Raw genomic sequence first — 42027 nt, forward strand, 5'->3', positions numbered from 1 at the left:
ATCGGCCGAGCTCTCGGCGGCGGCCGCGACGGCCGGCAGGCTTTCCAGGATGAGACCGGATTGCAGGTGGACCGTCCGGTCGCAGACACTCTCCATATCGGCCACATCGTGCGAGATGACGATCAGCGTCAGTCCCGAATCCCGCAGCCGGGCGAGCAGTTCCACCACCTCCGCGCGGCCCTCCGGATCGAGTCCGGCCAGGGGTTCGTCGAGCACCACGACCTGCGGGCGACTGGCGACGATCGCGGCGAGAACCACTCGCTTGGCCTGACCACCCGACAATTCCTCGATCGAGCGGGAGGCCATCGCCCGGTCCAGCCCGACCGCGTCGAGCGCGCGGCCCACCGCCCCGGAACCGGTGCCGTGCCCGCCCCAATCCTCGATCTCGGCGCCGACGGTCTGGCGCTGCAGTTGCAGCCGGGAGTGCTGGAAGGCCAGCTCGACCGCGCCGATGCGCTTGTGCACCGGCCGCGACCCCGTGTAGTCGCACAGCCGGCAACTGCCGGTGGTCGGCACGACGAGTCCCGCCATGATCCAGGCCAGGGTGGATTTTCCCGACCCGTTGCCGCCGACCACGAGCAGTGTCTCCCCGCGATGGACGGTCAGATTCACCCCGCGCAGCGCGGTCGCCGCCCACGGGGTGCCGCGGTTGTAGGTGTGGCGCACATCCCGCAGCTCCAGCAGCGGTTCGCCGATCGGGGAGCGTCGCAGATTGCGCACCGGGCGCGGCCAGGCCGGCAGATGGTCGACCTGGCGACCTCCGGAGAGATGGATGACCCGCTCGGCCGCCGCCGCGTCGGCCTCGTGGTGGGTGACCAGGACGACGGCCATCCGGTGCCGGGCGGGCAATCCGGCGAGCAGCGCGACCAGTTCGCGCCGGCCGTCCGGATCGATCATCGAAGTCGCCTCGTCGGCCACGAGCAGTGCGGGATTCCGAGCCAGGGCGGCCGCCACCGCCAGGCGCTGTTGCTGGCCGCCGGACAGGGTCGCGGTCTCCGCGCCACCGAGCCCGCTCAGCCCGACCTCGCACAGCAACGCCTCCACGTCGACCGCCCGCGCGGCCTCGGCGGGCAGCCCCCACACCACGTCGTCGGCAACCAGTACCCCCAGCGTCTGACTCTCGGGCCGCTGCAGCACCAGCGCGGTGCCGCCGATCACGCCGAGCCCCGCCGAACCGGGACGTTCGACCGTGCCGCCGGTGGGCGGAAGGCCGGCCAGCAGCCGGGTCAGCGTCGACTTGCCGGATCCGTTGTGGCCGACGACGGCGACGAATTCGCCGATCTCGACGGACAGGTCGATATCGCTCAGCGCATCGGCGCGCGCACCCGGATAGCGGAAGGACACGCCGCGCAACCGGACCGGCACCGGTGCGACCGCGCGGGTATCGGCCGGCGCGTCCAGTCGATCCCGTCCCGGCAGCCACTCCAGCCGATCCAGGACCGAGCCGAGGACGAACCAGGAGAAGACGGCGGTCATGACCACGCCCAGGAATACACCGCCGCCGATGTAGAGCCACCACCAGCTCAGCACGCTGTCGGTGACCGAGACGACACCGTTGCCCAGCGATTCCAGCTGTGGCTGCCGGGAGAGCATGTGATCGATGCCCTGGGCGATATTGCGCACGTTGTCGAAGACCAGCCGCCGCGAGGCGGCGAACAGGTAGAGCATGCCGACCGAGAAGGCCGCCCAGATCAATCCGGCCAGTGACGACAGGAACAGGACGGTGATCAGTCCGCGTCGCCGCCGTTTGACGATTCCGATGATGCCGCCGATGGTCGCCGCGCTGACCACGGTGGCCGCGGGCACCAGGCCGGCGGCGACGAAGCTCACCAGGGTCGCGGCCACGGTCGCGCCCAGGATGGCGCGCAGCCGGTAGCGCTGCGCCAGCAGGCCCATCGGCACCGCGGCGACCAGATTGAGGGCCGCCGCGTAGGGCACCACCGAGCCGATGGTCACCAGCCCGACGGTCACCCCACCGAGGACCGCCGCGGTGGCGAGTTCGACGGGGCGCAGCGGGCCGTGAGCGATTCGCGGCTCGGCGCCGGCGGAAGGAGGCGCGGTCACGGCTCAAGTCTGCCAGCACCGGCGGACTGCGGGACGGCCCTCGCCGGGGCGGAGGCCGTACGCGGACCGCGTCGGCTGGTCATGACGTATGGACCGGTTCCGGCGCGCGCAGGACGTAGTCGTCCGGATTCAGAGACCGGGTGCGCAAGCGGTACGCGGTGACGGTGCCGGGCCAGTTGTTGGTGATCCGCCCGGCGGCATTGCGGTACCAGCTCGAGCACGCGGTCCACGGCGTGCGCAGCAACCGGCGCTGGGTCTGCGCATCGAAGGCCGCCGCGGTCTCGGACTTCACCTCGAGACAGGATCCCGGATGTTCGCTCAAATGTGCCACGGCCTGCCGGATGTAGCGGGCCTGGCATTCGATCATGTAGATGATCGAGCCGGTGCCCAGATTGGTGTTGGGTCCGTACATCAGGAACAGATTCGGGAATCCCGGCACCGTCATCCCGAGATAGGCGCGGGCCCCCTCGGCCCACATCTTCTCCAGTTCCGCGCCGTCGCGACCGAATATCCGGATCGGCCAGAGGAATTCGCTGCCCTTGAAGCCGGTGCCGTAGACGATCACGTCGGCCGGGTGCACGGTTCCGTCCGCGGTGCGCACGCCCTCGGGCACCACCTCGGCGATGGGCTCGGTCACGACGTCCACATTCGGCCGCATCAGCGCCGGGTAGTACTCGTTGGAGAACAGCACCCGTTTGCACAACACCGGATAGTCGGGGGTCAGCTTCGCGCGCAATCGCGGATCGGGCACATCGTGGCGAAGCGCGCGGGTACCCAGCCAGGTCGCGATGCGCCGGATCGGCGGGATCGCGGTCAAGCCCAGGGAGAAGAACTCCAGAAAGCACCACACCCACAGGCGCTGGGCCAGCCGCAGGCCGGGCACGTGTGCGAACAGGGCGTGATGGATCGGCCGGTACTCGCGGTCGGTGCGCCGCACCACCCAGGCAGCGGTCCGCTGGAACAGCGTCAGACGGGCCACCTCGGGTGCGATGGCGGGTACGAATTGGATTGCGCTGGCGCCGGTTCCGATCACCGCGACCCGCTTGCCGGCGAGGTCGACATCGTGGTTCCACTGCGCGGAATGGAACGACGGCCCGGCGAACGTCTCGATGCCCGCGATATCGGGCATGCGCGGGCGCGACAGCTGCCCGACCGCGCTGATCAGCACGTCGGCGGATCGGATGTCGCCGTCGGCGGTGCGAACCGTCCAGCGCCCGGCGTGTTCGTCGAAGCTCGCCTCGGTGACCTCGGCGCCGAATCGGATCCGCTCGAGCAACCGATGTTTCGTCGCCACCGCATGCAGGTAGCCCAGGATCTCGGCCTGACCGGAGTAGCGATGCGGCCAATCCGGCTTCGGTTCGTAGGAGAACGAGTACAGCGGTGAGGGCACGTCGCAGGCCGCGCCCGGATAGGTGTTCTCCCGCCACACCCCGCCCAGGTCGCTCGCCCGCTCCAGAATCGTGAGGTCGTCGAAACCGTTGCGCTGCAGCTCGATTGCCGCGCCGAGTCCCCCGAACCCGGCTCCGACGATGATGACCGACGGCTTGGTAGCGGGCATGCGCGCGCTCCTCGAATCGAGAACAGTATCTCCACTGTAGGCGCGTGCCGCCGCCTCCGAACCCCGTTCCGGAAACCCTGCTCAGCGCGGTTGTACGCGGATCCGGCCGCCCATCGGCACGGTGCGGACGATCGAGGTCAGCCGCCGGTCCGCGACGGCGTGCAGCACCACGGACGGGTCGGGCGCGTAGTCGATCGGAACGTCGCCGGGCTCCTCGACCTCCCATGCCCCGCCGATGGCCGAGGCCACACTGGGCGCCACCACCAGTGGCCGCCCACCGAACAGCGTGGTGCCCATGGCGTGCATATGTCCGGTGAGCACGCCGAGAATCCGCGCATCACCGGCGACGGTGCGCTCCAGCCGTTCCGGATCGGCGAGCCGGATGGGATCGACCACCGTCGAGTACATCGGTACCGGCGGGTGGTGCATCGCCACCAGCACGGAGGCGTCCGCGGGCGTGGTGGCCAGCAACCGGTCCAGCCACGCGTAGGTTCGCTCGCCCAGCTCCCCGCCGCCCGAACCGGGAATCGTGGAATCGAGCAGTGCCACGGTGAGCCCGCCGATATCGACGGCCTGATTGATCGGTCCCTCCTCGGCGGCGCCGTCGAGGAGCGTCCGCCGCAGATTGGCCCGGTCGTCGTGGTTGCCGGGCAGGACGTACAGCGGAATGTCGGTGGTCAGCGCTTTGCGCGCCTGTTCGTACTGGGCGAGGGTCCCGGATTCGGTGAGGTCGCCGGTCACGAGGATGGCGTCGGGCCGGCGCGGTAATCGGTCGAGGTAGCCGAGAACGGCGGCGACTCGTTCGGCGTTGCGCGAATCCAGGTCGAAGTGGGTATCGCTGAGCTGTGCCAACAGAATCATGGCGTCCGCTTTCTCGTGGGATCGCACCGTTGCGCCCGTCGCCGGGAACGACCTGTGCGAGCCCGTGTGGAATCGGCCCCCGGGTGTGATCGCTTCGGCCGCATGTGTGCCGATACGGCACTTGTCCAGAGTAGAAGGTCCTCAGCGCGCCGTCTGCGTGACGGATGCCACCATTTATAGCAGAAGGCTATGGGGAAATGCCGGAAACGGCGGGCCGCTATTCCGCAGCGATCCGCTCGAGCAGGGCGGCCGGATCGTCGATGATCGGGCTCGATCCCGTCGAGAAGAAATCCGCACCCGGTACGGCGGTCAATGCGAGTTCGGAATCCGCACGCCAGGGCGCCTCCACCCGCAACGACAGCGAGTGCAGATGGGTGCGCGCGTACTCACCCGATTTGTCGAACAGCGGATCGCCCGCGATCGGATAGCCGATCCAGGCCAGGTGAACCCGGATCTGATGCCGCCGCCCGGTGATCGGCCGGGCCAGCAGTACCGTGTGCCGATCGGTCCGCGCCACGGTGGTGAACTCGGTCCGGGACGGATAGTTCTTACCGGCCAGCAGATCGCTCTCGGCGACCGTCCACATCTGCCCCTCCCGCCGGATGGTGTCGCGCGGTGCCGCGATCCGCACCCGGTTCTTGCGCCCGACGCTCAACGGCAGGTCGATCACGCCGGTGTCGGGCAGATCGGTGGCGGCGGTGACGACCAGATACCGCTTGTCGGCCGTGCGCTTGGTGAACTGCCTGGTCAATCCGCCGTGTGCGGCCAGATCCTTGGCGAACAGCACCAGGCCCGAGGTGACCTTGTCGATGCGGTGCACCGGGTAGAGGGTGATTCCCTCGGCCGCGGCCAGCTCGACCAGATCGGTGTCGTGGCGTTCCCCGGTCACGGCGATCCCGGCGGGCTTGTTCAGCGCGATGATCGCCTCGTCCTCGTCGACGAGGAACTGCCGCGCCAGCTGCTGCCAGCCCATCTCCACCGGGTGCGTCTCCACCGGGCCAGATTAGTCCGCGGCGCGATGGCCGAATATCGCCAGGAGGGGTGGGCGCCGCCCGGCTCGGTGTGTTAGAGCCAGGCGTCGTCGAGGTCGGTCGTGGTGCGATCCATCGCGTCGAGCAGATCGAAAAGCGGTGCGGTACGGGGCAATTCCCAGTGGAAGAAGTACCGTGCCGCGACCCGCTTACCGCGGTGGAAGTCCTCGGATCCGCGCGCGGCGGCCACCGCCTGCTCCAGCCAGATCCAGGCCAGCACCACATGTCCGAACGCCTCCAGGTACGCGGACGAATTCGCCAGTGCCGCTTCCGGATCGGCGTCGCGCCATACCGTGGCGGTGGTGGTCGCGATGCGTCCGGCGGCCGCGGCCAGCGCATCGGCGAAGTCGCCGAGTTCCGCGTCGCCGGTCGCGCGAGCCCGGTCGACCGTTTCGCCCATGGTGTCGAGCAGCAGGGTCAGTGCCGCGCCGCCGTCCGCGACCACCGCCCGGCCGAGCAGGTCCAGGCTCTGAATGCCGTGTGTCCCTTCGTGAATCGGATTGAGGCGGTTGTCGCGGTAATGCTGTTCGACGTCGTAGTCGCGGGTGTATCCGGCGCCGCCGTGCACCTGGATGGCGAGGTCGTTGGCGGCCAGGCACCACTGGCTCGGCCAGCTCTTGGCGATCGGGGTCAGGACGCGCAGCAGCAGGGCGACGCGCTGCGCCTCGTCGGCGTCCACGGCGCTGCGCTGGCGGTCGATCAGGGTGCCGCAGTACAACTGCAGGCCCAGCGCGCCTTCGGCATAGGCCTTCTGCGCCAGCAGCATTCGGCGAACGTCGGGATGCTGCGCGATCGGGACCTGCGCGCTCGCACCGCCCTTCGCCGTCACCGGGCGGCCCTGCGGCCGATTGCGGGCATAGTCGAGGGCCTTGAGGAAGCCGGTGTACCCCAACGCGGTAGCGGCCAGGCCGACGCCCAGGCGTGCCTCGTTCATCATGTGGAACATGTAGGTCAGTCCGCGATTCGGCTCACCCACCAGATAGCCGACCGCACCCGGTGCGCCGCCGGGTGTGAACGCCCCGTCGCCGAAGACCGGCGCCGTGTTCACCGTGCCGCGCCAGCCCATCTTGTGGTTGATCCCGGCCAGCACCACATCGTTGCGCTCGCCGAGCGAACCGTCCTCGGCGGGCAGGTATTTCGGCACGATGAACAGCGAGATGCCGCGGGTTCCGGCATCCGATCCGGGAATGCGCGCCAGGACCAGATGCACGATGTTCTCCGACAGGTCGTGGTCACCGCCGGAGATCCACATCTTGCGGCCGAACAGCCGGTACGTGCCGTCGTCCTGCGGGACGGCCTTGGTGGTGATGTCGGCCAGCGAGGAACCCGCCTGGGGTTCCGACAGCGCCATCGTGCCGAAGTAGCGCCCGGTGAGCATCGGCCGCACGAAGCGGTCGAGCTGTTCCGAATCCGCGTGCGCGGCGAGCAGGTTGGCGTTGCCGATGGTCAGCAGCGCGTAGCTGGCGGTCGCCACATTGGCGGCGTAGAACCACGCCATGCACGCGGTGAAGACCGTATGCGGCAATTGCATACCGCCCACGCGCTCGTCCATCGCGGCGCCGACGAATCCCGCCTCCGCGAAGGCCGACAGCGCCGTCGCCACCTCCGGAATGATGTGCACCTTCTCGCCGTCGAAGGTCGGCTCGTGCAGATCGCCCTGGCGGTTGTGCGGGGCGAAGTACTTCTCGGCCAGCTCCCGGCTCAGCGCGAGCACCTGATCGAAGGTCTCGCGGCTGTGTTCCCGATAGCGCTCGCGCTCGGTCAGCCCGGTCACGTCGAGCCACTCGTAGAGCAGGAAATCGAGGTCGCGAGCGGACATGATGAGCGAATCCATATCCCAAGCCTGCTGGGCGACGCCCGCGCGCGCAAGGTGCGCGGGCGTGGCGCCGCGCGACGGCTCCCGCGTGGCATGTCCGGCGCCGTCGGGCCGGGCGGGTGCGCCGGGACGGTGTGCGCCGGGAAAGTGGGATCAGCCGGCCCGGGCGACGAGGGGAGCGATGAAGCGCTCCAGCATGTCGCGCTCCTCGGCCTCGTCCCGGCCGGGCACCGTGAGCAGCGAGACGATGATGCGGGTCAGCCAGCGGGCCAGCTGCGCCCAATCATCCTGTGCCGAGGACGTTTCCGCGGTGAACAGCGAGCGGGCGATGGCCTCGATCACCTCGGAGGTCTGGGCGATCTGCAGGGTCGCTCCGGCGTCGTCGGGCCGGAACCAGGCCATCAGCAGCGGGTCCGAACGCACCGCGCGGAGACTGGCCAGCACTCCGGCGACGGCGCGTTCGCCGGGGTCGGCGATCGTCCCGATCTCGGCGGTGACGCGGGCGCCCACCCGCCGTGCCTCGCGATGCACGTACGCCAGTTGCACCGCCTGCCGGCTGTCGAAGTAGCGGTACAGCGTCGCCCGCGAGCAGCCGGCGGCCTTGGCGATATCGCCCATCTGGGTCGCGTTCACGCCGCGTTCGGAGAACAGGCTCGCGGCGGCGTCCAGGATCCGCTCGGCCGCCTGCAGGGAGCGCGGATGCGCCAGCCAGTCGCTCATGCCGGGACGAAGGGAACGTTGACCGGCCAGCGCACGTAATTGCCCTCGGTGTATCGGACGCCGTCCGGATCCACGGAGAAGTCCGGGCAGCGGGCCAGCAGTTCCCGTAGCGCTATGGTGGCCTGCATGCGGGCGGCGGCCGCGCCGAGGCAGTGGTGGTTGCCGTTGCCGAAGGTGAGGATGTTCTTCGGATTCCGCGTCACATCGAGTTCGCTTGCGTCCGAACCGTATTCGCGCTCGTCTCGGTTGGCCGACGCGTACAGCATCAGCACCCGCCGTCCCGCCGGAATGGTGACGCCCTCGATCTCGACGTCGCGGGTGGTGGTGCGGGCCAGACCCTGCACCGGCGAGGTCATGCGCAGGAATTCGTCGACCGCGCCCGGAATCAGGCTCGGATCGTCGAGCAGGCGCTGCCGTTGCTCGGGGTAGCTGGTCAGCAATTGCACCGCGCCGCCCAGATTTCCGGTGGTGGTGTCGTTGCCCCCGGTGATCATCGTGAACGCGAAACCGATGATCTGCAGGATTTCGCCGAAGTCGCCGCCGGCGCCGAGTCCCGAGGCCACCAGATGGGAGACGGTGTCGTCCGCCGGTTCGAGTTTGCGCTTCTCGATCATCGCGATGAAGTACTGGGTCAGCTCACTGACCGCCTCCTGCGCATGCTCGATACCGCCGGTCGCCGAGGCCGCCACGATCGCCTCGCTCCAGCGATCGAACTGTGCCCGATCCTGCTCCGGCACACCGAGATAATGCGCCACCACCATGGTGGGCAGCGGTTTGAACAACTCCATCGAGATGTCACCGCCACCGGCCGCGCGCAGCTTCTCCAGCCGCTCGATCACGAACGCCTCGACCGCGGGCCGGATCTCCTGGACCTGCCGCGGGGTGAACCCCTTGGCCACGCGGCGCCGGAAGACGGTGTGGTCGGGCGGATCGGTGAAGACGAACGGCCGGTTCTCGCCGAGCCCGATCTCGCTGAGATTGTTGTAGTCGACCGTCAGACCCTGAGCCGAGGAGAACGTCTCGGGATCGCGCACCGCCGCGTAGATGTCGGCGTAGCGCGAAAGGACGTAGTAGTCCTCGTGCGGGCGGTTCTCGGGGACGACGTGGTGCACCGGATCGGATTCCCGCAAGGCGGAGTACATCGGCCAGGGGTCGCGCCAGGAGTCGCCGGAACGCAAGGTGAAGCGTGCCTCGTGAGACATCGTCGTGCTCATGTATCGACGGTAAGACAAATGGTCGAGCATGTCTAGAACTTGTTTCATCGGTGGCGGTCCGCCGCTCGCGCACCGGGACCGATACCGGGCGACCGGCCGGTGAGATCGGTACTGTGGGCTGACCAGCGCCGCCCGTCGGACAAGGAGCGCCCATGCGAACCGGTCCCGCTCTGCGAGAGTTTTTCCGGCGCAAGCCGATCGACCAGATCCAGGACGAATCCGCCACCACCCTGCACCGCACGCTGGGCCTGTGGCAGCTGACCGCCATCGGGGTGGGCGGCATCATCGGCGCCGGCATCTTCACGCTGGCCGGTGCGGTCGCGAATCAGACCGCCGGCCCGGCCGTCCTCGTCTCCTTCCTGATCGCCGGCGTCGCGAGCGCCGCCGCCGCGCTGTCCTACGCCGAATTCGCGGGACTCATTCCGCGCGCCGGTTCGGCCTACACCTACGGTTACGCCGTACTCGGCGAACCGGTGGGCTGGTTCATCGGCTGGGATCTGCTGCTCGAATACACCGCGATCGTGTCGGTGGTGGCGATCGGCATCTCCGGCTACATCCAATTCCTGTTGGGGCAGTTGGACATCGAGCTCCCCGAGTGGATGCTGGGTGCGCCGGGAACCGGGCACGGCCATGTGGTGGATCTGTTCGCCGCGATGTTGTGCCTGCTCATCGCCGCCCTGCTGAACCTGGGTATCCGGGCCGCGGCGCGATTCGAAACCTTCGTGGTGGGCCTGAAGATCGTGGTCGTCGTGGTGGTGATCGCGGTCGGGTTCTTCCACATCGATTCCGCCAACTACCACCCGTACTTCCCGTTCGGCATGTCCGGCGCGGTCACCGGGGCGGCGACCGTCTTCTTCGCGGTCTTCGGCTACGACGCGATGTCGACCGCGGCCGAGGAGTCGGTGGACGCGAAACGTCATCTGCCCAAGGCGATTCTGTTGTCGCTGGTGGTGTCGATGGTGCTCTATGTGCTGGTCTGCCTGGTCCTGACCGGAATGCAGCACTACACCGACATCGACCCGGAGAGCGGGTTGTCCACCGCCTTCGAATCCGTCGGCCTGCCCGGGCTGGGCAGTCTGATCGCGGCCGGCGCCATCGTCGGCATCATGACGGTGCTGTTCACCTTCATGCTCGGCGTCACCCGCGTCTGGTACTCGATGAGCCGGGACGGCTTGCTGCCCCAGTGGTTTGCCAAAACCCACCCGGTACGCCAGGTGCCCACGCGGATCACCTGGATCGTCGGTGTCGCGTCGGCGGTGATCGCGGGGCTGCTGCCGATCGGCCAGGCCGCCGAGCTGACCAATATCGGCATCCTGCTGGCCTTCATCGTGGTCTGTGCGGCGGTGATCGTGCTGCGCTATCGCCGTCCGGATCTGCCGCGCGGCTTCCGTACGCCGGGGATGCCGGTGGTGCCCCTGCTCGGCATCGGCTTCTCGATCTGGCTGATCACCTACCTGCAACCGGTGACGTGGTTGCGCTTCGCCGTCTGGTTCGCCGTCGGCGCGATCGTCTACCTGACCTACAGCCGCCGCCATTCCCTGCTGGCGACCGGCCCGGATGCGTCCGCGACCCCCGCCGGACGGCCGTAGGGATTATATCGAGATACCAGCGATATCTGAGGTATTTCGCGAATTTATCGTTTTGTTATTCGAATTGGCGCGTTCGGTATTTGGTTTCTCCCCGACCGTGGCGAATCATTGCTCCCCGGATCCAACGATCGACTGATCACCGTGGTGTTTCGGAAATCTGCTCTCGCTACGAGATTCGGAGGAACGCATCATGGCAGGAACCGAGGCGGGTCGATGTACCCGCTTTCCGGGTCGTAGGGCCTGGTCGACCGCGGCAACGCTGGTCGTTCTGTTCGGCGCGGCGGGCACGATGGTGGCGACCGCGGGCCCCGCACACGCCGACTCGCCGATACCCGCCCCGGTCGTACCGGGAATTCCACTACCGCCGCAGTTCACAATTCCCGGGCTCTTCCCGGAAATCCATCCGGCCCCGCCGGAGCCCATGAAATCGGTCGGTGAGCGGGCGCTCGAGGCCGCCGAGTCCAAGATCGGCTCGGCCTACCGCTCGGGTGCCACCGGCCCCGATGCCTTCGACTGCTCGGGTCTGGTGCAGTGGGCGTACCGGCAGGTCGGGGTGGACCTGCCGCGGACGAGCTACGACCAGCTGACCGCCGGCACGCCGGTCGACCTGGATGCGCTGCAACCGGGCGATCTCGTGTCGTTCTACGGTGGCGGACACTCCGCTCTCTACGCGGGTGACGGCACGGTCGTGCACGCCGCGACGAGCGGTGAGGGTGTCATCCGATCGGCGCTCGCGCAGATGCCGGTCACCGGCGCCCGCCGCTTCTGACGCCGCCGGCGGGTGCGCCACGCGGCTCGCCGATCCAGGGGTTCGAATCCGCCGCGAGGATATGTTGCGCGACAATGTGCATCGAGATCGAGTATCGAGATCGACCAGCATTGGACTGCAACGTGAATCGCGGAGGAGGGGGCCGGTGGCCGAGACTCGGGCGAATGCCGACGAGCCGTTCGGGCCGGTGCGCCCCTCGGATGCGGTCGACGGCTGGGAGTTGGCCGGTGACGGCACCCGCTGGTGGCTGGTCAAGGCGTTCGGCGATGCGCGCGGTCTGGTGAAGCCGACCACGCGGACGACCTGCGCCTGGCGTATCGAGACCGCCGACGGCCGGATGTTGCGCGAGGTCAGCGCGCGATCGGTCGCGGAGGCGAAAAGCGCTGCGGAAGAATGGATCCGGAGGACGATCGGCTGAGCGTTCGCTCGGCCGATCGTCCGTATCGTCCGGCTATCGACGGGTCGACTGCCGCTTCGAAATCGCCTGCAGGCTGAATGCCGGTGCGGGCTGATCGGGTGCGGGAGATTCCTCGGTGTAGGCGCGCGGCCACGCGCGGCCGCTGTCGGCGAGATCGAGATCGTTCGTGTCATCGGCATCGTCGCGTCGCGAGGGTCCGTCGACCTCCGCGAGTCCGACGAGCACCACGAGCATGATGGTGACGAGCGTGACCACCATGATCAGCGGGGTGAGCAGCTGCACCGAGTCGACACCGCCGGTCGGCTCGGCCATGTTGTCCATGCGGTGCGCCGTCATGGATGCCATTCCGGTGTAATGCATTCCGCAGACCGCCAGACCCATGATGGCCGCCGCGCCGATGGTGGCGGCGAACCCGCGCACGTGCAGGACGAACCACAGTGCCGCGGTCGCGGCCACCACGGCGATCAGCAGCGACAGGGCCACCAGTCCGGTGCTGTATTCGATGTGCGCGCCGGCGTTCATGGCATGCATGCCGAGGTAGTGCATGGCCGCGACGCCGAATCCGGTGATCATGCCGCCGAGGGGGAGTGCGATCACTTCCCGGTGCCCGCGCACCACGATCGACAGTCCGGCCCACACCACGACGATCGCGATGGCCGCGCTGAGCAGCGTCATCGGCACGTCGTAGCGGATATTCGCGCCGTGGATCGAGAAACCGAGCATGGCGGTGAAGTGCATGACCCAGATGCCGGCGCCGCCGAGCGCGACGGCCGCGGCGATCAACCAGCCGCCCGGCCAGCGCGAGGCCCGGGCGTGGGTGGCGCAGCGCAGCGCCAGAACGGATCCGATGAAGGACATGACATAGGCCAGGACCGGGGTTACCCAGCCGTGGCTGAAATGGTCGAGCTCGAGCACGAGGTCTCCCGAAGCGAAAGAGGGGTTATCGATTCGTGACCGGACGATAGTTCACATTGCTCATGATCGTTACCCGCGCCCGTTCGTATCCGGGTGCGGCCGACCTCCCTCGCCGTCCGGCAAATGTGCAGGTGACACAGGTTCACGGGGTGTGTGCACGGGGTTTGCCGGAGTGTCGCCTGATGGACATCGAACCGGAGGTGTGTTCTGGCGCACTTGCGCCACCTTGGGGACCTATGGCCCTTGACAGGTCTATCCGACGAATCCGGACGTTCGGGACTACCGCAAGACGATACTGTATGGATATGATATGAAAATCATAGAATATGGTTTCGGGAATACTGGAGGTGCCGGAATGGATGCGCAGCGGTATCGGCGGATGGTCAATCGGGTCAATCCGCTCGTGGTCGGGCTGCAACGGCTGGGAATCGGTTTCGGTCCGATGCAACTGCTCACCGTCGCCGGTCGGCGCACCGGGCAACCGCGTACCTTCCCGATCGCGGTCAGCGAGTTGAGTGGGGCGCACTACATCGTGCAGGCCTATCCGCGGGCGGCCTGGGTGGCCAACGTGCGGGCGGCCGATTCGGTCACGCTGACGCGCGGACGGAAATCCTCGACCGCGCGACTGGTCGAGGTTCCGGTCGAGCAGCGCGGGGCGCTGCTGCGGGAATTGGTCGGAGCCGGGCCCGCCAGCGTCGGAAACCGTTTCGTCACAACCGGTTTGGCCGATGCGGCAACGCCCGACGGGGTGGCGGCGGCGGCCGAGCGCATCGCGGTGTTCCGGGTCGAACCGCACTGACCTGCCGGGTTCGTCCGCGCCGGGGATATCATATGAAAATCGTATGAATCGACCGGAGGGTGCCGATGAGCTCGGAGGCGGATCGCGCGGCCGCGCAGCAACGGCGCCGGCTGGCCGTCGACGTCAAGGATGCGTTGCGCGACTTGAACATTCAGCTCGCCCTGCTGAATCGCCGGTTCGGCGGCCGGGTGGAACTCCGCGACGTGGACTGGACCTGCCTGGACCTGATCAACCGGCGGGGCCCCGTCTCGCCGACCGCCCTGTCCCGGCTCACCGGCCTGCACCCGGCCACCCTCACCGGTGTCCTGGACCGGTTGCAGAAGGGCGGCTGGATCGTCCGGGAACGCGACCCCGAGGCGAGCGACCGGCGCGCAGTCACCCTGCGCGCCGTCCGCGAGCGCAATTCCGAACTGTTCCACGTGTTCTCGGGCATGAACCGGCGCATGGACGAGGTGCTCGACCGGTACTCGGAGCCAGAGCTCGAGGTTATCGCCGACTTCCTCCGGCAGACCGGTACCGCAGGCGCGGACTCCGCCGCCGAACTCGGCAGCTGACCGGCCGCGCGCTCCTCGTCGGCGGCCCTGCGAGGGCGAGTTCTGGTACAAGTAGGACGTGAAATTGCTTCGTGGGGGGATCTTTTCAGCTGTCGCCGCTCTGCTTCTCTGTAGTTGTGCGACGGCCCACTCGCCGGATCCCGTCGGCTCGCCGGCCGTGCCGCAGGCTACGGCGCGGTCGACGCCCGACGCGACGCCGGTAGCCGGCAATCGTCAGCACACCGGCACCGGCCCGGTGAAAACCGACCCGGAACTCGGCAGTAATCCGGTGCTCAGCGAGCAAGGCGTGGGCCTGTCGAGTGTCGACTGTCGGCTGCCCGGCTGGCGCAACACTCCGGATGGCGCGGAGGCGTACTACCGCGCGGCGATCAGCTGTCACGATGCCGCATGGGCGCCCACCCTGGCGCACTTCCGGATCCCCATGTCCTCGCCCGCGCTCTGGGCGGGCGCCCGAATCGGTGATTACCACGGTGCGTGCAGTTCCACCGGCAGCAATCGGGAAGCGTTCTACTGTGCGGCCGACCGGATGATCGTGATGCCGTTCGACACCATGGCCCCGGTCATCGGCTACGGCGTCGGCAACGTGCTCGCGGTGCTCTCGCACGAATACGAACACCACGTGCAACAGCTCACCGGAATCATGGCCGCCTTCCAAGCCAGGGCCTCGGCGCTGAACTGGACCGGGCCGGAGGTCGACCTGCTCAACCGTCGGCTCGAGCTGCAGGCGTGGTGTTTCTCCGGGATGTTCTACGGCGTCAATACCGGACGCGGTGCCATCACCCAGGGCCTGGCCGACCGGGCCTACGCCAACAACGCCGGCGCCGGTGACCGGCCGGGCGAACGACGCTGGCACGGGACCAACCAGAACGTCGCCAACTGGTTCGGGTGGGGAATGCACCCGAGCAGTGACCCGGCCTCCGCCGCTGCACCCTCGCTGTACGAATGCAATCCGTGGGCGGCTCGCAGCGACGCGTGGCTGGAATGAACACGCGGCCGCGCGGCCGGGATCGGTCGTCTCGCGGGCTGTTCAGCGAGGACGGGTAGGCTCGGGTGATCGGCGGGTCTCCGCATATGTCCTCGTCGGTGGGCGTTCGCGCCACCACACACAAATCCGAGGATGTAGGTCATGGCTATTACCGAGATCGGCGCGTACGCACATCTCAGTCCCGCCGATATCGAGGCGCTGGGGCGTGAACTCGACCGGATTCGCGCCGATGTCGAGGCCGACCTGGGTACTCGTGACGCGAACTACATTCGCCGGACGATCGTTTTTCAGCGCACCCTCGACGCCGCCGCGCGACTGGTCATTCTCGCCGGTCGTGGCCGCTTCGCCTGGGTGCTCGGTACGGCCGGCCTGGCGACGGCCAAGAGCGTCGAGAATATGGAGATCGGTCACAACGTCTCCCACGGTCAGTGGGATTGGATGAACGACCCGGAAATTCACTCCAACACCTGGGAGTGGGATATGGCCGGGCTGTCCGCGCAGTGGCGCTACGCACATAATGTCCGCCACCACCTCTACACCAACGTGCTGGGAATGGACGACGATATCGGCTTCGGCGTGATGCGGGTGACCAGAGACCAGCGCTGGCGGCCGCGCCTGCTGCTGCAACCGTTACAGAATGTGCTGCTGGCGGCGACCTTCGAATGGGGTATCGCCTGGCACGACCTGGACTCCGTCCACGATCGGGTGACCGATACCGCCGAGCGCGCCGGTCAGACCCGGGCGTTGCTCGGAAAACTGGTCCGGCAGGCCGGCAAGGATTACGTGCTGTTCCCCGCATTGAGCGGAAAGCGATGGCGGCGAACGCTTTTCGCCAATCTCGGCGCCAATGTGCTGCGCAACCTGTGGGCGTACCTGGTGATCTTCTGCGGCCATTTTCCCGACGGCGCGGAGAAATTCACTCCGTCGGTGCTGGAGTCGGAAACCAAGGCGGAATGGTATCTGCGCCAGATGCTGGGCACGGCGAACTTCGATGCCGGGCGGGTTCAGGCCTTCATGAGCGGCAATCTGTGCTACCAGATCGAACATCACCTGTTCCCGGACCTGCCCAGCAACCGGTACCGGGATATCGCCGCCCGCGTGCGTGCGCTGTGCGAAGAATTCGATCTGCCGTACACGACGGGTCCTCTGCTGCGGCAGTATGCGCTCACCCTCCGGACGATCCACAAATTGGCGCTGCCGGATCGCTTCCTCACCGCGACCTCCGACGACGCCCCGGAAACCGCGTCGGAGCGGAAGTTTCTCGGATATCGACCGTTCGCGGCCGCCGAGGGCGCACCGTCTCGTTCCCGCCGGGGGCTGCGCACCGCGCTGCGCGTGGTGGCGGCCAAGACCGCACTGCCGACCGGATGATCCGGCGGGTTCACCTCATCCGTGGGGGCGCACCGGCAGTTCGGTGAGTCCCCGCATGAGCAGGCTCGGCTGCCACCGCGGGGTGAACGACGGCGCCAGGGCCAGCTTCGGGAAGCGATCCAGCAGAGCGGTGAAGGCGACGGCGGCCTCCATCCGGGCCAGCGGAGCGCCGACGCAGAAGTGGATTCCGTGGCCGAAGGCCACATGCCCGGACGGCTTCCGGCCGATATCGAGTTCGTCGGGTGAACGGTATCGATCGGGATCGCGATCGGCCGCCGAGAGCGCGACGTAAACCAATTCCCCTGCGGGGATGACGATTCCGCCGATGTCGACGGGTTCCTCGGTGTACCGGACCGTGGCCCAGCCGACCGGGCCGTCGAGTCGCAGAAACTCTTCCACGGCGGCGGGGACACCGTCCGGATCCGCCCGCAGCGCATCGAATTGGGGCCGGTTGCGCAGCAGGGCGAAGGTGCCGTTGCCGATCAGGTTCACCGTCGTTTCGTGACCGGCAACCAGCAGCAGGAAAGCCATCGCCACCAATTCGGGATCGGTGAGGCGGTCGCCTTCGTCCTGTTCGGTGGCCAGTCCCGACAGCAGGTCGTCGCCGGGCCGAACGCGTTTGTCCGCCAGCAGCGCCGTCAGATATCTGCCCATATCGGCGGAGGCGCGGTCGCGGTCCGCCAGATCTCCGGAGGCCCCGACCAGGATCTTCGTCCACAGCTGGAAATCGTCGCGATCGGTGAAGGGAACGCCGAGCAGTTCGCAGATCACGGTGACGGGTAGCGGGGTCGCGAACGCATGAAGCAGATCGACCTCGTCGTGCGCGGCCACTTCGTCGAGCAATCCGGCGGTGATCTCCTCGATGCGCGGGCGCAAGGCCGCCACCCGCCGCGGCGTGAAGGCCTTGTTCACCAACTTCCGCAGTCGCGTGTGTTCCGGCGGATCGGTATTGAGCATATGGGTGCTCAACGCCTGCGCATCCGAATTCGACAGCACCGCAGAGCCTTTGCGCCGGAACAGTTCGAAGGTGCCGGCCGAGTTCTTGCGCAAGCGCGGATCTGCCAGTGCCGCACGCGCTTCCGCATGGCCGACGACGACCCAGCACGGAATCCCGCGCTCGTGCGTGAACCGCACGTGGTGCACCGGCCCCCGGGCCCGCCAGCGCTCGTAGTACTTGTGCGGATCGTCGTGGAAGTCGTCTTCCACCAGCTCGATCTGCTCGGAAACCTCGGCCTCGGTCATGCTGTGCTCCCTGCTACCGGCGCCGATCGGCGCTCCCCACGGTGTCGGACCGGTCCTGACGGTGACCGTATCCAAAGTACCGAAAATCAGGCCGAGCCGCGGATGTCCGATTCGCGTAGAAATCGTTCCGCCCGAACCACTTTCATGGTCACTGCGGTGACAGCCGGTGTTCCGTCCATTGCCGTAGCTTCTCCGGATTGCGGATCGCCCAGATCCGGGTGATCCGGCCGTCGGCGATATCGAAGGCGTAGACGGTCGCGATGGCGCCGTCGATCTGTGCCACCAGGCCGGGCTGGCCGTTGACGGTGCGCTCGAGAAGTGTGACTTCCGCGGCGCGGGAGGCGATTTCGATCCATGCGCGAGCGATCTGCTCGCCACCGGTGATCGGATGACGGAAGGCGACCACCCGGCCGCCGCTGTCGGCCGTCGCGACGGCCCGTGGATCCAGGATCTCGATCAGTGCCTCGATATCCTTCGTCTCCCACGCGCGTTTGAAGTCTCGGACGACCTCGGCACGCTCGTCCCGAGAGGGACGTGCCGAGGTCTGGATACGACGGCGTGCGGAGGAGGCCAGCTGTCGGCAGGCCGCGGGAGTGCGGCCGACGATATCGGCGATCTCGGCGAAGGAATACCGGAAGACATCGTGCAGGACGAAGGCCACGCGCTCGGCCGGCGTCATGGAATCGAGTACGACGAGGAACGCCATGCTGATCGATTCGTCGAGCGTCACCCGGTCGGCCGGATCGGCCGGTGCGGGCGCGCCCCACTCGCTGCGGTCCGGGACCGGCTCCGGAATCCACTCACCGACGTAGCGCTCGCGGCGAGCCCGCGCCGAACCGAGCAGATCCAGACAGATGCGGCTGGCCACGGTCCGCAACCAGCCACCCGGCGCCTCGACGGCCTGCTGTTGTTCCGGGGACAGGGCGTACCAGCGCGCATAGGTCTCCTGCACCACGTCCTCGGCCTCCGCGAGGGAGCCGAGCAGCCGGTAGGCGAGGTTGAGCAGCGCCCGCCGCTCACCCACCACCGCGCTCGCTTCCGGATCGGTCATGATCTCACTCCCTCGTTCGGTACAGGTCCTTCCCCTGTTGGACGACACAGCACGCCGAAATGTGAGGTCCAGGTTGTATGCTGCCGTTCGCCGGTGACAGTCGGGGGGAGTACCCAGTGAAAAGAGCAGTGTGGGTGGCAATCTGGTTCGGCGTGGCGGCGCTTTCGGCGTGCGGTACGGACGATGCCGCTGATGGACCGGCCTCCTCCGAACCGGTTGCTCAGCAGGTCAGCGGATCGCCGGATCAGCAGGCCGGGTGCCCGCACTCGCCCGTGGCCTCGGCAGGGCCGTACACCGCCACCACCGTGCCGGTGCGGGAACAGACCGCGACGCTGACGACCGACGTGACGCTGCCGCAACTCGAGGGCGGTGAGCAGGCAGTGCGCGATCGGTTCAACGCGGCGATGCGCGCCTCGCTGGCCGATACGAGCGGCGGCGACGCGAGCGGTGCGCTGCACGACGCCCGGCTGCGCTGCGGGGAAACCAGCCGCGTCACCCGGATCGGGACGAAGGTCGTTGCGGGCGTGCTGATCACCGACCACACGTGGGAGGGCGGCCCGCATCCGGTCAACCAGATCGGCACCGTGGTGATCGACACCGGAACCGCGCAACCGGTCATGTTGCCGACGGCCTTGCGCGACCGGGCCCAGAGCTGGAACGCCCTCGCCGCGACCGCCCAGAGCCTGGTGCCCGCGGACGGGCCCACCCTGTTCACACACGCTCCCGGCAGTGACGATTTCGCCAACTGGGTCCCCTCCCCGGAGGGACTCACCGTCTACTTCTCCGTCGCGCACGCGCGGGGCGACTACTACCCGGTTCAGCTCCCGTGGAACCGAATCCGGGACCTGTTCGACCCGGCCGCGGTGGTGACCCTGTCGAGCTGACGGATCATCGGAACACCCGTCGGTCCCGCACTGGATTCACACCGTCGCTCCGACCAGCTGTCGATAGTCGGCGTTGCGGGCGACCAGTTCGTCGTGGGGCCCGCTGTCGACGATCCGCCCGTCCTTCAGGAACATGACGATGTCGGCCTCGCGGATGGTGGACAGGCGATGGGCGATCACCAGGAGGGCACATTCTTGTCGCACGTTCTGGATGGTCACGTTCAGCGCCTTCTCGGTTTCGGCGTCGAGCATCGCGGTGGGTTCGTCGAGCATCATCAGGACGGGCCGGCGGATCAGCGCTCGGGCCAGTGCTACGCGTTGACGCTCGCCGCCCGAGAGCAGGACGCCGTGCTCGCCCACGGGAGTGTCCAGCCCACGGGGGAGCCGGGAGACGAGATCGGCCAGCCCGGCGAGCTCTGTCGCGCGCTGCAGATCGTCTTCGCCGAGGCCCGGCTGCCGGTAGGTCAGATTGTCCCGGAGGCTGCCGAACAGCAGCGGCGCGTTCTGCTCCAGCAGGCTGATTTCCGAGCGCCACGCCCGCCGTGGTCGACCGGCGTAGGACCGGCCGCCGAGCAGAATATCGCCGCCGTCCGGATCGTAGAACCGGCTCACCAGGGAGAATACGGTGGATTTCCCGGCGCCCGAGTGCCCGACCAGGGCCACATGTCCCCGCGGAGGTACCGAGAAACTCACGCCGTCGAGAATCGGCCGCTCGTCGTAGGAGAAACGCACCTCGCGGAATTCCAATGCGGGACGCCCGTTCGCCGAGGCGGTCTCGATCGCCGAAGAACCGTCGACGCCGACCTGCGGAATCTCGTCGACGTCCTCGGCCGGCAAACTCAGCGTCGATTCGATCCGGCTCAGCGCGCCCAAGGCCTTCTGCAATCCGACGGAGCCGTTGAACAGATCGCCGACCGGAATGAGCAGGTTCATCGCGAGGAGCATCATCGTGACGAGGCTGCTCAACTCCATCTGATGATTGGCCACCCGCACACCGCCGACCAGCAAGGACACCACGAACGACCCGGTCACCGCCAGGTGCATGGCCGGATTTCCCAGCGCCTTCAATCGGGCCGCGCGCACGCCGGCGGCGAATGCGGCACCGGCCAGTTCGGTCAACCGCTCGTGTTCGCGGTCCTCGGCATTGTTGACCTTCACCGTGCGCACGCCGTTCAGCGCGCGCTCGATATCCGCGGACAGCGCGCCGACGCTCTCCTGCAAGCGCACCGAAGCCACTTCGATTCGCGTCATGACCAGCAACATCGCCGCCGCGGCGACGCCCACGGTGACGAAGACGATCGAGAACAACAGCCAGTCGAGATAGATCATCACCGCCACGGTGCCCACGAGTGTGATTGCGCCCGTGAGTATTTGGACGAGGCTGCTGCCCACGGCGTTGCGGATCACGGTCGAATCGAGCGTGACCCGGGAGATGAGATCGCCGACCCGCTGTGACTCCAGAGTGGGAATTCTCAGCCGCAGCAGATGCCCGGCCAGACGATGACGCACGGACAAGAGTACGGATTCGCTGGACCGCTCGAGTATGTAATTGCCGCCGGTATCGGCGACGGCATACAGGAGATAGGCCCCCACCAACGCCGCGAGCGACCACGCGATCGTCGCGCCCGCCGAGGCATCGCGGACGACCTGTCCGGCCAGGAGCGGTTGCGCCAACGACAAACCGGTGCCGACGAGAAGCAGTGCCGTCGCCGCGAGCAGCGAATTGCGTTGTGGTGCGAGAATTCTCAGCAGCGCCCCGACGCGGCGCAGCCAGGAATCGCGCTCTCGAATCTCACCGTCGTCAGCTGACATCGTCACCCACGTTCACATGCCGGCCGACCACGATCAGTCGACTGAATGTCGTCATGTCTCCCGCCTCCCCGACAAGCTTTCCGTCTGCTTCGACCCATGCGTGTGCGGCGAACGGCAACTCGGTGCGCACGCCGACACACCAGGTTGTCCACGCACCGTAGCGTCGGCTCAGCAGCGTCGTCGCCACGGACCTCGTCAGGCAGCCGTATCTTCCGGCGGCGTCGGGACTCACCTCGACGACCCGGCGCCGCCATCGCTCGGCATCGTCGAACGGGGCCGGACGACTTCCTCGGTGTAACTGCTTCAGGATCCATTCGATCCGTCGCGGTGGCAACCTGACGAGGACCCTCGCGGCGCGAACGGCCCAGGCCGCGGCCGAGCGCTCACCCCTGCGTCCGTCCGCCTCGAATTCGGTCCCGAGCGCCATCTGGTGGCTCACGACGGCACCAGCCCCACTGCTCGAAGGCGGCTCACCAGTTCGGCGACGTCTCGCTGCGCGGTAACGGCATCGACGTCGAACCGATCGAGCACTGCCGCAACGGGATCGGCGGCGTCGCCGGCGAGGAGCGATGCGAACACTTCCGCTCCGACCGGATTGAGCCGCCAATACTCGCCCTGTTTCAAATCGAGAACGACGCCCCCGTATTCCGTTCGCACGAAAGACAAGCCGGGCCTCGGTGTCGTGGTATTCATGGTCCCTCCCACTCCTCAGGCTTTCCGCGCGCTACTGTCGCGCGGATCGAGAAAATTCCGTTCCAGATCGCGCAGCCAGAGTTCGCAGGCGATGGTGCTGAACATCGTTCCGTCTTCCAGTTCGAACGAACTGGGGCTGGCGCACAAATGCTTCAGTCGCTTCGAGTCGATCAGGCCCATGGCGCCGAGCCGCGAGTTCTCCCACAGAGCCACGAGTTCGTCGCGATGCTTGCGCAGGCCCACTTCGACGTCGTGTGATCCGCTGTCCTTGGTCTGCCGGCGCAGTACCTCGTCGGGCACGATTCCGCTGACCGCGGCCCTGAGCAGAGGCTTGTACGTCCAGGCGCTGACCCGATCCGGAACCGCCACCGACAGGGCAGCGGAAATAACTCGGTCATCGAAATAGGGTGCGGACAGGGGCGGCCCGCCGGATGCCAGTGACATGCGGTTCAACACGGCCACCGTCCGGGCCCCCTCGACAATCGACTCCAGTTCGACGTGGCGCCCACGAGCGGGCGCCAGCGGTTCGGCATCGGCGGCCATCCACGAGATTCCCTCGTGCACAGCATCTTTCGCCGCTGCCGAGGCCCACACCGGAATGGACGGAACCAGGGCCCAGCCCAGCATCGGTTTGCGCCGTTCCGGCACACCGGCGATCGGTACAGAATTCCTTTTCCACCACGCCCGGAAATCCGCGGGCTCGACCGCGCCGCGCAGGAGATCTCGTGATCGCCAACCGCCGAGGGCGCCGAAACTGCGCAGTCCCCGCCATGCGGTGAGCGGGCGACGCCACAGTAGATCGCGGTAGAGCGTCGGCAGTCCGGTGAAGAGGTGATCGCCCCCGTGGCCGGTCAGGTGCACGGTGGGACCGAAGGTTGCCGCCAGTGCCGCGAGCGCACCTACCCGGCTTCTGCCGGCGATGAGCGGTGAGGGCTCGTTCAGCCAGGTCGGCCCCTCCTCCAGGCCGGCGTAGGTGAAAGGCAGTTCGGAATCGGGAAGGATCGTGTGCCGCACATGTGGCAGGTGCCGGGCGGCGAGCAGGGCCCATTCGAGGTCTTCATTGGCGGAATCGCGTCCGCGTGCCGTCAGCAGCGTGATCTCCGCCGGTCCGCGGGCGGCGAGAAAACTGATCGACGTCGAGTCGTAACCGCCGGAAAGTTCGCAGGTAACCGTGCCACCCGCCGCGGTCCGAGCCCGTACCGCCGCCTCGAGTCGGCTCCGTACCTCGTGTGCGCCCTCCTCGAGGCCCCGGACGGCGGTCCTTTCACTCGCGCTCCGCACCATCCGGGACGTTCCGGTCGGTGTGATCACCAACCCGGTACCGCGGGCGAGCGGTTCGATTCCCGTGAGCAGCGGACGTTGTGCGAGGTGATGCGGAACGGGTTCGAGCAGATGTGCGGCGAGGGCACCGGCGTCGAGTTTGCCGCCGACGAGGTGCCGCAGGGCGTGCACGGTATCGGCGGCGATGTCGATGCCGTCCACGCGGGCGCGGTACAGGCCGCGGGATCCGTATGCGGCACCGTTCAGGTGGATGTCGCCGTTCACCTCGACGATCGAGTGAAACGATCCGTCGATCGCGTCCAGGATCACTCGCCATCGAGCCGGTGAACCTGTCGACATCGCATAGTCGAGGACGGCCTGCTCGCTGATCAGAGCGTGGCCGAGGATCACCACCTGCGCCGCGCGGCCGTTCGCGTGAATGACCGGCCGGTCCGGGCAATGTCCGACGACCATCGGACGTCCCGAACGGTGCTCTGCCAACACCCGCGCCCACGGGAGGAGACGCCTGGCGATGCTCACTGCCGCCCCGTGGTCGGGCAGAACGACAAATCCTGTCCGAGCATCGCCAGTCATCCTCCAACCCCCTATGATTCGAGCTCGGTGCTGACGGCTCAGATCATTCCGCGGCGTCCGACCAGCAGGTCGGATTCCGTGGTGAAAACGCCCCCGGTGAGGTTGCGGAAATCGCCGCATTTGGCGATCACCGGCTTCTCGTAGATCTTCTTGTCCGAGCTGTCTGCCGTGTTCTCCATCTTCACTTTCCTTCCTTTCCTCGCACTCCCCTTGGAGGCGGTCTCATTCCGAGTCGTTCTGTTCGACTCGGACGTGTGCAACCGAGAATTGATGGAGTCGTGGATTCGAGGAAAGCGGATCGCGCCGGAATTTCGACGCACTTGATCAGTCCCCCCGTGCTGCCGGTCCGAACGAACATGTCGTTCCGGATGTAAGTCGCTATCCCGCAAGGAATTTCGGGTCTGTGCGAATCCTCCCCCGATATCGCCCGGCGACCTGCCCCCGTCCCCGCCCGCTATTCTGCGCCGTATGCCACAGCCCGTCAAGGATCTTCGCGAATTGCCCTCGAAAATAATTGCTGCGCTGCACTTTTCGATGCGGTGCGATCAGTCGCCAGGGGCCCTCGGCTCGAGCTCTCGCACGTCCTGAGCGGCGACGTCGGTGAGCGCCATCGAGGGCTTCGGCCACCGACCACGCCACCGGGTTACGGCGGTCGAGCCGTGCGGAAACGGTGCATCCGGACATCTCGACGCGGAACCGGGGGCGTTACTCTCCCGCGATCGGGGGTAGTTCCCGAGTGGATCGGACAGCTGCCTCGCGTCGTCGTGCGGGCGTCCCGTGTGCAGGGGATGCCGGCTCGACCGGGGGCGTCGGTAGTGCGGCCGGTTCCCGCCGTCACCCACACGGCAGAGCGGTTGTTTCGTATGCTCGTTGGTAGCGAATGGGGAGGGTCGTCGGTGCCGGGCCTCGCGGGTCCGGCGATGGAGGAAGGTCCTCGCGGATGGACAGGCGCGAGGTTGCCGACATGGCGCGAGACTGGTCGGCGGCCCTGGTCGATTGCGGTGGCGTGCCGACATCTCTGCCGCGCGTCGAGCAGTTGACCACGTGGATCGTCGAACTGGACGTTGCCATGTCGGCCGAGCCGTTCGATCCGTCGCCCGCATACCGCGTCGGGGTCGAGATGGTGCGGTGGAAGCTGACCGACCCCGCATTGATGACCCCGTCCGCGACGGTGCTGGCCGGTTTGCTGGAACGGTCGCAGCGGCCGGATAGCACGCGGCGGTTCGGCGCGCTCCTGGGCGAACTCGGCCGCGGCTACAGTGCCGAACTGTTGAAGGTCCACGCGGACAGCCGCGAGGTTGCCGACCAGCGCTTCCGCGTGGTGTTCGACAACGCTGCGGTGGCGATCGCCCTCTACGACAGCAACGGCATCACGCTGGAAGCCAACCGGACCACGGCACGGATGGTCGGGATGAAGCCGGAGGAACTGCCGGGCGTGGCTGGTCTGGATCTGATGCATCCCGAGGATCGCGACAAACTTCAGCAGGTGGTCGTCGACCTGTACCAGCGCCGGTATGGCACCGTGCACTTCGAAGGCCGCTTCTGCCGTCCCGACGGCACCGTCTGCTGGGGTGCCTGGACGATGACGCTGGTGCGCGGAGCGGGTGGGCGCGATCTGCGGCTGCTCGCCGTCGGAGAGGACATCACCGAACGGCGCGCGATGGAGCGGAAACTGTGGTGGCAGGCGCGCCACGACCCGTTGACGGGACTGCCCAACCGACACTGCCTGCTCGAGCAGTTGGAGGCCATCGTCGCGACGGCCGGTCCCGCCGACCACATCGGTTTGTGTTTCCTCGACCTCGACGAGTTCAAGCTGATCAACGACCGGTACGGCCACCGCGCGGGCGACAGCGTGCTGGCCGAGGTCGGTCGCCGGCTGGACGCGACGATGACCTCACCGGCGGTCACGGTCACCCGCATCGGCGGAGACGAGTTCGTCGCGCTGCTCGCACCTCCGTGTGACGAAGAGGCGGCGCACGCCGCCGCCGAGACCATGCTTGCGACCCTGCGGGAACCGGTCCCGGTCGGTCCCACCGATCTGCTGGCGATGTCGGCCAGCATCGGCGCCGTCGTCGCCCCGGTGGCGGGCGCGAACGCCGAGAAACTGCTGAACGATGCCGACGTGGGCCTGTACCGGGCCAAGGCCGCCGGCCGCGGCACCTGGGTGCTGCATCGCGACGAGAGCAGTCGCGCCGCCGAGTAGATCAGCGCCGAGTAGATCAGCGCCGAACAGATCAGCGCCGCGGCATCGCGAGTTCGCCGCGCCGCGCCGCTCGCCACCACCGCTGCCCGGAATCGATACCCCTGCGCATCGTGCGCACGGCGGGAACCTGTGTGAGCAGGTGCATCTGGTATCGCCACGGCATTTGCAGCCCGTGCCGAACCGCCATCGCATAGGCGAACTGCACGGCGTTGCGGTCCAGATACCGGTCGGCGTGTTCGAACCAGGTCATGCTGGCACGGGCGGCGGCCTGGATCGGGCGCATCGCCGCGCGCCGCTGCGCATCGTAATTCTCCAGCGCATCGGCGATCTCGCCGTGTTCGTACAGGCTCTGGGCGAGCACGATGGCGTCGATGATCGCCAACCGGGTGCCCGAACCGATGGTGAAGTGCGTCGTGTGCGCCGCATCGCCGACCAGCACCACATTGTCGTGATACCAGGTTTTGTTGGTCACTTCGGGAAAGCAACTCCACCTTGCGAATTCGCCTCGTGTCTTGCTGATCAACGAGTGACCGTCGAGAACGCGCGCGAATATCTTTTCCAGAAGACGCACATTCGCGGCGCCGTCCAGGGAATCGAATCCCGATTCGCGCCACGTCCGCGGTTGGCATTCCACGATGCAGGTGCTGATCTTTCCGGCGATCGACGGGTAGGCGTGGAACCAGATCCAACCGGCCGGCGTGTGTTCGAAGGCGAAGGTGAATCGGTCGAAGACCTTGTCGGTGCCGAGCCAGATATATCGATTCTCGCCGAGGTTCACCGATGTTCCGAAGCGATGATCCTCCAGCTGCCGCACCCGGCTGTTCGCGCCGTCGGCAGCGATGACGAGATCGGCGTCGTCGAAGCCGGACAGATCGTGAATTTCCCGGCCGTGCTGGACATCGACGCCGAGGTCGGTGGCCCGCTGCGACAGCACATCGAGCAATGCCGCTCGCCCCATGCTGAATCCGTATCCCGGGAAATAGGCGGTGCCGTCGTCGCCGACGTGGATTGCCTGTTCCTGCCAGAGCACAGATCCGGCCCGCACCGTCTGTGCGCTGTCGGGGTCGTTCCGGTACAGGATGTCGAGCAGATCGTCCCAGTAGACGACGCCCCAGCCGTAGGTGGACCCGGGAGGATCTCGGTCGATCACCGTGACGGCATGGCCCGGGTCGCGCCGCTTCATCGAAATGGCGAAGTACAGTCCGGCGGGCCCGCCACCGACACATACGATTTTCATTCGGTCACCAGTTCCGGCCCGGTCGGTCTATTCCGGCATCACACGATCGGTATCGGACGCGGCCGAGCCCGGCACGCTGTGCGTGTCCGGGCTCGGTCATCGGCACTAGAAGCTTCCCCAGCCGCCGCCGAATGGGTTCCACCAGCCGGGATTACCCCAACCGCCGTTACCCCAACCTCCGTTACCCCAGCCGCCGCCGTTACCCCAGCCGCCGCCGTTACCCCAGCCGCCGCCATTTCCCCAACCCCAGCCGTTCCCCCAACCCCAGCCGTTACCGTGACCCCAGCCATTGCCGTGGCCCCAGCCGGGATTGTCGACGGATTGAGTCGCGGATGTCGACGTCGTTGCTTCGGTGGCGGATGCTTGTGTCGCGGCTGCGACGACCGGAACCGCAGCGATTGCGGCCATTCCGGCTGCTGCTGCCAACCGGGCGAATTTCGAGTGTGAATTCCTTTTCTTGATCATGATGGGCTCCAGATAGCTGTCCCGACCTGGTGGAATTCTACGCGTTTCCGCCGTATGTCAGAAAGTTGCCGAATCAACCCTTTTACAATGTCCGGCCGCCGCATTCGGCAGGGTTCGCGGGTCCGTAAATATTTCGGTTTCCAGGGCAGCGGCAGACCTGAACAGGCCGAACCGATGTGTGCCCTCGGCAGGATTCGAACCTGCGACACCCGCTTTAGGAGAGCGGTGCTCTATCCCCTGAGCTACGAGGGCGCGGACCGTGCGCGGAAATGTGGAAAACCCCGTTTCGCAACGGAATTCGCACCTGCCTCGCAGTGGTCCACGATGCCTGTGCCTCCCGGGGGTGACGATCAGGCGTGGTCAGTCTAGCGTGTGGCGGGCCGGTGGCCACTCCGCCATGGGGCGACCGGTCTCCGGCGCCTCAATGCGGCAAGGACAAGAAATCCTCGACCGGGCGGCGCGGGGTGGGCGGGACGAAGGTGTCGTGGGGTGCGGTGCCCAGGCGGATGAGTACCTGGGGGATTTGATCCGGGTCGGGGAGGAGCGCGCGGATCGCGCGGACGGCGGCCGGGATTTCGGTGATGTGGGTGAGGGGGCAGGTCGCCAGTCCGGCCGCGGTGGCCGACAGCAGGGCGGTGGACAGGGTTTCGCCGGTCGCCAGCCATTCGTGCGGAGTGTTCTCGGCGGTGCTGAGCACCACGAGGGTGGCGTGATCGGGTTCGCCGGTGCGGTGCGGGTCTCCGGACGGGACGGGAAAGTCGCGGCCGACGTCGACCAGTGCCGCCTCGCGGGCGGTGGGCAGAGCGTAGGACGGTATCCCTTCCGGAAGATCGAAATTGCCTGTCCACCAGCGTAATTCGGTCTGGTAAGGGGTGTCGAACTGTTGCAGGGCGGCGGTCTGCTCGGAAGCTGCGGCGAGCCGGGGCCGCACCGAATCGTCGACGGCGTTCAGGTGCACACCGTCCACCTCGGACACCTCACGCAACTGTCGCACCAGCTCCGGCCGGTCCGGCGCCGACATCGGGAGCCGGTCGGTGCGGCGCGCGCGGATCGCGGCGGCGAGGGCGCGTTCGCGATCCGAAGGCGCGCGGGGCGGCTCGAATTCGGCGACGGCCAGCAGGTCGTGCAGCCCTTCCTCGGGCACATAGGACACCGCGATGGGATGCCCCTGCTCGGCGAAGGCGATCCGGGCGTGGTGCAGGTTGGCGCCGCAGCTGATCAACTCCTGGCGCCCGCTCGGATCGGCCACCTTCAGTTGCCGGGTGGAATCACTGAACAGGTGCAGCCGGGTGCCGTCGAAATCCCAGCGCCAGGGCTGGGTGTTGTGCACGGACGGGGCGCGGGCGGCCAACTGCAGGGCCGCGACGATCGTCGAGCGGTCGGGAACGTGCTGCATGATGCCTCCCAGAGCGATATTTCGTCGGGTGCATTCGTCGGAGTATCGCCAGTATCGCAGTTGTCACCATCCCGGCCGGTAGGGTGGGGGTGTCTTCGCCCTGGAACGTTCGTGAACCGCTCGGAAGGTGGGACGCATGGCCTCGAAGGCGCCCGTGGTGGTGGGAGTCGACAGTTCCGACGATGCGCTGCGGGCCGCGCGCTGGGCCGCCGATGATGCGGCGCTGCACCGGGTTCCGCTGGAGGTGGTTTCGGCGGTGCCGCCGGTTCCGGAGGACCGCGCCGGCGACGAGGGCGTGTGCGCCTACCACGAGCGCACCCGCGAGCAGGCCCAGCGCGCGGTCGCGGCGGCCGCTCGGGTGGCGGCCGATATCGCCCCGAAGATCGATATCGACACCGCCGTCATCGATGCGCCGATCATTCCCGCGCTGCTGTCCCAGGCCGACGAGGCTCGTCTGGTGGTGGTCGGCGCGCGAGGACTCGGGGCCTATCAGCGCAGCCTGCTCGGTTCGGTCAGCACCGCACTGGTGCGGCACGCTCGCGGCCCGGTCGCCGTGGTGCCGGCGGATCCGCTGCTCGGGTCCGAGCGGCCGGTGCTCGTCGGATACGACGATTCCCCGTGCAGCGCACAGGCTCTCGCGATCGCCGTCGACGAGGCGCGGCGGCGCCGGACCGATCTGGTGGTCGTACACACCTGGCAGCGGTTCGGCGACTACCCGTCCCCGGCGGCCCTCGAAGAGGAGGGAAATCGGCTCCTCGACGCCGCCCTGGCCGCGCACGAGGATCCGGACGAACCGATTGCGGTGCGCCGGGTCGTCGTCGAGGATCGGCCGGTGCGGCGCCTCCTCCGCGAATCCGCCGCGGCGCAGCTCGTCGTGGTCGGCAGTCACGGTAAGGGCGGATTTCCCGGAATGACGTTGGGCTCCACCAGTCAGGCGCTGATGCACAGCGTCGAATGCCCGATCATCATCGCCCGGCCCCGGAGCGAATGATCAGGCGGTGAGCTCGGCAAGCAACTTCCAGGTGCGCAGCTGATCGTCCTCGCCGGCGAGATCGGTCTGGTGGATCAGCAGCTCGGTGGCACCGGCATCGACATACGCCTGGAGGCCGCGGGTGACATGGTCCTCGTCGCCGATCAGCGCCACATCGACCGCGTGGGCGAGGCCCTCGCGGTCGAGAACCGCGCGGTAGGAATCGAATTGTTCGTAGAACGCCAGCGCGTGCGCCGCGGTCTCGCGCACCTGCTCGGCGCGATCGGTGACGATCGCGACCACACCGGCGACCACCTGTAGCGGCCGCACCGGATTCGCCGGGCGGGCCTGCTGCAAAGTAGGCACGATATGCGATTCCAGCGTGCGCGGCCCGGCGAGGAACGGCAATACGCCGTCGGCCGATTCGCCCGTGGCCCGCAACGCTTGCGGCCCCATGGCTGCCACGAGCAGGGGGATATTGCTGCCGCCGTGCACCGTCGTCGGTATCGGCGGGCGGGCGTACACCCGCTCGCCCTGTACGTCGACGGTGCCGTCCTCGATGGCCTGGCGCAGCGCGATCAGATATTCGCGCAGCCGCCGCACCGGCTTGTCCTCGCGGATGCCGAATGCCGCCGATTCCAGTGGGGGAGCGCCCAATCCGATGCCCAGGCGGAAGCGGCCGCCCGACGCGGCCTGTGCGGTCTGGGCCTGCGACGCGACGACCAGCGGATGGCGCGGATTGATCGGCACCACGGAGGTGCCCACCCCGATCTCCGGTACGGCGAGCCCGACCACCGCCGCGAGGGTCAGCGCATCGAGATCGAATTTCTGTCCGAACCACACCGAACGCACACCCGTGCGCTGCGCCTGCGTGGCGAGCCGGAGGACCTCGTCGACGTCGTTGGCCGCATCGGGCCGCGGCCAGACCGAAACCCCGATCGGAACTGAAAGACTCATCGGATCGAGGCTAGTGCGCGCATCGGGCGATCCCACCTTTGTGTTCGGACGGATCGAAACCATTGCGGTGCTGCCCTTTGCGGGTCGCGGGCGCTCGGCCTGTCCGATTTTCGCGGTTTTGCCGGGTTACCATCGCACGATGGGGCGTCGAGTATCGGGTGTGCTGGCCTTCGCTGTCCTGGTCCTGATCGCGATCGCGACGGCCTGGGAGCAACAACCGCACGGATATCGCGACGCCGCGGCCCCTGCGACGGAATTCGGTGCCGCCCGTGCGCTGGCGACGATCCGGGAGATCGCCTCGCGGCCACACCCCGTCGGCACCGCCGAACACGACCGGGTGCGCGAGCATCTGGTGGGCAAGCTGCGAGAACTGGGGCTGGACACCGATGTTCGCTACGGCGTGGGCAAGTATCCGGTGGATCCGCATCGTGCGGTAGCGGTGCTCGGGCAGACCGGAAATATCGTCGCCCGCTGGCCGGGACGCGCCGCTACGGGAACCGTTTACCTTGTCGCGCATTATGATTCGGTGCCGTCCGGTCCCGGTGCGAACGACGACGGGGTCGGTGTCGCCACCGTTCTGGAAGCGGTGCGTGCGCTGCGGGCGAGCGGACTGCAGCCGCGCAACGATCTCGTGGTGCTGCTCACCGACGCCGAAGAGGTGGGTCTGCTCGGCGCCGAGGCCTTCGCGACCTCCGGCGGCGCCGACCCGCGCGGCGGAGTGGTGATCAATCACGAGGCGCGCGGCGCCGGTGGTCCGCCGATGCTGTGGCGGATCAGTCACCCCGACGCCGGGCTGATCAGTGTGGTCACCGGAGTACCGCATCCGAACACCGATTCGCTGTCCACGACCCTGGGCGGGGATCAGACCGGGAGCAATACCGATTTCGCGGCGCTGGACCCCCACGGCTTCCGGGTGCTCGACTGGGCCTTCGCCGGTCGGAACGCCTACTACCACAATCCGTTCGACGACCCGGACCACGTCGACCTGGCCACCGTGCAGCAATTCGGCGACAACACCACCGCCGCGGCGCGCGAATTCGCGGCGCGGGATCTGCGGGCCGCGGCCGATCAGCCGAATCGCGCGTACTTTCCGCTGCCGTTCGGTGAGCTGGTGGTGCTGCCGCTGTGGCTGGTGGTCGTGGCGGCGGTGGCTTCGGTGCTGCTCGCGGCGTGGGTGGTGTGGCGGATCCGCCGGACCGGTGAGGCGACGATCGGCCGGACTCTGGGCGCGGCGGCAACCGCTCTGGTGGCGGTTCCGATCGGAATGGGCGCCGTCTACGGATTGTGGAAAGCGATCACCGCGATCCGCCCGGAGTATCGCGCGCTGTTCGTCGATCCGTACCGCCCGCAGTTCTACGCCGCGGCCGTGGTGATGGCGTGTGTGGCGGTACTCGCCGCTTGGTATGCGCTGTCGCGTCGACTGTTCGGGCCCTCCGCGACCGCCGTGGGCGTGCTGTGCGCGGTGACGGCGATCGGTGCGGTGGTCACGGCTGCGGCGCCGGCCGCGGGTGTGATGGTGGTGGTTCCGGCCCTCGCCGCTGTCGTCGGCGTCGCGCTGACCTTCGCGGTGCCCGACCGCCCGCGGTTGCCGGTGCTCACCCTGTTCCTCGTCCCGGCGGCGGTCTTCGCCGGCGGCACCGCGTACGCGGCGCTGCAGACCGGACTCGCCGCCGCCGCATATCTCACCGCGCCCGTGGTGCTGATACTCGGCGGCTTGTTCACCCTCACCCTGACCCACGCGTGGCCGAGCCGTCGGGGCGTCCTTATCCCCGCGGCGGCGGTGGTCCTCACGGTGGCGCTCGCGGCGGCCGGGACGGTCGTCGACCGGTTCGACGCGCGGCATCCACTGATGTCGCAACTGTCCTATGCGCTCGATGCGAACAGCCGCGAGGCGCAGTGGATTTCCGCCGAGGCCCCGGATCGATGGACCCGCGGTTTCGTCGAATCCGGCTCGCCGCCCGGGGCATTCGCGCAGTTGTGGACCGACGCGGCATCCGCCGGCGCCGCCCCGGCGCACGATCTCCCCGGTCCTGTCGCCGAAGTCCTTTCCGACCGCACCGAGGCGGATCTGCGCACCGTGCGGCTGCGGCTGCGATCCACCCGTGGGGCCACCTCCGTCGCGCTGCGGTATACCGGGCCGGTGCGCGCACTCACGGTCGCGGGACGCGACATCAACCCGGTGCCCGCCCAGGGGGTCCGGTTCTACGCGCCGCCCGCCGAAGGGGTCGATATCCAACTCACGGCGCCGGCCGGACCGCTCACTCTCCGGGCGGTCGATTACAGCCGGCTACCCGATGCTCATCTCGCCGACGCACCGGCCGACATCTACTACCGCCAGGACAGTACGGTCGCGGTGTTCACCACCCTCCGGTTGTGAACACCGTGCCGGCGAATCAGGCTCCGGCCACGCCTTCGGCATAGTCGGCCGGGTCGAAACGCCGTGTCTTCCATCGGAAGAGCAGCGTGGCGCCGGGCCAGTTGTTGGTGATGCGGCCCGAGGCGTTGCGATACCAGCTGGAGCAGAAGTTCCACGGCGTATCGGCCAGGCGCTTGCGCAGCCAGTCGTCCCAGGCCTGTTCGGCAGCGGGCTGTGCGGCGAGGAAGTGTCCGGGTTTGGCGGACAGATACTCCACCACCTGCCGGATGTAGCGGGCCTGTGATTCCAGCATGTAGATGATGGAGCCGGACCCCACATTGGTGTTGGGCCCGTACATCATGAACAGATTCGGGAAGCCCGGCACCGACATGCCCAGGAATGCCCGCGCACCCTCCGGCGCCCATTCGTCGGACAGTTTGCGACCGCCGAGGCCGTAGATGTTCATCGGCGCGAGGAATTCGGTGCCCTTGAATCCGGTGCCGTAGATGATCACGTCCACCGGATGCTCGACGCCGTCGGCGGTGCGGATTCCGTTCGCCGTGACCGCCTCGATCGCGGTGGTCTCCACGCTGACATTGGGCTGGGCGAGTGCGGGAAAATACTCGTTGGAGAACAGGCCGCGCTTACAGCCGGCGGCGTAGTCCGGAGTGAGCTTGGCGCGCAATTGTTCATCGGGCACGGCGTTGGCGCGATGCCGGTCGGCGATCGCGACCACCGGATGTTTGATCCACGGCACGTCGGTCAGCGCCAGCGCCATCACCTCGAAGAAGGTCCAGATGGCGAAGCGTTCGGCCCACCGGCTGGGCGGAAAGTACTTGAACAGCGCGTGATGCAGGCCCGTGTATTCGGTGTCGAATTTCGGCAACACCCAGGCGGCGGAGCGCTGGAACAGGGTGAGATGCCCGACCGTCGGCTGAATGGCCGGAATGTATTGGATCGCACTGGCTCCGGTGCCGATGCACGCCACCCGCTTGCCCGTGAGATCGACGCTGTGGTCCCATTCGGCGGAGTGGAAGGCGGGACCGGTGAAGGTGTCGATGCCGGGGATATTCGGCATCGCCGGCCGCGAGAGCTGGCCCACCGCGGGAATCAGCACGTCGGCGGTGAGGGTCTCACCGTCCGCGGTGCGCACCTGCCAGACGCCGCGGGCCGGATCGAATTCCGCGTCGGTGACCTCGATGCCGAAGCGGATCTTGCGCGGCAGATCGTGCTTCTCGGCGACCGCGCGCATATACGCGTGGATGTCGCGCTGCTGCGAAAACCGGCGAGGCCAATCGGATTTGGGTTCGAACGACCACGAGTACAGCGGCGAGGGCACATCGCAGGCCGCGCCCGGATAGGTGTTCTCGCGCCAGACGCCGCCCAGATCGGCGGCCTTTTCGACGATGGTGAAGTTGTCGATACCGGCGCGCTGTAATTCCAGCGCCATGCCGAGGCCGGCGAATCCGGCGCCGATGATCACGATGGACGGCGTGGCAGTCATAGTCGAAGAGTAGAGCGCCGGGCGGTCGGTTCCGAGAGATCAGCGGCCAATGAATCAATATTTCCGGCCACGCTGCGGTGGCCGCAGTGGACCGGACATGTGACTCCGCTGGACAGTTCCGGCCCGCCGAACCTACTATCTATACCAGTTCCTCTTCAAAAAGCCTGTCCCGGTGGGTATTTGGCGTTTCGACGGCGCTGCAGGGGGTGTCGTCGCGCGTCCGGCGGCCATTCGGGACGGATCTGCCGTATCCGGGTGCACCCGGACGGCAGGGACGGCTGCCCGTGGCGATCAGGGGTTCGCCACGGGCGGCCGATTCATCCCCATGCCCGCGCTGTTCGCGCCGCGTGTCGCGGGAAAAGTGGACCATCTGGTCGGCCCGATAATCGCTACGTCCGGTTTCGGCTATCCTCGCGGCAGGTGTGACGTCGTTCACCGGTGAAGGAGTGCGGTTACTGATGTTGAGCACGATGCAGGACGAGCAACTGTCGCTGGCCACTCTGCTGCGATATGCGTCCACGTTCCACGGCGATGCCACGGTGTCGACCTGGACGGGCGACGGGGTTCGGACCATGACCTATCGGGAATTGGGCGCGGAATCGGCGCGGCTGGCCAACGCGCTGCGCGGGCTGGGGATCGACGTGGGCGACCGCGTCGCCACGTTCATGTGGAACAACAACGAACATATGGTCGCCTACGCCGCCGTTCCCGCGATGGGCGCCGTGCTGCACGCGCTGAACCTGCGGCTGTTCCCCGAGCAGGTCACCTACGTGGCCAATCACGCCGAGGATCAGGTCGTGATCGTCGACGGCTCGCTGCTGCCGATGTTCGCCAACTATCTGCCCACGCTGAAGACCGTCCGCCACGTCATCGTGGCCAACGGCAATGCCGCGGATCTGACCGCGCCCGAGGGCGTGCAGGTGCACTCCTACACGGAACTGCTTGCGGGACAACCGGATACCTACGATTTCCCGGTCGTCGACGAACGCTCCGCGGCCGGCATGTGCTACACCTCCGGCACCACCGGCGACCCCAAGGGCGTGGTGTACTCGCACCGGTCCAATGTCCTGCACGCCATGCAGGTACTGACCAACGCGAGTATGGGATTCACCTCCTCCGACACCGTGCTGGCCATCGTGCCGCTGTTCCACGCCAACGCCTGGGGTCTGCCCTACGCGGCGATGCTGTCGGGGGCGAGCGTGCTGATGCCCGACCGCTTCCTGCAGCCGGCGCCGCTGCTGGAGATGATGGCCGCGGTGCAGCCGACCTTCGCCGCCGCGGTGCCGACCATCTGGGGTGGCGTGCTGGCGCAGTTGGACGCGAAGCCGCAGGACATCAGGCATCTGCGCGAGGTGGTCGTCGGCGGGTCCGCGCTGCCGCCGTCGATGATGCGGGCCTTCCAGGAAAAGCACGGGGTGCGACTGCTGCACGCCTGGGGAATGACCGAGACCTCGCCGCTGGGCAGCGTCGCGCACCCGCCGAAGGGTGTGACGGGCGAGGACGAATGGGAGTACCGCTATACGCAGGGCCGGTTCCCGGCCCTGGTCCAGGCGCGCCTGGTCGGCGACGACGGCTCGGTGCTGCCCAACGACGGCGAGGCCGTGGGCGAACTCGAGGTGCGCGGCCCGTGGATCGCCGGGGCCTATTACTCACCGGAGGGTGCGTCCGTCGACCCCGACAAATTCGACGACGGCTGGCTGCGCACCGGCGACGTCGGCAAGATCACGCCCAACGGCTATCTCACGCTGGTGGACCGGTCCAAGGATGTGATCAAGTCCGGCGGCGAATGGATCTCCTCGGTGGATCTGGAGAACGCGATCATGGGTCATCCGGCCGTCGCGGAGGCCTCGGTTATCGGGGTGCCGGACGAGAAGTGGGACGAGCGGCCGCTGGTCGCGATCGTCCTCAAGGAGGGCGCGAGCGCCGAACCGGCCGAGCTGCGTGATTTCCTGGCGGACAAATTCGCCAAGTGGCAGCTGCCCGAGCACTGGACCTTCATCGACGAGGTGCCCAAGACGAGCGTCGGAAAATTCGACAAGAAGCGGTTGCGGGCGCGCTACGCCGACGGCGAATTGAGCGTCACGACGCTGTGACATAGGGCGTTCCGACGCTGTGACACTGAGCGTCCCCACGCTGTGACACAGAGCGTCCCGACGCTGTGAACGATCCCGCAGCCGCGGCCGGAACATCCGGCCGCGGCTGCGGCGTGAGCGGGGCCGGTGGTGCCCGCCCGTGCCGGTCGGCGGGGATCACCGAACCTGTTGGCGCTATGTCAACAAGGTGTCGTAGGCTGAGCACCGACGTCCGGTGGGCGTTCGATCACGTGCAGAAAGGGTTGGCGATGACCGAGACGAGCAGCGCCGAGACGAACAACGACACCCCCGCGTTCGCGGATGTCATGAACGGCGCGCTGGAGTTCACCATCCCGATCGCGCACAAGATGGGTGTCAAGGCACTCGAGGTGCGGCCCGGATTCGCGGCCACCACCGTGCCGATCGAGGGCAACGGCAACCACTTCGGCGTCATGTACGCCGGCGTGCTGTTCACCGTCGCGGAAATTCTCGGCGGTGCGATTCCGATCGCCACCTTCGACAACGCCAAGTACTACCCGCTGGTGAAGGACCTGCAGATCTTCTTCCGCAAGCCGGCGAAAACCGATGTACGCGCCGAGGCTTCGCTGTCGGAGGAGGAGATCGCGCGGGTGATCGCCGACGCCGAGGCCAACGGTAAGGCCGATTTCCCCCTCGAGGCCACGGTGACCGACGCCGACGGCGTGGTCGTGGCCGAGACCCGCGGGCTCTACCAGTTGCGCGCACACGGAAAGTAGGAAGTCCGGCAGGAGCGACTCCGCCCGCACGGCTGCGGTCGACCGATCGTGCGCGGCGGGGTTACGGTGAGGGCGCGTACCGTCGAAGGGGCGGTGTTGTATGCGCCCGACAGGGGAGCCCGCGTGGCCACGCAGCCGTAGCCTCCTCGCGGACCCCCGGCTCCACCGGGCGGGGACAGAGAGGTCCGGGGTCATGGGCGTGCACCGCCATCCGATGCGAGACAGTCGGCGCGGCAGGGGGATTCGAGCATGACGGTGAATCTGTTACGCACGGTGATCGCACGGGCGTGGTCCGAGCTGGATTATCTGCGGCTGGCAATCGGCAGTGGCGTGATCGGCATCGACTCGCCGTTGACGTTGCTGTCCGCGGGCGACGCGCTACTGCGTCACGGTGCCCTGCCCGCGCTGCTGCGGCTCGCCGCCGGCCGCTACGGCGATCGCGCCGCCGTGATCGACGACCTCGGCACGCTGAGCTATCGGGAACTCGACGACCGCTCCAACCGCCTGGCCAACGAATGGCGCAAGCGCGGATTGCGCACCGGCGAGGGCGTGGCGATTCTGGCCCGCAATCACCGCGGTCTGCTCGACGCGGTCTTCGCCGCGGCCAAGTGCGGGGCCCGGATCATCCTGCTGAACACCGACTTCGCCGGGCCGCAACTACGCGATGTGACCGCCCGGGAGGGGGCGGATCTGCTGGTGTACGACGAGGAGTACGAATCCATCCTCGGCGATCTGAGCCCCGAGCGAGGAGCGTATCGGGCCTGGTCGGAGACCGGGCACACCTCCAGCCTGGAATCGCTGATCACCGCCGGCTCGCCCGCCACGCCGCCGTTCTCGCGCTCCGGCGCCAAGATCATCCTGCTGACCAGCGGCACCACCGGCACACCCAAGGGCGCGCCGCGGTCGGAGCCGCGTTCGCTGGAACCGCTCGGCGCGATTCTCAGCAAGGTGCCGTTCCGGACCCGCGAGGTGACCGAATGCCCGGCGCCGCTGTTCCACACCCTCGGCTTCGCGATGTCGTTGCTGGCCATCGGTTTCGGCTCGACACTCGTGATCCGGCGGCGATTCGATCCGCAGCGGGTGATCGACAGCATGGCCGAACATCACGCGACCGCGCTGATCGTGGTGCCGGTGATGCTCGCGCGCATGGTCGAACTGGGGCCGGAGGCGGTGAGTGAGCGGGATCTGTCGGCGCTGCGCATCGTTTTCGTCGCCGGATCGCAGTTGGGTGCCGACCTGTGCCGGCGGGTGACCGCCATCTTCGGGCCGGTCGTCTACAACCTGTACGGATCCACCGAGGTCGCTTACGCCACCGTCGCCACGCCGGAGGATCTGGCGGAGGAACCGGGATGTGTGGGCTCACCCGTGGCGGGCGCGGTAGTCGAGATCCTCGACGGGCAGGGCGAGCCGGTGCCGCCGGGGACCACCGGGCGGATCTTCGTCCGCAACGCGATTCCCTTCGACGGCTATACCGGTGGCGGCGGCAAGGAGCAGATCCGCGGGCTGATGTCCACCGGCGATGTCGGTCATTTCGATTCCGCCGGAAGGCTTTTCATCGACGGCCGCGACGACGACATGATCGTCTCGGGCGGGGAGAACGTGTTCCCGGCCGAGGTCGAGGAATTGCTCGACGCGCATCCGGACGTGCGAGAGGCTGCGGTCATCGGCGTGCCCGACGACGAATACGGCGCCCGGCTGGTCGCTTTCGTCGTCCGCACCACCGAAACCCTCGGCGCGGAGGAGATCAAAGCGCATGTGAAGTCGAACCTGGCGCGTTACAAGGTGCCTCGCGAGGTGGTGTTCATCGACGAGCTGCCGCGCAACCCCACCGGAAAGGTCCTCAAACGCCGGCTGCGGGAATGGGGAGCGGGCGGCGAAGCGTAACGCCGGTTCCGGCGCCGGACGCACCGGCGCCGGAACCGCACGGGTCAGCAGTTACGCAGTTCCGGGCTCTGATTGAGCAGTTGAGCGCGGGTGGAGATGAAGGTCGAGTAGGTGTCGCCGCCGACGGCGGACAGCGGGAAGGCCGCCACCCGATGGCAGTTCTGGAAGGCCAGCTTGATGCCGAAATGCCGCTCCAGGCTGCCGCGAATCGAATCCGACGCCATCGCGCGCAGCAGTTGGCCGCGGGCTGTCTCGTCCGGCGGGGGTACCTGGTTGTCCGCGAATTCTGCTGTGCCGGAACGCAAGTCGGCGGCCACTCGGCTGACGACCTCGTAGGCGTACGGCAGGGAGGTGCGAACGCATTCGACGAATTCCTCGTCGCTGACCGGACCGCTTTCAGCGCGTTCGAGCAGTGCGGCTGGGACATCCAATGACATGACGCTCTCCTCGTGGGATGGCGGGTGATGTCCCACGAGTCTAAACGAAAAACGTTGTCAACAAGACGGGAATGGCCGCGAAAGTGCCGATTGCAGAGCGGCTTTCGCTTCTTCCGTGAGCTTGCGTACCAGGTCGGCGGCAGGAACGGCCTCCGCGAGGGTATGTGCCTGCCCGGCCCACAGATTCACCGCGTCCGGGTTGTCGGCGGCGCGGGCCTCGGCTCGCAACGGTCCGGTGGCGTAATGGATTTCGGGGTAGGCCGCAGGCGCGTCGGGGTTGTCGAGCATGAATTGATTGCGCAGGCCGCGGGCTCGGCGGCCGCTGAAGGCGCGGGTCAGCATGGTCGGGGTTTCGATCTCCAGCGCATCGCGGTGCAGTGCCGAGGTGCCCGCCTCCGGACAGCGGAGGAAGGCCGTGCCCAGCTGTGCGGCCGCGGCGCCGGCGGCGAGGACCGCGGCGATACCCGCGCCGGTGGCGATGCCGCCTGCCGCGACCACCGGCGCCTCGACCGCTGCGCGCACCAGCTGCACCAGTGCCAGGGTGGTGAGCGGATCGGCCACGTCCTCCTCGGGCCGGTCGGCGAAACCGCCCCGATGTCCGCCGCCCTCCGCGCCCTGGGCGATGAGGACGTCTGCACCCGTCTCGGCCGCGACCCGGGCCTCCGGCACCGAGGTCACCGTGACCCACACCTCGGATCCGGCGCGATGCAGGCGCTCGATCTCGGCCTCCGAGGGGCAGCCGAAGGTGCACGAGACCACCGCCACCGGCTCGGCGGTGAGCAGGTCGAGCTTCTCGTCCCAGGCGTCGGCGTCGAAACGTGCCTCGCCCAGCGGGAAGCGGCGGCTGAGCCGGTCGAGGTAGGCCGCGAAGTGTTCCGGCGGCGTGGGCGCGCCCGGAACGAACAGGTTCACGCCGAAGGGCGTCTCGGTGAGTTCGCGCAGCGTCGCGATGCGCGCGGCGGTATCGGCGGCACTCAGATATCCGGCGGCGAGGAATCCCAGGCCGCCCGCCTCGCCGACAGCGGCGGCGAGTTCCGGGGTGGACGGGCCGCCGGCCATCGGCGCCAGCACGATCGGGGTGCGCACGTTGTCGAGGATCACCTGTTCAGTCTGAACCCGGCCGTGGTCCTCGATAACGGCGCCCACGGCACCAAGATCAGCCTTCCACCTGCGAATTCCTCCGAGGAGGTTGCGAAAAGGTCACGACGGAGTACAGTTTCCGTCACAACAGATGCCGAATCGTTACCGAATGTGAGGTTTCGACCCGGCGCCGCCACCGAGTTGATCGACGCTAGGACGAGCCTTGCCGCAGCACCGTGAGACATCCAGTTCCGTATCCGTTCAGGACCTCCTCGGTGACATCTACGCCGGTGACGGCGCTGCCGAGCGTCCCACCCGCCACCGCGCCCAGCCGCGCACGGGCGACCGGATGAAGCTCGCCGCCAGCGCCGCCGTCGCGACCGGCGCGCTGATCGGCACCGCCACTCAGTTCGCGCACGCCGCGCCGCTGCTGCCCGGCGGCCACAACGACACTCCCGAGCCGGTCGCGCTGAAGTCGGCCTCCGAACCCGCGCACGAGGCCGAACAGCCG

36 protein-coding genes, 1 tRNA gene and 1 pseudogene are annotated in these 42027 nt (G+C 67.8%); 15 read left to right on the plus strand and 23 right to left on the minus strand.

Annotation, left to right across the window (positions count from 1 at the left end):
- The 7 genes from NN2_RS28850 to NN2_RS28880 all read right to left on the minus strand — a co-directional run.
- On the minus strand, positions 1–2064 hold a 2064-nt coding region (locus NN2_RS28850), incomplete at its 3' end, for an ATP-binding cassette domain-containing protein (RefSeq protein ID WP_063017610.1).
- Between the two features lie 79 nt (positions 2065–2143).
- Positions 2144–3622, minus strand: coding sequence for a flavin-containing monooxygenase (locus tag NN2_RS28855; protein WP_063017613.1), 1479 nt, complete (start codon positions 3620–3622; stop codon positions 2144–2146).
- An 81-nt stretch (positions 3623–3703) separates the two neighbouring features.
- Entirely contained in the window at positions 3704–4483 is a 780-nt protein-coding gene (locus NN2_RS28860) for a metallophosphoesterase (protein WP_063017658.1), read from the minus strand.
- Between the two features lie 217 nt (positions 4484–4700).
- Positions 4701–5477 (minus strand): RluA family pseudouridine synthase, encoded by a 777-nt coding sequence (locus tag NN2_RS28865; RefSeq protein ID WP_227463041.1) that lies wholly within the window; start codon positions 5475–5477, stop codon positions 4701–4703.
- A gap of 71 nt (positions 5478–5548) precedes the next feature.
- Entirely contained in the window at positions 5549–7348 is a 1800-nt protein-coding gene (locus NN2_RS28870) for an acyl-CoA dehydrogenase (RefSeq protein WP_063017615.1), read from the minus strand.
- Positions 7349–7483: 135 nt separating this feature from the next.
- Positions 7484–8050, minus strand: coding sequence for a TetR/AcrR family transcriptional regulator (locus NN2_RS28875; RefSeq protein ID WP_063017617.1), 567 nt, complete (start codon positions 8048–8050; stop codon positions 7484–7486).
- The gene (locus NN2_RS28880; RefSeq protein WP_063017619.1) at positions 8047–9264 is read right to left on the minus strand and encodes a cytochrome P450; all 1218 of its coding nucleotides are present in this window, start codon (positions 9262–9264) and stop codon (positions 8047–8049) included. Before NN2_RS28880 ends, NN2_RS28875 begins: the two co-directional genes overlap by 4 nt.
- Before the next feature lie 152 nt (positions 9265–9416).
- Between NN2_RS28880 and NN2_RS28885 the strand changes: the two genes are divergently transcribed.
- The 3 genes from NN2_RS28885 (at position 9417) to NN2_RS28895 (ending at position 12040) form a co-directional block, all read left to right on the plus strand.
- Positions 9417–10853, plus strand: a complete 1437-nt coding sequence (locus NN2_RS28885; protein ID WP_063017621.1) for an amino acid permease — start codon at positions 9417–9419, stop codon at positions 10851–10853.
- A gap of 289 nt (positions 10854–11142) precedes the next feature.
- Positions 11143–11622 carry a C40 family peptidase gene (locus NN2_RS28890; RefSeq protein WP_227463043.1) on the plus strand — a complete coding sequence of 160 codons (480 nt, stop codon included), beginning with the start codon at positions 11143–11145 and terminating at the stop codon, positions 11620–11622.
- 145 nt (positions 11623–11767) lie between these two features.
- Positions 11768–12040 carry a hypothetical protein gene (locus tag NN2_RS28895; protein ID WP_063017623.1) on the plus strand — a complete coding sequence of 91 codons (273 nt, stop codon included), beginning with the start codon at positions 11768–11770 and terminating at the stop codon, positions 12038–12040.
- Positions 12041–12073: 33 nt separating this feature from the next.
- On the opposite strand, the gene NN2_RS28900 is transcribed toward NN2_RS28895, so the two are convergent.
- Complete coding sequence (locus NN2_RS28900; protein WP_063017625.1) at positions 12074–12955, minus strand: MHYT domain-containing protein; 882 nt, start codon at positions 12953–12955, stop codon at positions 12074–12076.
- Between the two features lie 355 nt (positions 12956–13310).
- Here NN2_RS28900 and NN2_RS28905 point away from each other — a divergent pair, with 355 nt between their 5' ends.
- The 4 genes from NN2_RS28905 (at position 13311) to NN2_RS28920 (ending at position 16664) form a co-directional block, all read left to right on the plus strand.
- Positions 13311–13754: a nitroreductase family deazaflavin-dependent oxidoreductase gene (locus NN2_RS28905; RefSeq protein ID WP_197516649.1), complete on the plus strand. Its 444-nt coding sequence runs from the start codon at positions 13311–13313 to the stop codon at positions 13752–13754.
- Positions 13755–13819: 65 nt separating this feature from the next.
- Positions 13820–14308: a MarR family transcriptional regulator gene (locus NN2_RS28910; RefSeq protein ID WP_063017627.1), complete on the plus strand. Its 489-nt coding sequence runs from the start codon at positions 13820–13822 to the stop codon at positions 14306–14308.
- A gap of 157 nt (positions 14309–14465) precedes the next feature.
- Entirely contained in the window at positions 14466–15293 is an 828-nt protein-coding gene (locus NN2_RS28915) for a neutral zinc metallopeptidase (protein ID WP_081879234.1), read from the plus strand.
- A gap of 141 nt (positions 15294–15434) precedes the next feature.
- The gene (locus tag NN2_RS28920; RefSeq protein WP_063017629.1) at positions 15435–16664 is read left to right on the plus strand and encodes a fatty acid desaturase family protein; all 1230 of its coding nucleotides are present in this window, start codon (positions 15435–15437) and stop codon (positions 16662–16664) included.
- A gap of 15 nt (positions 16665–16679) precedes the next feature.
- Here the strand turns inward: NN2_RS28920 and NN2_RS28925 are convergent, their stop codons facing one another.
- Positions 16680–17906 carry a cytochrome P450 family protein gene (locus NN2_RS28925; RefSeq protein WP_063017631.1) on the minus strand — a complete coding sequence of 409 codons (1227 nt, stop codon included), beginning with the start codon at positions 17904–17906 and terminating at the stop codon, positions 16680–16682.
- Between the two features lie 148 nt (positions 17907–18054).
- Positions 18055–18957 carry an RNA polymerase sigma factor SigJ gene (gene sigJ / locus NN2_RS28930; RefSeq protein WP_063017633.1) on the minus strand — a complete coding sequence of 301 codons (903 nt, stop codon included), beginning with the start codon at positions 18955–18957 and terminating at the stop codon, positions 18055–18057.
- Positions 18958–19073: 116 nt separating this feature from the next.
- On the opposite strand from sigJ, the gene NN2_RS28935 reads away from it, so the two are divergent.
- Positions 19074–19841: a hypothetical protein gene (locus NN2_RS28935; protein ID WP_146100905.1), complete on the plus strand. Its 768-nt coding sequence runs from the start codon at positions 19074–19076 to the stop codon at positions 19839–19841.
- A gap of 36 nt (positions 19842–19877) precedes the next feature.
- On the opposite strand, the gene NN2_RS28940 is transcribed toward NN2_RS28935, so the two are convergent.
- The 5 genes from NN2_RS28940 to NN2_RS37890 all read right to left on the minus strand — a co-directional run bounded on the left by NN2_RS28940 (position 19878) and on the right by NN2_RS37890 (position 24379).
- Positions 19878–21653, minus strand: coding sequence for an ABC transporter ATP-binding protein (locus tag NN2_RS28940; protein WP_146100906.1), 1776 nt, complete (start codon positions 21651–21653; stop codon positions 19878–19880).
- The gene (locus NN2_RS28945; RefSeq protein ID WP_063017639.1) at positions 21643–22080 is read right to left on the minus strand and encodes a lasso peptide biosynthesis B2 protein; all 438 of its coding nucleotides are present in this window, start codon (positions 22078–22080) and stop codon (positions 21643–21645) included. Before NN2_RS28945 ends, NN2_RS28940 begins: the two co-directional genes overlap by 11 nt.
- Before the next feature lie 8 nt (positions 22081–22088).
- Positions 22089–22346, minus strand: a complete 258-nt coding sequence (locus NN2_RS28950) for a lasso peptide biosynthesis PqqD family chaperone (RefSeq protein ID WP_063017667.1) — start codon at positions 22344–22346, stop codon at positions 22089–22091.
- 15 nt (positions 22347–22361) lie between these two features.
- Positions 22362–24080 (minus strand): asparagine synthase-related protein, encoded by a 1719-nt coding sequence (locus NN2_RS28955; RefSeq protein ID WP_063017641.1) that lies wholly within the window; start codon positions 24078–24080, stop codon positions 22362–22364.
- Between the two features lie 158 nt (positions 24081–24238).
- Positions 24239–24379 carry a keywimysin-related RiPP gene (locus NN2_RS37890; protein ID WP_146098681.1) on the minus strand — a complete coding sequence of 47 codons (141 nt, stop codon included), beginning with the start codon at positions 24377–24379 and terminating at the stop codon, positions 24239–24241.
- A gap of 785 nt (positions 24380–25164) precedes the next feature.
- Between NN2_RS37890 and NN2_RS28960 the strand changes: the two genes are divergently transcribed.
- Positions 25165–26403 (plus strand): diguanylate cyclase domain-containing protein, encoded by a 1239-nt coding sequence (locus NN2_RS28960; protein ID WP_169812460.1) that lies wholly within the window; start codon positions 25165–25167, stop codon positions 26401–26403.
- Positions 26404–26434: 31 nt separating this feature from the next.
- On the opposite strand, the gene NN2_RS28965 is transcribed toward NN2_RS28960, so the two are convergent.
- The 4 genes from NN2_RS28965 to NN2_RS28975 all read right to left on the minus strand — a co-directional run bounded on the left by NN2_RS28965 (position 26435) and on the right by NN2_RS28975 (position 29501).
- Positions 26435–27640 carry an FAD-dependent monooxygenase gene (locus NN2_RS28965; protein WP_063017645.1) on the minus strand — a complete coding sequence of 402 codons (1206 nt, stop codon included), beginning with the start codon at positions 27638–27640 and terminating at the stop codon, positions 26435–26437.
- Positions 27641–27745: 105 nt separating this feature from the next.
- A complete protein-coding gene (locus NN2_RS38085) occupies positions 27746–28105 on the minus strand; it encodes an rSAM-associated Gly-rich repeat protein (RefSeq protein WP_174555028.1) in 360 nt (119 codons plus the stop codon).
- A gap of 179 nt (positions 28106–28284) precedes the next feature.
- Positions 28285–28357 (minus strand) — tRNA-Arg (locus tag NN2_RS28970).
- Between the two features lie 169 nt (positions 28358–28526).
- Entirely contained in the window at positions 28527–29501 is a 975-nt protein-coding gene (locus NN2_RS28975; RefSeq protein ID WP_063017647.1) for an Acg family FMN-binding oxidoreductase, read from the minus strand.
- 136 nt (positions 29502–29637) lie between these two features.
- Here NN2_RS28975 and NN2_RS28980 point away from each other — a divergent pair, with 136 nt between their 5' ends.
- Positions 29638–30492 carry a universal stress protein gene (locus NN2_RS28980; protein ID WP_063017649.1) on the plus strand — a complete coding sequence of 285 codons (855 nt, stop codon included), beginning with the start codon at positions 29638–29640 and terminating at the stop codon, positions 30490–30492.
- Here the strand turns inward: NN2_RS28980 and NN2_RS28985 are convergent, their stop codons facing one another.
- Complete coding sequence (locus NN2_RS28985) at positions 30493–31428, minus strand: TIGR03564 family F420-dependent LLM class oxidoreductase (RefSeq protein ID WP_063017669.1); 936 nt, start codon at positions 31426–31428, stop codon at positions 30493–30495.
- A 139-nt stretch (positions 31429–31567) separates the two neighbouring features.
- Here NN2_RS28985 and NN2_RS28990 point away from each other — a divergent pair, with 139 nt between their 5' ends.
- Positions 31568–33805, plus strand: coding sequence for a M20/M25/M40 family metallo-hydrolase (locus NN2_RS28990; RefSeq protein ID WP_156511501.1), 2238 nt, complete (start codon positions 31568–31570; stop codon positions 33803–33805).
- 16 nt (positions 33806–33821) lie between these two features.
- On the opposite strand, the gene NN2_RS28995 is transcribed toward NN2_RS28990, so the two are convergent.
- Entirely contained in the window at positions 33822–35288 is a 1467-nt protein-coding gene (locus NN2_RS28995; RefSeq protein WP_030513333.1) for a flavin-containing monooxygenase, read from the minus strand.
- 458 nt (positions 35289–35746) lie between these two features.
- Here NN2_RS28995 and NN2_RS29000 point away from each other — a divergent pair, with 458 nt between their 5' ends.
- The 3 genes from NN2_RS29000 (at position 35747) to NN2_RS29010 (ending at position 39999) form a co-directional block, all read left to right on the plus strand.
- Positions 35747–37381 (plus strand): long-chain fatty acid--CoA ligase, encoded by a 1635-nt coding sequence (locus tag NN2_RS29000; protein ID WP_063017671.1) that lies wholly within the window; start codon positions 35747–35749, stop codon positions 37379–37381.
- A gap of 248 nt (positions 37382–37629) precedes the next feature.
- Positions 37630–38115: a YiiD C-terminal domain-containing protein gene (locus NN2_RS29005; protein ID WP_063017654.1), complete on the plus strand. Its 486-nt coding sequence runs from the start codon at positions 37630–37632 to the stop codon at positions 38113–38115.
- A gap of 249 nt (positions 38116–38364) precedes the next feature.
- Positions 38365–39999, plus strand: a complete 1635-nt coding sequence (locus NN2_RS29010) for an acyl-CoA synthetase (RefSeq protein ID WP_063017656.1) — start codon at positions 38365–38367, stop codon at positions 39997–39999.
- Positions 40000–40043: 44 nt separating this feature from the next.
- Here NN2_RS29010 and NN2_RS29015 read toward each other — a convergent pair whose 3' ends face one another.
- Together NN2_RS29015 and NN2_RS29020 are read right to left on the minus strand one after the other, a co-directional pair.
- On the minus strand, positions 40044–40436 hold the full coding sequence (locus tag NN2_RS29015; protein WP_030513337.1) for an SCO5389 family protein: 393 nt from the start codon (positions 40434–40436) through the stop codon (positions 40044–40046).
- Between the two features lie 57 nt (positions 40437–40493).
- A complete protein-coding gene (locus NN2_RS29020) occupies positions 40494–41537 on the minus strand; it encodes a nitronate monooxygenase (protein WP_174555029.1) in 1044 nt (347 codons plus the stop codon).
- A 202-nt stretch (positions 41538–41739) separates the two neighbouring features.
- Here NN2_RS29020 and NN2_RS29025 point away from each other — a divergent pair.
- A pseudogene (locus NN2_RS29025) lies at positions 41740–42027 on the plus strand (M23 family metallopeptidase); the annotation flags it as partial.

Source organism: Nocardia nova NBRC 15556, from assembly GCF_001613005.1.
GTDB lineage: Bacteria > Actinomycetota > Actinomycetes > Mycobacteriales > Mycobacteriaceae > Nocardia > Nocardia nova.

Coding starts and splice junctions, on each gene's coding strand:
- NN2_RS28985 (WP_063017669.1), bottom strand. CDS start 31,428: ATGAGTCTTTCAGTTCCGATCGGGGTTTCGGTCTGGCCGCGGCCCGAT.
- NN2_RS28940 (WP_146100906.1), bottom strand. CDS start 21,653: ATGTCAGCTGACGACGGTGAGATTCGAGAGCGCGATTCCTGGCTGCGC.
- NN2_RS28960 (WP_169812460.1), top strand. CDS start 25,165: ATGGCGCGAGACTGGTCGGCGGCCCTGGTCGATTGCGGTGGCGTGCCG.
- NN2_RS28980 (WP_063017649.1), top strand. CDS start 29,638: ATGGCCTCGAAGGCGCCCGTGGTGGTGGGAGTCGACAGTTCCGACGAT.
- NN2_RS28905 (WP_197516649.1), top strand. CDS start 13,311: ATGGATGCGCAGCGGTATCGGCGGATGGTCAATCGGGTCAATCCGCTC.
- NN2_RS28925 (WP_063017631.1), bottom strand. CDS start 17,906: ATGACCGAGGCCGAGGTTTCCGAGCAGATCGAGCTGGTGGAAGACGAC.
- NN2_RS28860 (WP_063017658.1), bottom strand. CDS start 4,483: ATGATTCTGTTGGCACAGCTCAGCGATACCCACTTCGACCTGGATTCG.
- NN2_RS28950 (WP_063017667.1), bottom strand. CDS start 22,346: ATGAATACCACGACACCGAGGCCCGGCTTGTCTTTCGTGCGAACGGAA.
- NN2_RS28855 (WP_063017613.1), bottom strand. CDS start 3,622: ATGCCCGCTACCAAGCCGTCGGTCATCATCGTCGGAGCCGGGTTCGGG.
- NN2_RS28975 (WP_063017647.1), bottom strand. CDS start 29,501: ATGCAGCACGTTCCCGACCGCTCGACGATCGTCGCGGCCCTGCAGTTG.
- NN2_RS28875 (WP_063017617.1), bottom strand. CDS start 8,050: ATGAGCGACTGGCTGGCGCATCCGCGCTCCCTGCAGGCGGCCGAGCGG.
- NN2_RS28995 (WP_030513333.1), bottom strand. CDS start 35,288: ATGACTGCCACGCCGTCCATCGTGATCATCGGCGCCGGATTCGCCGGC.
- NN2_RS28885 (WP_063017621.1), top strand. CDS start 9,417: ATGCGAACCGGTCCCGCTCTGCGAGAGTTTTTCCGGCGCAAGCCGATC.
- NN2_RS28955 (WP_063017641.1), bottom strand. CDS start 24,080: ATGGTCGTCGGACATTGCCCGGACCGGCCGGTCATTCACGCGAACGGC.
- NN2_RS29000 (WP_063017671.1), top strand. CDS start 35,747: ATGTTGAGCACGATGCAGGACGAGCAACTGTCGCTGGCCACTCTGCTG.
- sigJ (WP_063017633.1), bottom strand. CDS start 18,957: ATGACCGATCCGGAAGCGAGCGCGGTGGTGGGTGAGCGGCGGGCGCTG.
- NN2_RS28880 (WP_063017619.1), bottom strand. CDS start 9,264: ATGAGCACGACGATGTCTCACGAGGCACGCTTCACCTTGCGTTCCGGC.
- NN2_RS29005 (WP_063017654.1), top strand. CDS start 37,630: ATGACCGAGACGAGCAGCGCCGAGACGAACAACGACACCCCCGCGTTC.
- NN2_RS28910 (WP_063017627.1), top strand. CDS start 13,820: ATGAGCTCGGAGGCGGATCGCGCGGCCGCGCAGCAACGGCGCCGGCTG.
- NN2_RS29010 (WP_063017656.1), top strand. CDS start 38,365: ATGACGGTGAATCTGTTACGCACGGTGATCGCACGGGCGTGGTCCGAG.
- NN2_RS37890 (WP_146098681.1), bottom strand. CDS start 24,379: ATGGAGAACACGGCAGACAGCTCGGACAAGAAGATCTACGAGAAGCCG.
- NN2_RS28920 (WP_063017629.1), top strand. CDS start 15,435: ATGGCTATTACCGAGATCGGCGCGTACGCACATCTCAGTCCCGCCGAT.
- NN2_RS28945 (WP_063017639.1), bottom strand. CDS start 22,080: ATGGCGCTCGGGACCGAATTCGAGGCGGACGGACGCAGGGGTGAGCGC.
- NN2_RS28965 (WP_063017645.1), bottom strand. CDS start 27,640: ATGAAAATCGTATGTGTCGGTGGCGGGCCCGCCGGACTGTACTTCGCC.
- NN2_RS28990 (WP_156511501.1), top strand. CDS start 31,568: ATGGGGCGTCGAGTATCGGGTGTGCTGGCCTTCGCTGTCCTGGTCCTG.
- NN2_RS28890 (WP_227463043.1), top strand. CDS start 11,143: ATGGTGGCGACCGCGGGCCCCGCACACGCCGACTCGCCGATACCCGCC.
- NN2_RS38085 (WP_174555028.1), bottom strand. CDS start 28,105: ATGATCAAGAAAAGGAATTCACACTCGAAATTCGCCCGGTTGGCAGCA.
- NN2_RS28870 (WP_063017615.1), bottom strand. CDS start 7,348: ATGGATTCGCTCATCATGTCCGCTCGCGACCTCGATTTCCTGCTCTAC.
- NN2_RS29015 (WP_030513337.1), bottom strand. CDS start 40,436: ATGTCATTGGATGTCCCAGCCGCACTGCTCGAACGCGCTGAAAGCGGT.